We start from the raw sequence: 57,671 nt of genomic DNA, 5'->3' as shown, positions 1-57,671 counted from the left end.
TCTCTGACAGCTTCGTTTTCAGTCCAGCGACTTTGTCCTCATATGCAGTACGCACTTTCTCTGCCTCGTCCTGTTTGTCTGTAATTTTAGCAACTGTGGCTAACGTATCACGCCAGTCTTCGTAGAAGTCGAGTACAAGGGTAGGTGCAATTTTGCTTACACTCTCATACTGTTTCTCTTGAAAGTCGGTCATGATAATCATATCCGGACCTAGGGCTACAATCGCTTCCAGATTAGGCTCGTCCCGTGTACCCAGAACCTGTACGTCACTCGGTTGATCGCCTAAGTATTCAGGAAAATCGGTGTTGCCTCCAGCGATAACACTGCCAGCCGGCTTCTCGCCAACCGCTAACATTTGATCAAGAAACTTAACATCAAGCACCGCAATTTTCTTAGGTTTTTCGTTTAGCGTCAGCTCACCCTTCATATGCGTGATCGTTACGGGAAAAGCTCCAGTAGTCTGAGTTTCTTCATTCGCAGGTGTCTCCGCTGGCGTTTCCGCAGACTGCTTGCCGCTATCTGTACCTGTTCCGGCCCCGCAAGCCGTCAGGACAAGAATAAGGGCTAACATCAAGCCCATGAATAATCGTGATTTGCGAGCAGCATATGCCTTGCTTCCGGCAGCCTGCCCCTTTGTTCCTTGATTCATGATGAATCCCCCTTATGTATAATACTGATAATGATTTTCATTATCGAAACATAAAGAGAGTATAAACGATCTCCGCATCGCGTTACCATGTACTTTTGCGACATTTGAGTCGGACTAATACGACATCACCAGCCGCTTATCCGCCCTTTAATTTCTCAGCGATATACGCTTGCAGTCGGTAGATGTCTGAAAGGAGCTCTTCTTCCTCCGGCGTATTTCCATACTCCCCTAGCCAGCGCGGTGTGCGGATATGCCACTCGTTAGACATGTATTGCTGTTTAACTCGATACACTAGAACATGCTCCAAGAAATACTCTAAAGAGCCAAAAGATTGCTTACGACTGTCGTTGATGATGGATTGTGTTTTCTCAATGATTGCCTGTAACATGTGTTGGATATGATCTTCTGGATTCATAGAGTCGCCCTCCTTACCATCATTTCAAGATGTATATAGCTTCATCCAAGCAAACTAGCAATCAATTTCTCTGGATGGATAACAGTAGACGATTGAACCGACGGGTATTTTATTCGGGGAAATCTCTCTCCCCAAACAAATACCAATATTCTATTCTTTTTACCGGCTAATGAATATAATTCACTTTCACTCATTTAAAATCCATTATATGGTTTAATAATGATTATCATCAAAATACAAAACGGAACGGTCTAACAATTAAAGATGGTAGGGATGTTATGTGAAAAGAAATGTTATCATTTTACTTCTATCAGTCATCATTATTCTAGTAGGGATTTATTGGTATGCAGACAGAGAACTCATCTCTCATAAAACAGGATCTACATTACCATTACAATGGGAAGATCCATATAATAACCATGAAGAGCCAATTCAACTTACAGATCAAAATCAGACTTTGTCTGATTCGAAAGTGCATCTTACTAAGCTCTACTACCTGCCTAATTCAAAAAAACTGCAATTTGGCTTATGGTACAGTAAAAGAGAGTATCAACCGAATCCATCTAAAAAGATTCCAGATCGAATTTTTCAAGTTACGATCCGCGATAAAAACGGACAATTGTATGATCAAGATACCTTTGTTAAAGCTGAAGGCTTGTTTGATGAGTTTCAACGCAGGTCGATTTCTATTGATTTAGACAATCAAGAATCTATAGAATTAACGATTTCCTTGATTGAGCAAAATGGAACAACCGTAACCCCGATGGAGTCAACAACTATTAACGTACCTTTAGACAAAATAAAAAAGTAAAAAACTTAACTTAGCAGTTTACTCAACGCTTTGTGTAGGGAGAATCTTTTCTTTATTGTGAGAGTTCGAAAAAAAGAAGCCGGATTGGTCATAGCCCCGTCAAGTAGACAATAAAAAAAGAGAAATTCCATTAAGCGGCGACTTTTTCCCTGAATTCAATCGGGGAGAGGTCGCCGAGTTTGTTTTGGAAACGTTCCTTGTTGTAAAACAAAATATACTCTGTAATTTGGTTCCTTGCTTGCTCCAGATTCTGTGGCTTCTCCAAATACAACTTCTCCGTCTTTAAGTGGGAGAAGAACGACTCAATACATGCATTGTCATAGCAGTTCCCACGCCGAGAATGGCTTCCTGTTAGCTTCTTCTCTTCAAGCAACTTGGCATAGCTCTGTGTTGTATACTGGAACCCCTGGTCGGAATGGAGCAAGGTAGGTCCACATTTCAGTTTCTTCACCGTGTCCATAACGAGTTTTAAGTCATTTCGCTCGGAGAGTTCCCAAGCTACAATCTCGTTGTTGTATAGATCCATCACAACCGAGAGATAAGCAAAATCATGCCCAATCCGGACATACGTAATATCCGTCACGAGCTTCTGCAGAGGAGCTGCCGCCGAGAATTCCCGATTTAAGACATTACGGAACAGAACGGACGGTTTCCGGCCAGCAAATGGACGTTTCTTGCGAATCACGGAACGAATCTAGAGTTCTCTCATTAAGCGGCGTACCTTTTTGTGATTCACCACGAGGCCTTCCTTTCCTAACGCGGTTCGCATACGTTTGTAGCCAAAATAAGGACGAAGCCGGTGAATGCCTAAAATATGTGCTTTTAGATCCGCATCCCGATCTGCTCGTTTCTCTCTGAGGACGATATTCTTCTTCCATTTGTAGTAACCTGCACGAGAAATTTCAGCCATTTTACACAACCAAACCACAGGTGCCCACTTGCTTATTTCTCGAACGGACTGGCACCGGGTTTCGAAATCCAGCTTCCCTCTCCGTGCAAATTCGGATTGAGCTTTTTTAGATATTCTACCTGCGCTTTCAGATAAGCATTTTCTTCTTCTGCACTGCTAAAATGCTTCTTCGTCCAACGTCCTCGATAATCCTCAAAACTCTCTCCATTTTGGCTTTTCCGTACCCAAGTAATAATCTGGCTCTCACTCTTAATACCAAACTTCTCCATGATCCGACTGTATGTCCAACCTTCTTCCAATCGCAGACGAACAGCCTCTTTCTTCGTTTCTTCACTATATTGATTAAAGGTTTGGCCTTTTTTAGCTGGCATAGCAAAAATCCCCTCCGGTTTTCAGTGTTGAGTTCATTTTAACATGATCTCTTTTTTCACTGTCTACCTTGAGGGGATAATACCAGATATTTAATTCACCGGCTTCTTTTTTCTCAAGTAAAACGAAGTGCAGTATCGCCTAAAGCATGAATATGATGTTATTTAGGCATCGATGTTCTGTGAAACACTAACCTCTCTTCTACTTAATTTCTTAAATGCCGAGTATTCCTGCTCGGAATTTATATAACTTAATATCTTTTCCGCACATGCAGCTGAGCTAAGCTCTTCCGTATTCACTTCCAGATCATATTCATCATAGGCGTATATGTAGTCGAACTGGGAATGGGCGAGTCCGATCGCGCGATCTCCTCTGCTCTGCTCTCTTCTGGTGAGTTCTTCTTTCGAGCAGTGCACACCTACAAACAATATCGGATAATCCGATAGTAAATCATAAAAACCGTTAAACCACTTGTCATTGCTGATGACCGTATCCACGATGACATTCAAACCCATCTCCGAAAACAGTTTAGTGGTTGCACAGTACAACGAATTAATGGGGTCGAACAGGATATCTGTCATCACATGGTGCTCCACTTCTCTTGTTGGTTTCATATCTGGGTATGTATTGTCGATAAACTGATCATAATTTTGGGCAAATTGATCTACAGATAGATGATGAAACGGAACCTCTCCCTGATTTTTCAATTCCATCGCGATGCTCGTCTTCCCCGCACTTGACGTTCCGTTCAAAAATATAATGAGTCCTCGTTCCACATTAATCACCCTTATCATTAAAATTGGCAATACCTTTCAGAGTAAGCAATTGTGTCACTAAGGCGGAGCTGATTTCTACTTGTTGTATATCATTCACTCCAAAATTCAATGATTTTCTTGTTCACGATATCCGCTTGTTCGTGGTTAATGGCATGACCGGCATCTCGAATGATCTCAAAATTCAGGTTGTTACGCTCCAGCTTATGTATCGCTCTTGGATAGTTAGAGAGCATGTCATATTCTCCGATCAGAAACTTGACCTTCTCTCTCAAGATGCTGAGTTCCGAATCACCGACAATTTGAATCCTGTGCTTCATCATAGACTTGTTATTAAAATATTTTAGAAGATAATACCAGTGTCTCATTAATTCTTCATTCTTTGCAAAGACCGAATAGTTAGGTCCGCTCAATTTTCTAAGAAGCTTCTCACAATTTTTCTCCGACGGGAACAATGCTTCCGGCAGAAAGGCCTTCATCATTTTGGAGATGACTTCAAACGAACTTGTGGGAATTCTACCTGCCAAGCACATCGCTTTTCTTATTCTGTCAGGTCTTCTCAACGTGTAAAAATAAGACAGATAGGCGCCATAAGACACTCCACAGATATACGAATGGTGAAGGTAGAAGGCATCCATGATTTCATCGATCCATGTTACCTGGTCAAAGCTTTTGAAATATTCCGCGTTGGGTTCACTCTTCCCTGATCCACCGATAGAATCAACCGCTATGACGAAAAACTTTCTTGATAACTCGTTCATATTGTACACCCACATCATTGCTGCGTTATCTGCAGTGCCATGAAAAAGTAACAAAGGCGGATTTTGAGATTCTCCGGCAGTAATAACATGTGTCTCTCCAAAGCTGGTTTCGATACGCTTCTCTTCATAATGCACGCCATACAAATGTAACAACTTGTCATACGACTCGTATATGAGTTGTCTTCCTTGAAGAGTTTTATATCGTTGCATCATTATTTCCCCTTCTTATTTTGATGCTTCTCTTTCCTCTTAATATATTGTTGAAAATACTCCCTGAACACATCATAGATCGCCTGCATTTCAAGGATCTCATCCCGAAACTTATTCTGTATCTCTTCTGTCGTACTTTATGTACAAACAAGCAATGTATTGATCGAAATGTTTACTATTGTAATAAGTGATACAAGGTTCGGAGTGGATGTATTTGTTAACGATTTCAATAGCGCTGCCTTGATAACGTACCGTAGCTAATTCGATGATCCAGTACGGCGGCTTCGTGTATTCAAGGATAATGTCATCACAAAAAGGCTGAAAATGCTTGTACCAGATTAATTTACTCCCCAGCATAATGCCTAGCTTACAAGCAAACTCTTTATTAGGTTCTATCTTCATCGTGATAACTCCTTCTTTGCAGGCCTTCTCCTGGCCTCCCAGGAATTTCGCCAACAAAATGGGACGAATAGGTGACCCTGATCCATTTTTAATACAACATGACCTGGGGCGCTTAGAATCTCTCCGTTCACCATACAAATATCTACTCCCGGTGTATCTTAATTTATCTGTCCCATTCAGTATTATCTTCACAATCTATTTCTTTAAAAATCGCGGCTATAATGTCGCGCTTACTTTTCAAGCTTTCTTTAATCCATGCATTACCTTGTTTAGATGTGTAATAATAATTGGTGTTTATGTCACTTACATATAATTGAACCCATTCGATAACAAGATCTGGATCTTCAATTCCAAGATAATATAAAGGTCTCAATGCAACTTTCATTAATGGAAATTCAAGATCGGGTCTATAATAACAAAGATGCGAAATAATAGAGAAATATCCTTTTGCAGCTCCATCACCATTATAGCTTGGTAGGAATTTAGCTACACATTGAACGATTTCTACATCAGAATAGTTTTCAGGCTCTATTTCTATTATTTTTAATATGTTTTGAAGTTTTTGGCTTCCTGAGAATTGGGCAATCATTCACTATCTCCATTCTTCCTAGCTATTAATCAATCTTTCTCACTTTCTTTATTGTTTTTTTGACTCATCTTGCGAACCAAGAGCGTCAGCCCGCAGCATGAATACTCTGTTATCACAATTTGTTGCCTTCTTCGGATTGCTTAATAGTAGGTTGTAAATATATCATGATTTCTTCTGCATTTATAATTACTTGATTTCCTACTGAGGCTACTCCTCTTCCCACTACAAATCCACGCTTGTTTTTAATGATCTCATAGTATAAATCTATCCGATCTCCCGAAAATGCTTGACCAATCACTTCAATTCCTTTAAGTGAAGAAAGAAATCCTACACCATTCTCTTCTGAAATGACTGCAAAAGCACCTAACTGAGCCAAAGCCTCTATTACCAATGTACTTGGAATAGCAGCATTCCGTTCATTCATATACCACTCATTACTTGAAACATTTTTATATCCCTTAGCCCATTTGTTTTTTTCGACTTCCAGTACTTTATCAATGAACAAAAATGGATACCTATGTGGCAGAATATCTTGAATATTAACCATTTAAGAGACTCCTTTTTTATAAATTGTAATAATTTCCGATAACGTGCCTGTATTCACAACGTCCGACGTAGTCAGATGAGTCCGGCAGCTCCTGCTACTTCGATATCCACCTTCCGGGCCGAGGACCGCTAGGGTGAAGCGTTAATATATTGTTATCTGATGGCCCAACTTCTTGAATAGCTAACCTATACCTTTTCGAGTTTTAATTTTTTTATTCGTAATTGTTTTTATTACTTTCGTCAAATTCTTTGTTTCTTAACTTCACTTCATTTATGTAGTTTTGAATAAAATTTGTTTTACTAATCAAATAAACAATGCCACTCAGAATACATATAGCCCCGATCCAATAATTGAGCTCAAAGTTCACATAATAATTATCTGGAGTATAAGACCCGGCTGCAGCGGCCTGATATGCTGCAAATCCCAGCTTTGGAATCACTTCTTCAATTATCTTTGAGATAGTAATAATACAAATTCCCAAAATAATAAATAAGAAAGAAAAGATGACTGGCAATTGTTTCATGTTAATCAACCTCCTTCTGTTTTTTCACTCTTGGGGATTTCAGATAACGTCTTTTCTACGAATTCGCTTAATGCTCCCATATATATTATTAGATAAAGAGAGGGCTAATCCTCCATCTCCGACAGGTTGTCTTCAGGCTTGAGTGGTCGAGGAGATCCTGAATCTCCTTATTTTGGTACGCAAAAAGGCAGCTTCTGCTTTACACATCGCTGCCTATTTGCTTATTAACTTTTTTTCAAACAGACCTATCCAGCGTTATGATGTTCAACCTTTTATACCGCTAAATGTAATGCCGCTAATAAACGTCTTTTGAAGAAAAAAGAACAAAACAATAATAGGTAATGTCATCAAGGTGGATACAGCCATTAATAGCCCCCATTCAGATCCCTTTTGACTCTGAAATTGCTGCAATCCGAGCGAAACCGTGTAAGATGGTTCATTGGTTAAATAGAGCAAGGGGCCCATGAAATCAGTCCAGCTCCCCATAAATTGAAACAATGCCACGGCTAAAACGGCGGATTTGGCTAGTGGAAACATGATCTGTAAATATATGCGGAATTCACTAGCGCCGTCTAAGCGAGCCGCTTCGCGCAGGGCATCAGGCAGTCCCATGAAAAACTGTCGCAATAGAAAAATGTAAATGGGCACTCCAAAAAATTGGGGTACAATCAGTGGAAGAGATGTTCCTACCCAACCTAATTTAGTAAACAGCAGGAATAGAGGAATCATCGTCACCTGTCCGGGGATCATCATAACAGCGAGGGTCACAAAGAAAAGTATACCTCTCCCACGGTACTCTAACTTGGCAAAACTATAGGCAACCAAGGGACAGGATATGATCACACCAAGTGTACTAACGATTGTTATAATCGCTGTGTTTCTCAGATATGTCCAGAAAGGGATATACTCAACGGCACGGGAATAATTACTCCACAGAATTGGATGCGGAATCCACTCTGGTGGGAATGTAAAGATTTGTGTGAGTGGTTTAAGAGAAGTGGAGAGCAGCCAAATGAACGGAATAATGAAAAATGCAGAAGCAACAATTAGACATACATAGGCTAACGCACGATTGATTCTTTTGATAGCGGTAGGATTCATCCCTTACTTCCCCCTCCTTATTTCCCTTGATAATGAACCCAGCGTTTAGATGTAATAAAAATAATTCCGGTTAATGCCATAACGATAATAAATAAGATCCAGGCCATTGCGGAGGCATAACCCATTTTAAAATACCTGAATCCGTTCTCATATAAATACATGACGTAAAAAGTCATGGAATTTGCAGGAGTTCCTTGCCCTTTGGTCAACGTGTAGGGAAGAGTAAACTGTTGGAATGCACCGATCATTCCCATGACAAGGTTGTAGAAAATAACGGGAGTGAGCAAAGGCAGGGTTACCTTTCTCGTTTTCTGAAACCAGTTAGCTCCATCGATCTGCGCTGCTTCATAGTACTCATCAGGGATGTCTCCTAATCCAGCAAGGTAGATGACGACGGCTTGCCCAATACCCCAAAGCGACATCAAGATGAGCGAAGGCTTGGACCACGACTCACCACCAAGCCAAGAAGGTCCATCGATACCGATATTCGCTAACATCCCGTTCACCAATCCGAAGTTTGGATGTAACAGCCACATCCACAGAACAGCCAAAGCCACTTGTGGAACAAGTGTAGGCAAGAAAAAGATCGTTCTGAATATAGCCATCCCCTTGACCTTCATATTCAACATCATAGCGAGTGCCACACCGAAAAATATACTTAATGGAACAAAAAATACGGTGAAATAAAGCGTGTTGTATATGGATTTCCAAAACAGAGGATCATGAAATAGATCTATATAATTACTCATTCCGACAAATTCACCAGGCTGCAGAATGCTGTAAGTAGTGAAGCTGAAGTAGATGGACATTAGCATCGGAATTGCATAAAAGCATAGCAGCCCTATAGCCCAAGGTGAAGCAAACAGCCACCCAATCACGTTAGTTCTGTGGAGTGCTCGTTTCCTTGCCGATGGAATTGCGTTTACTTGAACTGAATCGGCCAGTTTCGCCATTTGCATTCTCCTTCCAATTGTCATTCATTAATAGGCAAGGAGAGAGAGAGTTCTCTCCCTGCCTACCAAGCACCCTATTTGTCGTATTTTTCTAAAGCCTTATTAATAGTCTCTGTTACTCTATCCAGGTTCTCTTTCGGAGTACCGTTACCGCGGGTAGCCTTTTCCGTAGCGGAAGCTAACTCATTCCACAACAGCTGTCCTTCAGGAATAACCGGGCGGTTGTGTGAATTGGGCAAGATATCAATAAATTCCTTCATAATCGGGTCGTCCTTGTAACCGTATTTGTCGTTAACCGAATCGATAACGGAAATTTGAGAGTCAGCGTTTAATAACGTTTGCCCCTCTTCTTTCCCTAAGAATTCGAGGAATTTCCAAGCAGCAGCGACGTTCTTGGCGCCTTTAGGGATAATAGCGGACCCGCCTCCCGACCATGTCGTAAAATTAGTACCTGTTGGGGTCGGTATTGGTGCAACACCGTAATTTAAATCCGGCTTAAATTTTTCGATACCCTTCACCGTAAAGTTTCCACTTATCTTCATGCTGACTTGACCGGAAATGAACGGATCCATTTCCTCCGTGCCAGCTGCGCTTGTGAATCCGGCAATATCCTCGACATTGTATTTTTTGCCGAAGTCGGTCATCCATTGTAGCGCTTCAACGACTTTAGGATCATTTGCGGTAATTTTGCCGGTGGCAGCGTCCTGGAATTCTCCTCCAAATGCCCATCCCCAAGTGTACAGCCAGCCTTGCGAATACCATGGGATGAACCCGATCCGTTTGAAACGTTTACCTTCCTTAATGGTTAACTTTTCGGCGGCAGCTTCAAGCTCGGCGATCGTTTGTGGTGGTTTGTTGGGATCGAGCCCTACTTCTTTGAAATGATCCTTATTGTAAAATAGCAGGCGAGAGTCCGTATCCATCGGCATTGCATAAAGCTTTCCTTGATAACTGGACTCCTCCCAAGCAAATGGATAATACATTTCCTTAAGAATTCCAGATTCTGCTGCCATCGAGGATAAGTCAGTCAGAGAACCTTGCGCAGCCCAAGTACCGACCTTAAACCGGTCGAAAAGTGCAACGTCAGGAGGATTGCCGCCTGCGACTGCAGTCAGCAGCTTCTGATCGGATCCCTCGCTGGATTCTGTATAAACCAATTTCATTTTGATGGTAGGATTTTTCTCTTCAAATGCCTTCACGACTTTATTCAAATTATCTAAATCAATGGAGGTAAGACCATGCCACATCGTAACCGTTGTATTCCCCTCTCCGGCCTGATCGCTTGAGTCTCCCTTCGTTGAGCAAGCGGTTACAAGTAGTGACATAGCCAGAAAGTAAACAAGAATTGGAAATGCGAATTTTTTGGATCTCCTCATTCAAAGTCCCCCTTAAGTTAAATTAATTAGTTTAACTTGAATTCCTATAGAATCCACTCCATTTTCTGATCAATCCACATTTTATGTAAGCGCTAACAAGATTGGTGATATGAACTATTAAAATCAGAAAATGATGAACAAAGTGAATTTGTTATAAGAATCCTACTGGCTATACTAATTATACTAAGTATATTAATATGACATTACGAAGCATGTCAATTGCAATATTACGACATAAATATTTATGACGTATGGTTATAATTAGATATATAAATCGACGTTTCGAGGTTCGTTCATCTCCCAGGTCAGGAAGGTCCATGTTTCAAAGTTTTATTTCTGATATCAAAAAAAGTGCCGGTAAGCCTCCGGGGACTTCTCGACACCTTGAACAATATGCTTGATTTTGTTGAGCTGCGCTTGTATTAACCCTACCTGTTATTTTTCACGACCATACGATGTTCAATGATGTTCAGCTCGGGAACTGCTGTTCCATGCAACTGAGAGATTAGCATATCCACTGCCAATTCACCCATCTGATTCTCATCCTGCTTAATATGTGTGAAGATGGGTTGACCCAAGTGATCGTTCAGGGAGTCGAAACAAACAATCTCGAATTCCTCCAGAGATTTCCCCATGGAGTGGATGACTTGAGCCAGCATGGTAGCTATTAGAAATTCCGACGCGACAAACGCCTTTACATCAGGGTGTTGTTTTAAAAAATGCTTTACTGTTTCTTTATCACTATCAATCGCTGTCCCGTTTATGTTCATGGGAAGGGTGCCCTTCAAGTTGGTCAATACATAATCTTTGTTCAAGTTCATTCCTTCTTGGGTGAAGGCAAACGTATATCCGAGCAGCCTTTCCTCCAATGTTGAAGTGTTCTCTTCCGGCGGAGATAAAAAGGCAATTTTTTTATGACCTTTGCTAATCAGATGACGCGTAAGATCCATGGCTGCTTTCTTATTGTCTGTGTATACCGAACAAACCGGAATTCCTTTTAGATATCTATCGACCAAAACAATCGGAAATCGATCTAATACAAGTCGAAGCAGCTCCGAATTATAGTGTTGACCATGAATGGGGGTCACGATTAATCCTTTGATGCCCAAACCAATAAATAAGTCGATCGCGCGTTTTTCCTCATCCCGATCCCCGCAAGTTCGCTTGATAATGAGTTGATAATTATGCTCAGCACTCCGCTTTTCCATCGATCTAAGAAGTTGTAGGCCAAACTCGTCAGAAAAATTCGGTATAATAAAACCGATCAACCGCTTATCATCCTCAGGCACCAAGGTCGTTATTACCTCTGAATAGTGCTTCGGTTCTTGTCCTCCAATTATACCATCGGCCACATATGAACCTTTTCCTTGTATTCTTTTAATAACCCCAGAATCTGCCAATTTCTCCAGAGCCTTTTTAGATGTAATACGACTGACGCCAAATTTTTCAGCCAACTCTTTTTCAGAAGAGACTCGGTCTCCTTCTTTTAATCGACCTTCTTTAATCTCTTGTACAATAGAGACATATATCTGCTCGTATAAATGCAATTCCACAAAACCACCCTGACATCATAATATTAATATACTAAGTATATTACACAAGAAGTAATTCGCAAAGTTACTCAGATTACTGGCGAACTTCTGTGGCATGGCGTTTTCCAAGTCTATTGTGTCAGACCTCTGCTTACAGTTAAACCCCATGGTAGGGGCATGGAATAACCGTCCCTTAGTCGACAGCCGATTCCCGTTTATCTTAGTGGATACGATGGTATTGAAGGTCCGTGAAGAAAACTCTCGAACCCCAAATGAACAAAAAAAGCCGTCCCTCAAAATATATTCATACCTTGAGAGGCAGCTTATCGATACACTGCTGATTATTTAGATAGCTCTTCCTTCACCATAAGCTGACGGGCATATTCATTCAGATCGATAGACTCGCCCCCGTTCAGCCGCGACTTTTCAGCTGCGAATGCGATCAGATGGCTCCGGACGGAAGCTGCAGCCGATGTCAGGCTTTCCTGGCCGTTATAGTGACGCACCTCATTCAGAAAATTCCTCACAATGCCGCTATCTCCCCCACCATGGCCACTGGTTTGAGAAGGGATTGTGATTTCTGTTTTTTGGTGTGTCAAAAAGTCGTACACGGTAATTTGATCTTCCTCACCACGAAGTTCTCCTTTCGTCCCCATGATCTGGATTCTACGTTCCTGCTCAAATGTAAAGCCGCACATACTGAACATGGCCGTAGCTCCTCCTTCAAATTCCATATTCACAACCTGATGATCTACCACATTATTGTCACTCCGGTATACACACCGGCCGTAATCGGTATCACGCAAGCCCTCTATGATATTCGGCTTAGTCAGCTCCTGTGTAAAATGTCCTGCCCAACCCCTGAATTGGTCACTCAAATAAAATCTTGGTGCAGAATACGCGCAGGTTGGTTCTACAGCACAATCCAAGCATCGGTCAGCGGAACCTTCCGGTGCATTGCCTTCATGAAAATGTTTAAGAGATCCGAACGAACTGACCTTGAGGCAAGGCTGATCCACGAGCCAGGATAATACGTCCATATCATGGCATGACTTGGACAGGATCATCGGGCTGGATGTGTTGGAATTGTTCCAATTTCCCCGCACGAAGCTGTGGGCAATATGCCAGTAACCCACATTCTCATTCAACTGAATGGAGACAATTTCTCCTATACGCCCTTCTTGTATCACCTTCTTGATTGTATTCCAGAACGGTGTGTACCGTAGCACATGGCAGATCGTCAGCAGCCGGTCATTATCTCTGGCCGCTTGTTCCATCTCAAGACATTCCTTTGGATCAGGTGACATCGGCTTCTCCAGCATGACATGATACTTCTTATCTAAAGCCTGCATGGTTGGGCCATAATGCATTCTGTCCTGTGTACAAATAACCGCAATATCAGCCAGCTTAGGTTCAGCCAACAAGGGCTCCCAAGACTCATAACAGTGTTCCGGCGGAATCCCGTGCTTCTCTGCAAATCTTGCTCTCCTCACTGGATCAGCTTCGGCAACTGCAATGAAGATAAGCTCGTGCGGATAATCAAGTGCATAGGGTGCATAGCCACCCGCTCCCCTCGCACCTGCTCCAATCAGGACTGCTTTCAGTTGACTCATATTTGTTCACTCCTTTATATGATCTGAAATCTACGGATGTACCTTTTATTCCGCTTGGGTATAACGGTCTGCTGCTGATTGATAGATGGCTACATATCGTTCTACGCCCATCTTTTGGAGGGCTGCCACATACTGATCCCAATTGTCAAAGGATTCATTTCCAGTAATGAATTTGTCACGCATTTCATCTACATACGTTTCAATATCCGTCTGGAAAGTGGTCAGATCCCGTTGTTCTTCCTGCGTGAAATTAAATGGAGGCCAAATTTGATCTTGTGGTAAGATGTGAGACTCTGCTTTTTTCGCATTATCAACCGAAGTTGGCAGACCTTCAGCACCCTTGAAGTATTTCTGCTTCACAAAACCAGGGTAGTATCCACCCGGCCAGATCAGGTATTGACCTACCGCCTGGTCCAGATTAAGGCCATCCGGGTTGTTTTTGATATTGTCGACATAGTCTACGTTACCGTCTGCGTCTTCTTTATACGTCTCATCTTTCCAGCCCATGAAGAACGTCTTGATGCCCTCATCGCTGTAGAAATAATCCATCCAGCGGATCATGGCCTCTGGATTTTGGGCTTTATCTGTCAGTACAAACATCCCGATATTACCGAGTGGAGAACCATAGGCGTTGTATGTCTGATCGCCATGAGGACCCTTCAGTACGGGCATGCCAACATAACCTTGCTGATTGTATATTGCAACCGGATCGACATTATCCACAACTCCGATCAAGCCTTCCATACCTTTGGCATCCACTTCGGTACTCTTAACAGATACAATGTCCTGCTCGAGCAATCCGTCCTTGTATAGCTTATTCACGAACTGCAGCAGCTCCTTGTATTGGGGATCGGTTGGAATAAAGCGTACTTTATCTGTCTGAGGATCTGTATCAATGTTAATGTTGGAGGTTCCATGATTATTCAATCCAAATGAACCTCTTAGGTAGTTCACCACACCAGCCGTTCCCACACCGCCCCAGGCAATCTCGTCCTTTTGCCCGTTGCCGTTCGGGTCCTTTTCTTTAAATGCTTTCAACATAGTATAGAAGTCATCTAACGTCTGCGGTTCCTGCATACCTAATTTATCAAGCCACTCTTGCTTCACCCAAGGTGTTCCGTACAGAACCGACTTGAATTCCGGATCATACAAGGTTGGCAGCCCATATATGTTACCATCCGGCATCGTAATCCCTTTGCCAATAACCGGATACTTCTTCATTAGAGCCTTAAAGTTAGGCGCATATTGGTCGATCAGATCATTTAGAGGAATGAATGCGCCCTGCTTGCCATATTTCAGCAGATCCGATCTGGAAAACGTCGAGGCGTAGAACAGCTCCGGGTAAGCGCCGCCTGCCAGCAGGAGATTGCGTTTTTCCTTCAAATTATCCTTCTGCACCGTATCCCACTGGATATGAACATTGGACATCTTCTCATACTCTTTCCAGAGTCTGAGATCATTCCAGTCCGCATTGGCAAAAAACTTTCCGGCAAATCCGCTCACTGTAATGGTATCATTTACGATCGGAAATCCGCTCGCATTGACTTTGCCATTGGCAGCTCCTTTATCCTTGCTACTTCCCGGATCAGTATCCGTAGAATTGCACCCGGCCAGCATCGAAACGGACATCATACAAACTAGAGCGATACTCCCCCACTTTTTGAGCGTCATTCTTATTCCTCCCTTTGTCCCATCGTTATCCATACAAGGAATCATCCCTTAATGGCACCAATCATTACGCCTTTAACAAAATATCTTTGCAGGAAAGGATAAAGCAGGAGCACCGGGATATTGGCAACGACGAGTACAGCATATTTGATGCCCTCCACTTCCCTTTGCTGCTTAATCGCAGACTCGGTTGACATTTTGACCATATCGTTCGTCTGCCCTTGAATCAGAATTTCCCGCAAAATGAGTTGAAGTGGAAACTTGTCCTTGTCTGACAGATACAACATTGCGTTAAAAAAGGCGTTCCAGTGCCCAACAGCATAGAACAGAATCGTCACCGCGATAATGGGCATGGATAAAGGCAGGATAATCCGGGTTAACGTTTGAATATTGGAGCAGCCATCAATCGTCGCCGCCTCATGCAACTCATTTGGAATCGATTGCTGGAAGAATGTCCGCATAATAATGATGTTCCAGATTGAAACGGCATTCGGAATGATCATGACCCAAAATGTGTTTAACATGCCAAGGTTTTTGATTAGCATATAGGTTGGAATTAGTCCGCCACTGAAGAACATCGTGAAAACAAACAGGGCCATGATGGCATTGCGGCCTATAAAATCCTTCCGAGATAGCGGATATGCCGCCAGAATCGTCATGACGAGATTAATCAGCGTCCCCACTGACGTATAGATCAATGTATTGGTATAACCTCTGAGGATATCTTTGTTCTGAAAAATCTTCTCGTAAGAATGGAGATTGATCCCCTTGGGCCATAGGAACATTTCACCACGCAGGACGGCCTGCGGATCGCTGAAGGAAGCACTTAACACAAAAACAAGCGGGTAGATAACAATGAGCGTAATAATAATTAACAAAAAATGGTTAATCACATTGAAAATACGATCTCCTCTAGATTCAACAAGCATGCGTCAGCAACTCCCTTACCATAGGCTCGTTTCACTCATACGTTTTGAGATCTGGTTAACGGTGACTAGTAAGATGAAATTGATTATGGAGTTAAACAGACCAATCGCCGCCGAGAAGCTGTATTCAGCATCTTGTATCCCGCTCCGGTAAACGTAGGTAGAGATAATGTCCGAGGTTTCTAAATTCAGTGTGTTCTGCATCAGCAGGACTTTCTCGAAACCAATACCCATGATGCTTCCGATATTTAAAATGAACAAAATGATAATTGTCGGCATAATACTTGGTATATTAATATGCCATATCCGCTGCAACCGGGTTGCCCCATCCACACGCGCTGCTTCATGAAGCTGAGAGTCCACGCCGGCTAATGCCGCCAAATAAATAATCGAGCTCCAGCCCATGGTCTGCCATACATCCGACATCACAAATAAGGTCTTGAACCAGGATGGCTCAGACAAGAAATTAATGGGATTACCGCCAAACATACCAATGAAATGATTAATGATTCCGTATCGCGGCGATAAAAACATCATCATCATGCCTACAACCACGACGGTTGATAGAAAGTGCGGCGCATAGGTTATGGTCTGAACAAATTTTTTAAACTTTTCCGCCCTTACCTCATTCATCAGAAGCGCCAAAATGATAGGGACTGGAAAACCTACCGCCAAGCTGTACAACCCAAGTCCAAGCGTATTTTTAATTAATCTCCAGAAGAAATAACTGTGAAAAAAACGTTCAAAATGTTCAACACCGATCCAGGGACTTCCCCAGATTCCCTTCGTTGCAATGAAATCCTTAAATGCGATTTGAATGCCATACATCGGCAAGTACTGAAAGACAAGGTAATAAGCAACAACTGGCGAGATTAACAAATAAAGCTGCCAATTTCGTAAAATGGGGTTCCACTTTTGACGTCTTCTTCTCTTCTTTTCATGTACTGCATTCATTGCAGGTTGTACAGTTGTATTGGCCATGAACATCCCCCCTGGAATTGTCACTACAATTCTGCCTGGCTAAATGTCTTTGTGTACCAGCGCTTACGCTGCTCGAAGCAGTTCCCACCTTTCTTTTTTGATTTCTAAGATTTGATTTAAAGTACTTATATGTTAGAAGTTGTTACACAAAGTGAGTGAATAGCGTTAATAGATGATTTCGTTATCTAATACAAAGAGGATTATTTGGATATATATTTGGCGTTATTTTGGTAATAGTTTGGATTATATTATATGTAAATTGGTAGGTATCAGTTTGGATAATAGGTTATAAGAGTTTTAGAGGATTCTTGTGTATTTTATATAAACATTGATTTAAAGGGGATGAAAGCGCAATCAATAATTTGGTTCAAGATATAATCTTAGCTGCTGGCTAAATCCAAAAACATAGAAAATAAAGCCAAACGCTTAATTTCATACATCATAATATAGCCCGCAGACAGTTGTCAAACATTTTTTTGGTTTTATTTGGATCGTTTTTGGCTAAAAAAACAAGAAAAACCCACGCGGATGCATTCCTCGTAGGTTGTATATTAAAGTTATCTGGATTTATATGTAATATAATATCACACAACTATCTAGTCATTTGTACGATTTGAACGATCATAAACAGATGATTCCCTCACAATAAGGGTGCTGGGCAACAAAACTTTATGAAGAGATGAATAACGTCCTTCCACATAATCGTTAATTAATTGTGCTGCCACTTTACCAATTTCATATTTTGGAACTTGCACGGACGTCAGAGGTGGTGTTGTATACTGCGCCATAGAAATATTATCCATGCCCACGAATGCGATATCTTGAGGAATACGGCCATTTTGTTCAACAACTGCCCGCATCGCAGGAATAGCGAGCATATCACTTGCACAAAAGATTGCCGTCGGCCAATCAGACTTGGGCGTCTCGGTCAGGAGATCCGTCAGTCTGCTGTAGCTGAGATTCACATTCCAGTTGGTGTTGATAATCCAATGTTCATTCAGACTCAGGTTTGCTTCCAGCATGGCAAATTTATAACCGACGTACCTTTCTTCGCTCTCTATTTGTTCCGAATATGCGGGGCCACCGATAAACCCAATCCGGGTATGGCCCTGCTCGATCAAATGACGGACTGCTGTGCGGGCAGAAAATATTCGGTCACAGTCAACGACTGGTACAGTAAGCCTTTCGTCATTGAGACTCACACCCAGTACAGTGATATTCTCTTGCTCAAGCAGCTCAAACAATTTTTCATCGTACCAGCTGATTGCGACTATACCTTGAGTACCCGTTTCCTGAAGCATCATCTTTATCCGTTCGGTGTCACTAAGTTCTTCGCAAGTGCGGACAATTGCTGGAGGCAGCCCCAGTTCCGTCATTTTAACGTGAAAACCTGTCAGTACCTGTGAAAAGTACGGATGATCATCCATCAAAATCTGTGGCACGATACAGGCTATCCGTTTGGCTGAGGTAATCTCTTTGCCAATGGATTTGGAGGATTCATCCAAATTGTATCCCAACTCAAGAGCAGCTTCCCTAATTTTTCGCTTTGTCCCTTCATTGACCGGTCGGTTGGTATCATTGCTGATCGCACGCGAAACCGTTGATATGGATACGCCTACACGTTCTGCGATATCTTTTAATTTTGGCATTACAGCACCTCCCCTTGCTCTATTCATTTGGAGCCAAAATTCATGTTTAGCAATGATCATATCATAATATTGTAATATTTTGGCGTCAATTAAACAAGCTGCGATACGAGTCCTGTTATACTATCAACATGTGATTTTTGCCGCTCCTCATAAGCTTTTACTATTTTCGGAATCTGAAAGTCTGATCAAGTTTTTAACTGTCGCAATTGGTTTGACAATCTGTACGATAAAAAAGCCCCCGGTTTCCCGGAGGCTCATCGAATACTAGTTATTTTACCGCGATCACTTCAATCTCCACAAGTCCGTCCTTCGGCAGCTTTGCAACCTCAACGGCGCTGCGTGCCGGATAAGGCTCCGCAAAGAAAGTGGCATATACTTCATTAACAGTTTGGAAATCGTTCATGTCTTTTAGAAATACCGTCGTTTTCACTACATGCTCCATGGCATAATCTGCCGCTTCCAAAATTGCCTTCACATTAGTTAGCGATTGCTTCGCCTGCTCCGATACAGAATCCGGAAACTCTCCTGCAGCATTCATTCCAAGCTGCCCGGAAGTAATCATCATATTCCCAAATTGTACAGCCTGTGAGTAAGGACCGATAGCACCTGGAGCGTTTGAAGTTGCGATTGTTTTTCTCTCTTGTTTTGTCATAGAAATTCTCTCCCTTTATCCACGCATTAATACGCTTTGTTTTTTTTCTGTTTCACAAGCGAGGGATGTGATCCCCTCTCTTATAATGATTTAGCTGCTTTTGCATCATCATATTCCTTGAGCATTTCCTGCTGCTGCTCTGGAGTCAGCTTGGTGATTCCAAAGCCTGTAAAACCCCATATGATCGCAAAGATAATACCTGTCCAGCAGAGGACTGCCCAAGGCAAATATGACAGAGTTGCGACGCCAAGCGTACCAGCCATATAAGCCCCTGCCGCGGTCCACGGCAAGATCGGTTCAATAATGGTAGCGGAGTCCTCAATGGTTCGACCCAGGTTCTTCGGATGCAGTCCGCGGCGAATGTAAGCCTCTCGCAGCATTTCACCAGGCATCAGGATCGATACCTGCCCATTACTCGTTACCCCGATCATCGTCAGACCGGTAGCAATTGTTGCCAAAATTAGCGATCCTGTCGAATGTACAAATTTAAGGATCTTACCTACAATCAATTCCAAAGATTTGGTCAACGAAATGGTACCGGCGAACGTAATAGCACAGAAACAAATCAACAATGTTCCCATCATGGAGTTCATCCCACCGCGATTCAGAAGGCGAGGAATATCCGGAATCACAGCAGCTGCATCGAAGCCTTGAATGTGAACCATAGCTACATCGAAGCCGTTAATGACGGAAGTAATTACATCATGCAGTGTAAACCCTTGAAAGATCATACCGTTCGCCATCGCTACAAAAGAGGAGATTAACATAACCGGTATGGTAGGCTTTTTGCGAATGGATCCATACAATACAATCAGTACCGGAAGCAGTAATAGTAAATTCCAGTTGAACACTGTACTTAAAGTATCCATAATCGTAACAACCTTCTCAGGAATAGCCATATCCGAGCCACCGCTATTAAAACCAGTGATCAAGAAGACCGCTCCTGCTACGATAAATGATGGGACCGTGGTATACAGCAAATGACCTATATGTTCATACAAGTTAACTCCTGTTGACAGCGCTGCCAAGTTTGTTGTATCCGATAAAGGGGAAAGTTTGTCTCCAAAATAGGCCCCTGCTACGACTGCACCTGCAACAGCAGCCAGATTCGCATCAAGGCCAGCTCCTACCCCCATAAATGCTACCCCGATCGTACCTGCTGATCCCCAAGAGGTTCCTGTACATAAGGAGACAATGGAAGTGACAATGAATGCCGTAATCAGCAAAAATTGCGGATTAATAATATTAAGTCCGTAATAGATCATCATGGGTATCGTACCACCGATCATCCAAGCGCCAATCATAAATCCGACAGTAATCAGGATCAAGATAGCCGGCATGGTCTTTGCGATTTTTTGCGCGATGGAACCCATAATGTCATCATAGTTGTAACCCAGCTTGATGGCGATGATTCCGGCAACCACTGTGGATATAATGATTAGCGGCTCAGGTGGCAATTCGAATAGAACATATCCTATACATAACAGCAGAATCATAGTAACAATCGGCAATAAAGCTAAAAACAGAGTAGGTTGCTTAACCGTTTTTTCCTTATTTGGCATAGCCATTGTAAGGTTCCCCCTATCGATGATGTAAGAAGTTATCCGCTACTTTAAAGGGTAATTGCTGGCCATTCGCTCAAAAGCCTCTTGCAATAGTGCCCTGGGAGCACCGAGATTCAGGCGAATAAATCCTTCGCCATCCACGCCAAAGGATGAACCAAAACTGACGCTAACCCGGCTCTTTTGTTGAATCCATTCCATTAAATCGCTTTCATTCCTGCTAAGGGCCGTACAATCTACCCATAGAAGGTAGGTTCCTTCTGCTCTCACGATTTTCAGTTCAGGCATATGCTCAGCAAAAAAATCTTCCGTAAATGAAATATTGTCCGTAATATAAGATCGAAGCTCGTTAAGCCAATCATCACACTCTGTATAAGCCACATCCAAAGCAGGGATGGCAAAAAAAGTAGGATTATGAATACCAGCCTGTCGTAACCCAAGTTGGAAACGCTCTCTTAACTGCATATTTGGGATCACAATATTAGCGATTTCAAGACTTGCTAAGTTAAAGGTTTTACCTGGTGAAGTGCAAATAATGGAACGCTCCGCAATCTGCTCTGATAATTTCGCGATAATCGTATGCTCATGTCCTTCGTGAATAAAATCGGCATGAATGTCATCCGATACGAGCAGTGCATCATAACGAATGCATAGCTCGGCTATACGTTCCAATTCCGCCTTTGTCCATACACGCCCGGTCGGATTATGTGGGGAGATTAACAGAACAATCTTGACCCCTGCACTCATTTGGCGCTCCATATCATCAAAGTCGATTTCATATCGTCCATCTCTAAGCAGCAGCCGGCTTTCCACTAATTTTCTATGATTAATTTCAACAGCATTAGCGATAGGTTGATATGCAGGAGTATGCATCAAAATTCGGTCACCAGGTTCTGTGAATCTCTCGATTATAATCGATACGGCCTGTACAATACGCGGGCAGAACACAATCCATTCTTGCGGTACATCCCATCTGTAAGCTTTATCAAGCCAATGTTGTACGACCTTATAATACGGAGGGAACGCATCGGTATATCCGTAGATTCCATGCCGTGCCATCTCGCTCACCTTATTTACGACTTGAGGAGGCGCTTGAATATCCATATCCGCAACAGAGAGGACGATCATATCATCCCCCAAGCTGTCCACTACCCCGTCCCACTTCGCGCTATTAGTGCCTATTCTGCTAATCACTTGATCAAAGTTATAGCTCATGTGTCTCACCTTCTTGTTTTCCATCTAGATTTCTGTTTATTTCAGCTTTTGTAAATAGCGATATACCGTAGGTTCAGATATTGATAAAGAAGCTGCTACCTGTGAAACGCCGCCTTTCAGTAAGAAAACTCCAAGCTCGTTTAATTCGCGGACAACTTCAATCTTCTCCTGCGATGACAAACGTTCCGGCGGAATTTTTAATTTGCCAATAACCGAAGTTATCATATGTTGCAGCAGATCATCTGCATTTCCCTGCAGGTACTCCGTTGTTTGCTTTTCTTCCTTCGACTTTTCAGCAGCAGCAGGCATTACATACGGGTTAGGTCCTCCTTGTAAAATATGTTGAACCCATTCAGCAGCTACTTCCATATGAGTAACGTCTATATTCAGGCAGAGCAGACCAACCAGCTTATTCTGATCATTCTTTATATAGTAGGTAGACGATCGGAAACTTTGACCGAATTTACCTGACGCTTTGTAGTTGGCTATATACTGTTCCTCATGATACGCTTCCGATTTGAGGATTTTCAAAACAAGGTCAGTGGATGCATCGCCTACTTCACGTCCGCTAATATAACCGTTCTCAATAAAAACAATAGAGTGCTCCGGATCACTGATATCATGTACGACGACTTCACATTTAGGTCCTATAATTGCCGCAATAAATGAAGCGATCGGAAAAAACCTCTCAAGATACTGCCGATTCTCACTCCCCATCAATTTGAACTCCCTTCTCTTCATTCAACAATGTATTTTTATTGTACAAATAATAAATTATTATCTTGATAAAATAGTATCATACTTATAAAACGCTTTCAACTTTTTTTTGTGGATGATCCTCATTTAAATAAAAAAAGCCTGCACGATCACTCCTGTGACCTGTGCAAGCTTCTCACTCATTTTCTCGAACATTGAGTCGATAACACAACTGAATTACAACGCGTTATTTTTCCCAAAGCTCAATCAGTCGACCTTCAGGATCTTCAATCCAGACAAACTTTCCAAATTCACTAATCTCTTTTTTCTTAACAAGAGGCACCCCAATATGTTCAAGATGTTGAATAGTCTCGTTTAGATCATGCACTTGGAAATTTAACATCACTTGTTGTTCTGTCGGAAAATAACTGTCATTCTCCGGAAAGAAAGAAAAGATAGTCTCATTACCTGGTTCGGGTTTGATCACAGTCCCATTCCAATTTCCTATTTCAATCTTCAGCACATCACTGTACCATTTTTTTATCACTTCAAGATTCTTAGTTCTCCAAAAAATCCCTCCGAATCCTTTTATCATCGTTTCCAGCTCCTGTCTATCATCAAATTTTAAATATCCATTAGATTAGATATATCACGAATCCTAGAACCTTAATCTCCCAACAGGGCGCCCTCAACGCGTTATAGCATTAAGTGATGTCAGACCTTCATGCATCAGCTGCATTTTACTGCTCAGATTTGTTATCTTTCTCATTTCCCCGCTTAAAATTCCCAGTAATCTTTGCCATGACTAACTGTATTTCCTTATGATCTTTACCTTCAATTGAATTTAAAAATTTATTACTTGCCTTCGTGTAACTTAGATCTGTAAACTTATGAATCTACCGGATTAGCATGATCATCCCCAGGTTTCATCAAGATGTTGTGCATAGTATTGGATCGGTCTGCTAAAATACTGAAGTTTTTCATCTGAAGTTGTTTCTAGCAAATTAGATAAAAGAAGTTCCGTCGACTCTTTGTATTTTCCCGTATTATAAAGAGAGATCGCCAGAAACACTTGAAGGCCTCTATGATCAGGGAACTCTTTTACACCTCGACGTAATGTTTCCTCTGCTTCCTGATAAAATCCTAAATATCGATATGTGCTTCCTAGACCAAGCAAGGCTCTTTCAAGATCCGGTCCAGATAGTCCTTGTTCAATAGCTCGAACATAAAATGGAATGGCATCTTTTCCTAGTCCCGAATTGTCATGAGCAACAGCCGTCTGAAAGTTGATCTCCGCATCGTCCGGGTAAGTGAAAAGCAAATCTAAAAAAACTGTACGCGCTTCAGCAAGTATCGCTTGATCCTGCTTAGCTCGGCCTTCTTCGCGAAGTTGTATGGCCTTATCCAAAAGTTCTCTTTTCATTTTTACATTTACCTCTCTTTTTGAAATCTTGGAAATAATGTTATCTGACGTAAACCTCTACTGTGAATTAGCTATAATCTTCTTTGTTAAGTTAAACTCATGACGGCATTCATAGTAATAACTTTTGAGTTTATATCCCCCAGCTTTAAATACAGGCTTATGTTGATACCACACTATAATTAGCGTTCCTTCAAAAAGGATTCTACTAAGGATATAAACTATTCTGTTAAAGAGAACGTTTCTATTTTGAGCAAATTGTTGAAGTGTTTCGGATTGAAACTGAACATGTTTCTCCTCATCACTTAAAATCTGATTACATAAATCTATTAATACTTCTGACTTTGTAGATTTTTGCAAGGCTTTATAGTACAACTTAGCAATGATCTCAGCAGTTAATAGAACAATGACTGATTGTTCTAGACTCGCATATCGACGTAATCTTCTAAATACATTGTCCACCCAATGTCTACGAAGGATTGGGATTCCCTGTACCTTCATAAATCTGCCTAGATCTCTAGCGTGCCTCTGTTCTTCTTTAATGAATTCTATAAGTGCTTCATAGTAATCCTGATCTTGTGTCTGATGTACATATTCTTGCGCACGTTTAATTAGATATTTACCTTCAGAGTTTTCTCCTAATTGAAACTGTTGAATTGACTTAATGATTATTTCTCTTTCATTAGTTGTTAATTTATAGTTGTCATCCCAATGAATATATTTGAGGTTTTGATTATTTCTTCGATAATATTGCACCCATTTCGAGAAAGTGATATTCATTATTTGCTCCTAAAATGTAATAGGTTTATGTCAGATAACCGTTTTGTATTGACGACGTCCTGGCCCCTTAGAGTCGCTGCTTATAGTTGTGAGGCTTGCCGAACACCTAATGCAGTGGGTCCCGACGGGCTTAGGGGCTGAATCTGGTCATTCGCTTCTCAGAGTGACCCGGATCGTCAATATTTTGTTAGTCGAAGGAAGTTCTGGATGCAGCCATTGCATTTAAGGCGTTCTCAAAATAGCTATATACTTCATCTGCAATTCCCAGAAACTCTCCAACAAGTACATTACTATCCAAGTAACAAGCATACAGATACTCAACTAAAGCGGAGTCAATCTCGCAATAGTTTAATATGGCATTCTTCATCTCAATAATGTCATCTTGCCATACACCTGTATCTACTAAAACCAAAGAGTATAATGCACGAATTAATCTCTTAGAATACCCTTTAATATATCTAGTTTTCATCGTGTGATCACTAGCAGTAGAAAGTGAACGACGTACACGATCTACTTCCTCCTTGGTCTCTGTATTTAAGTCTAGAATGAACTCTGGAGAAATCATGATCGGGGGTACTTTTTCACCAATGTCATCACCATATAGGCAAACACAAATGATCTTAACCCAAAAACCCCATTCATTCGGTTTACTTAATACATCGTCAATCGAGCAAATTATCGTATCAATCTTAGTTACTATTGGATATTCTTTCAAAAGCCTGTCTTTAATATTTGACAATCTTTCGTAATCAATATCTTCAGGATTTGCACATACAATAGTAAAGTCTGCATCTGACTTAAAAGGTGTAGCCGTTCCTTTTGGAACCGAGCCACACATATAAATGCTATGAATCTTACCTTCAAATTCAGTAAGTATATTATTTATATACTTATCAACAAAATCCTTATATTCACTTTGTATTACAATTCTATTTATAACTTTTTCTAATATCATATAGACTCCTCCTAAACTAAAAACTTCTTTCGACTAACGTTGTGTATTCATGACGCTTGGCGAATGCCAAGTGTGTCCGGCAGCCTCTGCTTACCTGAAATACTACTGCAGGACCGAGGGCGTATGCTCGATGCGTGAATATATTGTTATCTGATTTCAGGGTAATCTATGAATAACTTTCAATAATGTTTCAACTATGATCTTCAATCAGTATTAACTTCTTATCTTTCATTTGAAATATTGATTTCCCTTGAAGTTTTAATGTTTCTCCTGCCTTCATTCCATTAGGGAGATCACTGGACAATATTCCCTCATAATCAATGTCAACCTCTGCTTTATCTCCTGCGAAAATAATGTTCTTTATTACTTGACGCCTTTGAGAAAATACCTTAATTGACTGCTCTGCTAATGTGCGAAATTCCTGAATCCCCTTTGTTTCCGAATTCACTTCACCTTTAGAAATGTTTCGAAAATGAATATTTTCATTCAAAACTCCTATCATTCCATCAATGTTAAACGTGTTATATGCGCTCAGGTATTTTTCAATAAGATCTTTTAAATTTGAGTTCTCCAAGTCGAATCACACTCCTAGATTTTGATATTACATATTTGTCCTGATTTTAGATAACGTTGCTGTATTCACGAATCCGAGAGGCTCAAAGGAACGTAGCGACTGGGTCCGTCAGGACCTAGCCTCTCAGAGGTTGTCGCCTGAGTCCGCTTCCGTTCTACTGAATTTCGCTAAAACCTCATCAATGTTATCCCATTCATAAATTAATTCATTTAGAACTTTTCCTCCGATTATTATTTGAATTGATTTACATAATTTAGCTCCATAATGTTCATAGAAATATCGTGTATTATTATCTTCTAGAACTTCAACAAATATCTTTTGATAGCCTAAGAATTTAAATTGTAGAAATAGTTGTTTAAGTAATTCTTTCCCTAAACCTCTTCCGTGATATTCCTTAAGTATGTATATAGATGTTAAATCACTAGAATTGGCTATTATATTTGTTTCTCTCTTCCAAGAATCTGCAAATCCAATAATTTCTCCTTCTGGGTTTTCTGCTATAACTACAAAATTATCTTCTCTTTCAATATTTTCAATCCATAATTCAGTTCTTTTTTTATATGATAGATTATATAAGAATTCATCTGGAATAATACCTTTGTAAGTTGTTCTCCAACTATCCACATGAACTTTTGCAATGCCTTCTGCATCATTAATCGTTGCTTTTCTTATTTGCATAATAACCACCTCATAAGATTAGTTAAAACGAATATTTCAAGCACTTAGCCATAACTGTATATAATGAGTAGCATTATACAGTTCCTATCTTGTAATTTATTTACGGTGATTTCTCATAACTTTCTTGTATTCACGAAACGCCCCGGCCTTAGATAGCTCTTATCTTAGGCTGGGGCGTTTGTCGACTGATATTTCTTCCATAATTATACACATTTCAATCAAGGGGCGATAGCCCTACAGCTTGAATAGTGTGTTAAACGCAGTTGCTGACTTCATCGAATTATCAAATGTTTGCTTTCAGTTTGTTTTATATGATGCAGCATATGGTTTATATTCTATAAAATTGTCTATTAGTTTGAATAGATTCTCCCAATTATCCATCGAAATACTCCAATCATCAGGAATCCCATTGAAATAGATAACATTCATCCCGTGATGCATTTATGACCCATATGGCCTTCTTTATCCATAACCATTCGCAACACGCTTTGCTTTCCTCGAGACACAAAAAAAGACAAGGCGATCTAAATGGTATCGATCATAAAAAAGTACTGGATAAGGAGAGAACCATATTAGGAATAAGTAAATGGCATACAGGAAAACATAAATCCGGGAACTTCATTAACTAACGGATCTAGGAGGTTGGCAAATGGCAAAGTTTTTCGTTTTAACAATATTATTATTGGTGGCAGGCTGTTCGTCCCATAACAATATGATGCAAAAACAAGTGACTCCTGAGCAAAAACAAATTTCAATTCATGATCATGCTGCTGCACCAAACTCTGTCCTCACACAGGCATCATCAACAGCTACATCTTGGCAAGAGAGACCTATTACAACAAAAAACGCACAAAATGGAATTCCATTGGATTTGTTGGATCTGGTTCGAACACCGGATGGAAATCCAGTAAACCAGGCACCTGCAGGAAATCCTGAAAATAAGGAGCCAACAGGACAAGTACAGGAAGGTAAAAAAAATACTACGGATAAAACCGATTTTGAGCAGCAGGTTCTGGATCTAGTCAATCAAGAAAGGGCCAAAACAGGATTAAGTTCCTTGAGTAGGAATGAAGAATTGTCAAATGTGGCTATGGTCAAGGCACAGGACATGTACAACAACAGTTACTTTGATCATAATTCGCCAACACATGGATCCCCCTTCGATATGATGAATGAATTCGGGATCACATATAATACCGCTGGAGAAAACATCGCAAAAGGGCAAACCACCCCTACTCAGGTTATGAAGGAGTGGATGAATAGCCCTGGCCACAAAGCAAATATACTGAATAATAGTTATACTCATATCGGTATTGCTTTTTATAACAACACATGGGTTCAGGAATTTACTGGGTAGCGCCTTTCATCTCCCAACAATAAAGTATCAAAAACCCGCAATTTATGTCGGGTTTTTGATACTTACAGATCCTGCATACGCCACCAGTTGTTTTGTTTCCTCGAACCGGATTGAATTGTAAATTTTATCCATCTTTATCTTATTTGCATTAATTTCACCCACCGTTTTTATGTGATAGATTGTCAAACCAAGTGCGACAGTTCCTCTGTGAAAGATTCGTGAGCGGTTTTCCAGCCCAGACATTTCCGAGGGCGACGTAGATACTGTGTTATCCAATGGACTTGCCTTCTTGATTCTGCTTTCATCGTCTTTACTTTTGTTTTCATTCGTTTATGTATTCTAGGACTTTTGACAAGTATTCTGCGATTGGTTTCGATGAATCTACCACTATATAATTCTCTTCATCTGGTTTTTTACTGTTTATTAAAGCTCTATAAAAACCTTCTTCTGATGATGGTGCTTCGATTTGACTCAAAAGTCTTTCTCGATTTTTTAATCGATTTCGAATTAATTCAATGTCTTCGACATAACATTCCACATACTTATATTTCTTTTTGTGTTTTCTCGCTAATTCAAGCCCAGTTTCTAATAAATTGCTGTACAAACAAGGACTATCCATGATCACGCTATGTCCATTCGATAAATAATAATCCACCAACGACCAATCTACATCATAGGACAGTTGTCCTATTACTTTACCTTCCATCGTGTATCCTTGTGATGATAGCGATTTTAAGATTGCTGTTTTAGAAATGTCATGATCAACAATGACAGCCCCAGTTGTTTGGCTAATCTGTCTTGCTAATGTCGACTTTCCTGAACCAGGGAATCCTGACATCTGTAAAAAAAACATAAACCGGAGAGGAGATCATGAATCTCTTGCAGCAGCTCCATCAGGAAGGAAAAACCGTCATTATCGTAACGCATGATTTGGAAGTCGCCAAAAGATGCAACCGCATCATCGAAATTGCAGATGGAAAAATAAACAAAGATCAGCTTCAATGATAAAATAGCACTGAGTGGGACAATTAAAGACCCTCTCATCCCTTCTAGGGATACGAAATATTCCGTGACTCAGTTTTAAATCAGGTTTCATTACCACCACTTTTATAACATTTTGTGCGCGCTAATGAAAATTTATATTGTTGATCATCTCCTGTAATATTCACGGATTTTTTGTGGGTAACATTGAATATCCAGCCCAAAAGTGGACATTAAGGCGTATACCCAACGATCAATACCAAATGCTACACAACCAGAATGCAGGTATTTTTTATCTATTGTGGAGGTTATCTCAAATTCCCTACATAGCGTATCTTTGACATTATTAAATGAGGCAATGGAAAAGGAAATATCTGAATTGGGAATCTCCACAACTAATTCGTATTTCATATCTGCAAGCATCTGATGTTGTGCTCGTGAGGAATCCTGAGGGAAATAAAACGGGTCGTGCGCCGTTTCAATCCTACCGCAAAAACCTAATTCATTGAACAGATCCCAGATCTCCTCTAAAATATCATTACGTATTTGGCAAACAAATTCTGGTTGTCCAAAATAAATAATTTCTCTCATTGAAAATTCGTTCATTCGATGTTGGCCAACTCTCCACGCTGCTTCGTGTCTAAAACAGCTTCCTTCAGCCGTAAAAACGATCGAATCCTTTATCTCTTGATTCTTTAGCTCCTGGTAACAATGAAAACATACAGCAGGGGAAAGCATAAATTCATTCAACCTAACGAAATTTTCAATATCATTTTCAATTTTTACTTGTTTGAGTACGTAATAGTCATGAGGCAGTTCAGCTACAAAATATGCATTTTGAGGGAAGTAATTTACATATTTACATACATCCATTACCTCACGCGGGATAAGAGAGGAATATTTTCTGTTTTTTGCGTTGTAGTTTTGGCTGATGTTTTGAAAAATCAAATCAAATATGGAATACAGTTCTACTGCAAGTTCTTTTTTCATTGTTCCATTCAAATCGAAATAATTCGCTATTTCAGTTTGATCAATGGTAGGATAGGTTTGCTTTTGTTGCTTTTGTTGATTTTGCGTTTTAATCAAGCGAGATCCCATTGCTCTTATTTCTTTTTCTTCAAGGATCATTGTTTGAATAATACCAAGCAAATATTCCGTATTGGATTCGTTTTCACTTTCAACAATGATCTCTCTATTGATTTCGTCGTATGTACATGCACATATTCCCTCCATACTATAGGCCAATTTTAATGTGAGTGCGTGTGCTTGTTTTTCATTTAGCACCCCTGTAACCGGAACCCGTATAGACATAACTAAGTACCTCCTTCGGATTGGAACTATATAAAGCATTGAAGAGCGTAACATAATGAATCAAAATAAAATCAGGCAGGACTCTCAGAACAATCTAGGGAAGTCCCGCTCCTGATTCAATAAATGACTATGTTTCATTGATTTGTTTACGACGCTCATAAATCGCCGGCATAATCGTATACAACATTAGAATCGCTATCACGCCAGATAAACCAACAAAAATGGTAATCCCTATTGGTGATAAAACATGTGCTAAATAAACCCCTATTGCACCAATCAAACTAGCACCTTTAGTGGCAATTTTGTTAAGTGCCAAATAAGAACCTCGCAAATGATCAGGTGCAAGATCTCCTAAAAGGGATTCATAAATGGGCACAAAAAGCACTTCACCCAGAACCGCTATTACCATTATTCCGAATAAAATCCACGCTTGATTGCTGTATGATAAAATGACATAACCAAAAATATACATTGAAAACCCTATAAACATCGTTCTTTTTTCAGGCCACGTTTTAATGAATTGCGTGAAAATAATCGACAGAACAATGACCAGTATCGTGTTCTCTGTTCTCAAATAACCGTAAACCTGTATTCCATCTAACGTCCAATGTAAAGGTGACAGTACAAAATCCTGAATGTTACTTTCTAAGCGAATGGCTATAAAATTTGCCAAATGGCTTTCAATCGAAAATAACAACATACTAGCCAGGATGAAAAGGATAAACAGAGAATCTTTCATTACAGTCCGATAATTGAGAAATAGATCCTTAAATACATTTCTCTTTTTGATTTGCTCCTCTTGGGGCAAGTTTGTTTCCACAATAAATTTGTAAGTAATGATGAACGAGCAGATGGAAGAAAATAATAACAACATGAATAATAAGAATAAATGGTTATTGAATAATAGCGCTCCAAGCGTGCCCCCCAAAGCTATGGACAGGTTGGTTGCCCAATATAATATACTGTACATTAATTTTCTCTGTCCTGAATTAGTCACATCAAGGAGCATGGCTTCTGAGGCGGGACCGTATAATCCGGAACATATGCTGTTCATTACAAAAAAAACGATAGTTATATAAGGAAAAGCGTTACCGGGTAAGTTTGATAACAATAACATGAGATACGTGATTACACGTAAGCCCTCTGATAAAATCATCAATTTCTTACGCCCTATTCGATCCGAGAAATATCCTCCCAACATTCCTGCAGCCATGTTACACAAAATGGCTATGGAGAGAATTATACTTGTTGCACTAATTCCGATAAATCTGGCGAAATAGATAGACATAAAAGGAAAGATCATGTTGGAGGTAAGGGTACTAAAAAAAATAATAATGACCCTTAGTCTTACATTTCGATGCAATTGAAAAAATTCACTCATGAGTATGTCCTATGATGACGGGTTCAGTGCGATATTCCCACACAGTGTTTTCCTGGAACCATAAATACAACATATGCAGTCGATCTTCTATCTCTGTCTGACTATCTCCATATATTAATAATGAAGCAATGGCATCTACGCTTGATTCGGCACCATTAAATGACTTTCCGATGTTTTCTTCTTTTATGGTGCACTTTAGTACCCATTCAAAGGGCAGATTAGAATTAACAGATAACAACTTCCCATTTTGAGGAGGTACCAACATCCAACCCGTTAGTCTATTCGAGGTCTGGTTTAATTTAATGGTTTGACCGCATTGGGATCTTATAGATTCTTGCAATATGTCAATTCCGGTCGCATACTTTACACCGTCATTAATTTCCCCTCCACCCACACGACAGGCGACTTCACATAATAATATTTGACCATTAGCAGTATGAAAAAACTCTGCATGAAATGCAATAGGATGGTCGGGTACGGGGAGTGCATTTAATACGGTTAGCAATGTTTGCTGAAGTCTTTCATAGAGCAAGTCTGCTTTATCCAACATCACGGAACCCAAATAGTTATTATCCTGAAAAGCCAGGCATCCATTGATATAGCGGGAAGGGCTATACAATAAAATTTTATTTTTCTCGTATAATCCATCGATATGATACATGTCTCCATCAACAAAACATTCAGCCTCTAGATTCTTATCAAGCCCGTTAGTTAGAAGACGTTCAAAATCGGTTTCATCACGGACAATTTTTACACCTACAGAAGCAGCGCTATCCACCGGCTTGATCACGATAGGAAGACCATGTTTCTTTTTGAACTCTATTAAATCAAATACATGATTTATTCTTACGAACGCAGGTACATTAGCTACTTCGGAAACCTTTTCTTTCATAACAACTTTATCCCTGAAGGCAAGTGCACTTTCGGCAGTTTGCCCTTTAATATTTAGATATTCTCTAAGCTGTCCAGCTTTCAATAAATCAAATTCGTGAGCAGCAATGATCCAATCAATTTTCTTTGTTTGATGAAGCTGGACAATTTCGGAATAGACTCTTTCATCAGTATCGACATTCTCATAACCAATTTTCTCATCGAAGAAATCACCAAAATGCTCAATATGTTTATGCTTCGAAAAGATTATGAATTCACTATTAATACCACTAAGCCACTCTTCGTAATTGACTGTATTCGGAGAAAACCTATTTATGATAACCGTTCGCACAAGCTCCACTCCATTTCACTAATAATTGCAATCCAATATGAATTCTAATACGCCACTTATATTGGAATGACTGCCTGCTCACTAATTGTATTTATTACTTTTCTTCATATCCAAATGTTTTGGACAAGTAATAGAATTGGCTGTTTACCAAGATGTAAAAAGAGAACAAGTAAACACCTTGCTTTAATTCCGAGCTTGGCTTCAACTTAATAAATATGGATGAACTTTCACCTGGCTGAATTACCAATTTGTCCCGATCAATCTCCACATCAATAAGTTCGCTATCAATGCTAATCCCTGCAATGTTTATTTCGAGAGGCACATTTTGCTGATTACTTATCTCATACAATTTTGCCTCTAAACCCTCTCTCCCAAAACGGAGATATGGGTTCCCTTTGATCGACAATGCAGCCTCAGGAAAATCAGAAATGCATCCACACTGAAAACATTTGTAACTTATTCGTTTCACTGACTTCCCTGGTCCTGTCATAATCGAAGATTCAAATCTAGCACTTGCATAACCACAATCATAACAAGTAGAAGTAAAGGCAAGCGCAGTGATATTTGTACGCTTTTCACTTATCTTTTCAAAAAATATATCTCTTTTGCTGCTTGTATAGGAAACCATCTGACTATATATTTCTTGACTCACATTCGAATATTTCCGTTCCAACTTGTGCATAATCTTTTCCAACTTGTTTCTCGACTGTAAACAATAACGATATCGACGATATAAATAAGGGACTGATTTCCAATAGTTATGAATATCCTCTATTTTCCCTTTTAAATTGCTGCCTATGGAAACACATTCCTTAAAAAAATCCAGACTATCTTGATAGATTTCAATTCGTTTCATGGCTTCTTCCACTTGATTTCGTACGGTTATTACCACATGAATCTCATCACATTCAAACGGTTGGTTTGAGAACAAAAGTAACTTCACTCTGGAAACATCACTTTTAATAAAAGCGAAGTAAAGTTTCTTCTGATGTAAAGGTATTTGTCTATGATCAGAGTCCATAAGGGATATTTTCGCAATATCCAGCCCATGCCAACTCGATTCTTCCACCTGAATATCAACCTCAGCATATGTTTCTTGAGCTATATCAGACAGGGTAACTTCGACCTTTGATGCATCAGTCATGGAGACACGAGTCTTCTTGACTTTAAGCCCCCCATACATCAAGCTTGGATCTCCAATTTGATAGTAATAGTTGTTTTCAATACCGCTATACCTAAGGAATTCATTGATATACTGTGTTTTGAACCCTTCGGTATACCCGTATTTCGATATATTATGGGCCAGAATATTCTCAGAAACATCACCGATTTTAATGCTTGGTGTTGTAATGACGCTTAGTGCATGCCCTTCAATAAGGTTTCTAACTATCGTATGACGGTAAGGAATAAAGCTCTGTGCTCCGTCACCAAGGTTGCAACCATTCAAAAACAGAAATTTGGCATACAAGTCCTTGATGGAAAGCCGTTTGCGATTCTCAATACAGCATTGGTTTGTGTGTAACAGGCAACGTGGAGCAAATTTATTGCATTCTTCAGTGTTGTTATCGTTATCGGGTTCACCTGCCTGCACACTACAAAACAAATAATCATTCATTACGATCGCACATTCGCGACAATGTGACATATAGTTAAACTCGATCAGCCTGCTTTGTCGGAACATTAAGTCTGATGTGCTTTCCAGGGAACAATGATCTCGAGGTAGGTAATGGGTTTCCATCTGACCCGCGTTGGCCTGTATGGCCTCATCCTCTCGGAGTTTAATCCGATTGGCCAGCACAGAATTCAACCGAATGCTGCTATTTAACTTGTCCTCCAGCACGATACGCTTCAACAAATACAAACTTAAAGTAGTGTAATCGGTAAAAGGAAGAAATCCCATGGGCTTTGCAAAATGAGCTAGTTTAAGATTACTTTCTCCATCTAGGAGTGAATAAGGCATAATAAAAAACCAAGAGTCATAGTGGTCTCTGACACTTAGCCCTTTATTTTGGGTGAACTCATCCAAGCTATTCAGGCTTACCACTTTCTTGTTAAAATAAATAGCATATAATAACGCAAAAAGGGATTCTTCCACCCCCCACGTTGAACTCTCTACCCACAGACAAACTTCGCGGCAGGTAGAGGGCAGAGCAGCATTATGCTGTGCAATCAATTCTTCAATGGAGTCTGTACAATGGATCTCAGAAGCAACGGGTACGTATGGGCTATCCGAGAATAGATGTGCACAATCTTCCTTTTCCAGAAAAGCAAAGATGCTTTCTTGATTTTCTTCGAAAACAGGCACCATCTTTAGTGAACCCACTGTTCCAATCCGATCTTTAACAAAAAAGCGCAGCTGATTTTTAGATGGCAATGAACGAAGCATGACTGAAGGACTATGCATGTTGAATGATTTCTCCATTGTCCCATTTCATTGACGTTTGAAACCAATCCACTGCTGCCAATAATCGTTCTTCTATATCTTGTTCACTATTGGCAATTAATACAAAGGAAGCCAGACAATCATTGCAATTACGACCATAGTTAAAGTGTTGGTTAGAGGATGCAAGTAGCTCAAAATCGACTATCTCATCCGGGTACTCCGTTTCTGGGGGGGCCAAAAATGTGCCTTTCCCTGGATGGACAAGCACATTACCACTGATCGTCCGCGGCTCTCTCTCAACGGATTCCCAGGATATCGGGATACCACATTGCATTTGAACCCATGTTTTCATTAAATCAATATTAAAGGCAGTTTTTAATGTTATACCGATCTTGGAACCACCCACACGACTGGCTATCTCGCACAATATTAATTCATCATCCTCTGTGTGGAAAATCTCCGCGTGGAATGCAATAACCTCCGGACATGGCATATAGGATAAAATCTGGTTTACCATTTCATTCAACCGCGTTACAAGTGGATTATCAGCTTCTAGAATATAACTTCCCGATGGTTTCGCATCCATATAAGCGAGACAAGAATTAATGTATACAGAAGGCCAGCAAAATAAAAGCTCGCCCTTCATCGCAACACCATCAATGTGATAAATTCGTCCCGATACAAATTTCTCTGCGATCCATTCTCCCTTGAAGCCTTCTTCTAATCTGTGCTCCAGTTCTGATTCTGTATGAATGATCGCTACTTCTTTGGAGCCTGTCCCGTCTACTTTCTTCACTACGATTGGATAGGAATGAGCCGCAACAAACTTCAACAAGTCTATACTCGAAGTTACCTTGCAATAAGGCGACAGTTGGATGTCTGTATGTTTCAGTTTGTCTTTCATCATCACTTTATTGCGAAATGCTAAAGCACTCTCCATCGTTTGGCCTGGAATGCCTAAATAGTCACGTAATTCCGCTGCTCGAATCAGATCTGATTCAGAAATAGCAATGATGGCTGTAAACTTGTATATTTTATGTAAAGCAATAGCTCGCTTCTCTACATTACCATTGACCGAGAAATGATCGAACCATTCCATGTGTTCATAGTTATTTACAACGTGATTATAACTTAACTGGTATTCGGAAGAAGACAACATCACTAGTTTTTGTTTTGTTGAGCTTAACCAGCTTTCATAGGGTGTGATGGCATGATCTCTTCGATTGATTATTAAAATAGCCACAATGAGAAACTCCTCTCTATACTTTGGCAGCGGATAACTCATAAAAGGTTATGGTATCCGCATTGCTACAATAAATCGCCCATTTTGAAGGTGTGCTCTTTATATCTCCAACATTAATAAGGTATTTTTCATACTTGTCCAAAGGTATCGGAATCCCCAACTGAATTGGAATTTCTTCATAAAGCATCTCTCCATTGAGATCATTGACACCAAATAATCTTTGATCATGATTATGACCATAAAAAAAAAGCCGATAAGTTAACATTGCATTTTCAATTAACGGATGGAACACCTCAGGGTCCCTCTCTACCCATGACAGCTGATGACCATGGATAAAGAGCAGATCCCCTTTGGTAATTTCTCTTGGATAACCTAAAAAGATAGCGATATTTTCAGGTATTTGCGTTGAAGGCATGAGCTTCATCAGTTTTTCTTCCTGATTACCGATAACGCCTGGAAACGTATTAAGTGTATGGATAAATGAATGCGTTGAATGCATAACATAGTCGGATAATGGCATCGGTTCTATCGCAGTTTCATCCGCTGAATATACGGGTTTTTTCTCCACTTCAAAAACATCACCCATACATATGATTTCCGCTTCAGTTTGATCTGTACGTATTTTGGTTACCACTTGTTCCGCTTGAGCAAACCGACTATGAATATCGCCAATTAAAGCAATCTTCATTTCGCACTAACGTCCTGTTCTACTTTGGAAAAATGCTGTTGAATGTAGGCAAGAATATGCTCGTTATCTTCTAAGCGGCCCGAAAGAATATGATCTCCATCATGCAGAGCCGGGACAAAAGGCACACCCGTAAGCTCAATTAGTTCTGTTCTTTCAGATCTTTCTTTCGTAACATTGATATTGATATAAGAAACACCCAGGTCGGTTAACAGTTCCCTCACAGGCTTACAATAGGGACATTTTTCTCTTTGGTATAACTTAAACATAGACTGATTCCTCCGCTAATGAATTTTGAATGGCTTTCAGACTACTTCCTCGATCAAAGGTATAGCCCATTTCGCTTAAACTCATTTCAATAGCACCGTAAATACCCATTATGTCGATTACATCAACTGCACCCACATGACCAATTCGAATACCGGTATCTTTTAATTCACCTTGTCCGCCTGTTACGGTAAGCCCAAATTGGTTACTGAGGATTTGAAGTAACCTTTTTGCTGATATACCACCAGGTGCTTTAGCAACGGTAACCGTATTACTTCTTACCTTCGGATCCTGAATGAACAATTCAAAACCTAATGCTTCAAGTGCAGCTCCTGCCGCCTTAGCAATCCCTTGATGTCTGCGTACACAAGCATCGTAACCTTCATTATTTAATAATTGTAAAGATACCTGCAGAGCTTGAAGCAAGGATACACCTGGGCTTGAAGGAGCCATTGGATAAAATTTGCGATAACGTGCAAAAGAAAAATAATAACTGCGTGGTTTCACCCGATCTATGGCATTCCATGCTTTTGCGGACACACTAACAAAAGCGAGACCTGGTGGCATCATAAATCCTTTATGTGACGCTGCCAATACGATATCCAGCCCCCACTCATCCATCTCTAGCGCATGAGATAACAAACCACTGATTGCATCCACAATAACGAGCGTATCTTTATCCTTAAAATACTGCCCAATACTTTGGATATCGTTCTTAACTCCTGTAGAAGTCTCGCTATAGACGACTAAGATGGCTTTCGCATCCTGGTGCAGTTCGTACGTTGCCTCAATGGATTCCATTGAGGCAGATGTTCCCCATGGAGTGCTGATCTCAACCACCTCGACACCCTGAATGCGGCAAATATCTACAAATCGCTCACCGAAATACCCATTGGACACTACGATTGCCTTGTCACCTATATTTAAGCTATTAGAAATTGCCGCCTCCATTGCCCCGGTCCCTGATGAAAGTAAGATGTAAACATCGTTTTGTGTCCGAAACCATTTGGGAAGCTCCTGATTAATTTCCTCAATCAATGTCTGCATTTGTGGTGAACGATGATGAATGACTTCCTTTGCACCAGCCATTAAAATTTCATTGGGAACCTGCGTCGGTCCCGGAGTTGCCATACGAAGTTTCATAGTTATATTTTCCTCTCTATAAATCAATAAAAAGGGTACGGGTTGCTTCCTGCAAATCAAAATCAAATAACACAACACGATGGGTGGGAGACATTGCTAATTTATAATTGCTCACAGGAAGCGAAAGGCTTGTTCCTAAAATGGAACTCTTAATGTGAGAACTTCCGTTCATATCACCAGTCGTACGAAAATGTTGGTATTCATATTTTTTTTCATGGGGGGCTATTTCATTTAACATCTGTAACAGATCTTGAACCGCACCGGGTTCATAACGCATGACGGTTAAGCCGATCGTACTTCCCACTGCACATACATGTACGATCCCACTGCCTTTTTCCATCTCTCCCAGGCAGCATTCAATTTGCTCTGTAATATCATAAGAATGATCAGAGCCTTTCGAAGATATTTTTATTTCTTTTAACATCGCGCGCTCCTACGTTCGTAAATTTAGCTAACTAATGATTTCTTTTCAGTCACCATGTTGACAATGGAGCCGATTGATAAAAAGTTGTCAAGAACCAGATCCTTGTCTTCAAACATTATGCTAAAATCATCCTCCAATTTAACAATAATGGCTACGGATGCAAAGGAGTCAATCGGCAAAATTTCTTGCTCCGCAGGTGTTTTTTCGAGTTTTGTCACTGTCATGACAATATCGATTACTTTTTGCTTCAACTCATTATCCATAATTCCACCTACTTTTCATGTCATTTTTTCTTTAAATTGTTCCAGTCTTGAAGTTCCTTCTAATTCATCCGCATTCGAAAGGGAGAAGAAGCGCTCGACAAATGATTTCTTCCATTTCACGGCGCTGCCATAATCCAGCTCTCCGTACTTTTCCAGGAATGTTTCATCTCTAATATTTAAAATCGGTTGGAGTTCGTCTGAATAATGTTCATCATACAAGTAATCCAAATAGTAAAAAGAGTAGAACAACGCTTCGGTTGCAAGCAAGTCCTTCGCTCGTTTTGCGAGTAAATTCCAATCCAATCGACCGCTCTCCAACAGGTTCAGCGTACATTCTCGCAAATCACAAAATTTGATCAGATTTAAATCGGCATGCAGTAATACCCATTGAACGTTGGTTGCTTCTTTATATAAATGGATGGCGATATGAATCAAAAAATCCATTTCTTCAAGTAAAAAAGCAGGTGTACCTTCTAAATTAGTTTGTACTGCGTTCTCTAGTAATTCTTTTGATGCTTGATAATTTTTCTTTAGATCAACATCGTAAGAAAAATCGATATCGATATGCCTTACGATCGGATCCTTAGAAAGTTTTACATGCGGATAAATGTTGCCAATATGCATTTTCCAAAGCATTTCCTCTTGTCTCGATACTTGGTTTATCGTGTTACTGGACCAATCATAATCACCAATCACATACCCAAGTGATTTAAGCACCTGAGAAACTTTGTTTCGATCCGATAAATCAATCAAGAAGTCCAAATCATTACAAATTCGAAGCCCCATATCTTTATATACTTTTGGAAGAAGCACAAAGCCTTTGAGAGGGATCGCTTTAATCGATTGTTGATCAAATGCCTGTAAGACTTGCAAGCCTTCGGCAAACATCAGTTCATTACGATGTTTATTACTGATATAGTAGGAATTGAATAATCGCTTATACATGTTTTTAATTTTTCCTGTTTGATCCAATCGAAGTAAGTGACCACCGATCAGCTGCAGCACCTTATGACGGTTCGCCAAAGAAACCAATTTATCGATATCAAATCCCTTATCAATAATTCCTTTAGCTTCTTCTTCGTTTTCTACTGTCATCTCAATACGTGAGCAGAGCAGTAGAAGCCTTTCATGATTTTGAAGCTGTATATTTTCGTTCATTTTATCCTCCTGAATGAAGTGGTAATGAAATACTCTCATGCTCCGGCAGTACCCCTGAACCGATGATTCGGAGTGCTTGCACTTGCTCTAACATTTCTGTAATTTTGCTAACAGATAATTGAAGCTTGTCACGATTAACTTTTATATAATGATTCCAGCAACTGTCGCTGTTCTCTGGTATCGTTTCAATATTTTCTCCTATTCTATCTTGATGATCGGATAACGATTCAATGAAGCAATCGGGAGAAGATGAGACGGTTGGATAAAAAATATACGCCACCGGGCATTGTACTCCTGGTTCAGATGATGGCATTAATTCTCTGAATAATTGAGGATCAACGGCTACCTTATGTTTAGGTGACCAAATATCCTTAATTTCTTCCGCATTAATGTTCATATTTACTTTCTTGATCACTTCCGGGTATTTGGTAAGTGTTCCTATGCCGATATGAGGGTAGTCTGGCCAACCACTGGCCATCAGAACACCATTTTCTTCAAATAGAAACGTTTTGTCTCCGCTCATTAATTGATAGCCGAACCGATGTACCAACTCCATGATTGTCGTTGTTTTCCCAGAGCCTTTAGGCCCTGTAATCAAGTAGGCTAAACCATTACGGAAAGCACATGAAGCATGAAGAATTACGGTTCCTTCGTTTTCTTCATTCTTAATCACGACATCTCTAATCAGCTCAATTAAAATCAAATTAAATGCTTCAGACGTTATGTCGCCACTTGTAATGTCAATGGATTTATTAGAAGCATCAAACGTTAAGAGCGTATTTGTATGCTTGCAGAATAAATGTTCTTTTTCTCCAATTTGCTGACGTACAGCCGGAATCGTAAAAAATGCAGATGCACTTTTTCGAATATATACAGATTCCCAACCCTGATTATCAGCATAATTTGCAAGATCTGCTTCTCCCTTTTGTATACGAATGGTCGCTATACATGAAGAAGTATCATCCAGTGGTTCATGGATAACAAAATGTGTGCTGAAGAAGTCAATTACCCTGTCTATTTGAACTCCATCTTCAACCAACATAACAACATTTGAATTCAGAAAATGAAGTGTAATCGTTTTGATTTCAAACACCTCTATTCGATATTTAGAAATTACTTAGTAATGTGATTATGGTCCCTATAGGCTCTTCGCATTCCGGCCAAAGATTTCTTTATAGGATTCGCATCCTCCCATTCAATTAAGGAAGTAATGAGTTCTTGGGTTACAGGGTGAAGACTTTCTCTATATGCTTCATCCTTCATCCAAGGACGTGACGTATATCCGCCCTTCGTTTCGTCCTTAGCTTGCAAGCTAAAATGGACAGTTCGTCTTTCACTACCCGCTTTAGTAGATCCACGGTGAAGAATTAAAGCGTTAAATAGTACAAGATCACCAGGTTCACAATACAGTGTGACTTCATTAGGGAGGGGGTCCGATTCTCTGTTTAAAATTGCTTGCAGTTCTTGTTCATTCAATGCTCTGATATGCGTACCAGGAACTGCTTTAAAAGCTTCATCTTCATATAAAGAAAGATTAGCTAACAGAAACGTAGTTTGTCCCTGTTGATCAAAATCATAGGGATCTTGCTGATCACGGTGCCAAACAAGATTGTAATCCACTTTTTGAGGAGCCCAGAAAGAATGCATTGTCCAAAATCGAAGTTGATCACCAATGATTTGAGATATAGGAGACATAATTTTCGGATTAGCTAACAACTCGTCAAAAGAAGGATGGCGAAGTTCCGGAGATAAGATGTCTGCAACGCCCCATGTATCATAGTCCTCATCCTTTTGGGTATACCTGGTCTTGAACTGTAAAGGATCACTGTTAACTTTTTGATAAACCAACTCTATAGCCGATCTCAACCTTTCTAAATCCTCGGCTGATATTACATTCTTTAATAAAATGAATCCATCCTTATGATAGGATTGCAGCTGATCAATGGTTAACAAGGCAAACAGCTCCTTTATCGTTATTTACTTATAACCGGCACTTCCACCTTTTTATATCTTTGTTCTGTATAATAGTCTTCGGCATCAAGCATTTCCTGAAGTCCTTGCAATTTAAAAACATCTTGAACCGATGCGATTTTATCTTCGATCTGTAAGGTGTTCCCTGCTAATTTGATTTGCTGGAATGTTTGTCTGATCGCGTGGATGGAAGTTCTGAGTCCATGATTTGCATAAATAACCATTTTTACTCCAAACTCTTGCAGTTCTGAGGCACTAATCTGAGGATAGGTTGTGGGTACCAGGATGATGGGTAATCTATTGGAATAGAGACTTAAAAAATGTAAAATTTCAGACGGATCATTTTTCTTAGAATGAATTAATATAGCGTCTGCTCCTGATTCTTCATAAGCCTCCGCTCTTGCTACAGCTTCATCCATTCCAGCACCCGCAATGAGTGCTTCAATTCGGGCAATTACCATAAAATCAGGGTTGCGCTGTGTATCCTTAGCAGCTCGTATTTTCCCTGAAAACTCTTCAATGGTAGCGAGCTTTTGTTCTCCGCCAGCAAAACTATTTAACTTAGGAAACAATTTATCTTCCATGCAGACAGCAGCAATACCATTACGTTCGTATTCACGTACCAAATGCATCACATTATTTACATTTCCATAACCCGAATCACAATCTGCGATCACCGGAATGTTGGTTACAGCATCCATTGAAGCAGCGGCTTGTAAATATTGCGTCATCGTGAGGATATTCGCATCTGGCACAGCATTTACTGCCGAAATTTCCAGACCACTTGCCCATATTCCGTCAAAACCCGCTTCCTCTACCAGCTTTGCACTTAATCCATCATGCGCTCCAACGATTTGGATAATTCGATCACCAGCAAACAAACTTCTGAGTTTTTGTGCTTTCACAATAAATCTCCTCACTTTTTGGGAATGGTACTTCCTTGTTCCAACTGAATTATTTCTCCTATCTTTTCCACGATATCCGCGTCGACTCCATGCGGCATCAGCTGACCAATTCGGTAGCCAAGGTACATGGGATCAATACCATTCGTTTTGCTGACACGATCAATATGCTGATAGTAATAGTAATGTAAGTTATTTAGTCCACAGATTATTTCCGGCTGGGCAATTTTCATCGGCACCGTTAATACCTTCTCAAGGAAATACTCGGAAAGCTGTAATATAGGCGTTAAATCATATTCCACTTCATACCGCTTCCACTTATTCATGACCGCTGCGAATTGCTCCGTAGCCAGATTACCTGCTCCTCTAGCCATTCCGCATATGGATGTGTCAATATAAGACACCCCTAAATCCAAAGCTCTCAGCGTATTAGCAAAAGACAACCCAAGATTGTTATGTCCATGAAACCCAAGCGGTATCTCTGTCTTATTCTTTAATGTGTTTACAATGGTTGTAATATCGTCAGGATGAAAAGCACCGTAAGAATCTGCAAAATAAAAGACGTCAGCGCCTGCGTGTTCGGCCTCTTGGGCAATCATGGCTAATTCACCATCACCAATATAACTCGCTGACATCAAGTTAAAACAAACTTTAAATCCCCAGTCTTTCAGTACAGAGACATAGGTTAATGCATTTTGCACATGTTGGGGGTATGCAGCAATACGAATCCAAGTCACACATGAGTCTCGCAAGTCTTCAAGTTGACGAAGTTCACAGACTTCAGGGATTACCATGACAGCATACTGTGAATACCTGAGTTGTTGTGGAAGGGAGAGAATCAATTCAGCATCACATTTGGCAACGCTTCCAACCTGAGTGGATCGATTGCTCCCAGATCCACCGCGATATCCAATTTCTATAATCTCAACGCCTGCATGATCCAATTGATGGATCAGTAGTTTAATCTCTTCAGGTGTAAACTTCCACATGTTAAGATTTCCGCCATCTCTCAATGTGCAATCCAACAACGATATTGGGCTAATGGTTTAAACCTCCGTTTCACAGGTACAAATCAAGAGACACTCACAGCCAAGGTAGACGTAAAGCGTTTTACAATTTCTTGTGGTGTCCACTCTACACGTTTTCCAATGTTCCCTGAATTAGCTTCTACCTTGCAGTGAATCATAACGGGGCCTTCTTCCACTTTCTCCGGGAATTGATCTAAAGAATCAATAACATGCACCTTGTTATACCCTATATTTTCCATAATTTCTTTTGAGTTTGAGATGGGAACAGTGTGTTGTCCCCCTGTACTTTCATGCATTTCGTTATCCAAAACAATATGGATAAGATTGGAGGGTTTGTGCTCGGCAATCATAAGCGTAATACCAAAATTCATTACAAACGAACCGTCTCCATCCAGAACAATAAATGTGTTTTGAGGATTCGTTTTGGCCAATCCCAAGGCAATAGGTGCCGCCATTCCCATTGAACCAACCATATAAAAGTGTTCCGGCCTATCACTGGCATTATACAAATCTCGCGTAATGTATCCACAAGTTGAAATAATATGAGCATCCGGATAATCTGCAATCAATTTTTCTATAACTTCTATTTTCCTCATATGGCCTCCTTAAATCGCCTCTTTAATCAACAAAGCAACCGGCATGCTATTCTTTTCAATAAGCTCAGTACAAGCTTTAACAGAAGCTGCACTATGTTCTTTGTCAAATTCCACATAAGGTATTTTAATAGCATCTAGTACATGAAGAAGCCGCTCGCCAATGAGATCATGTTCGACTGCATCATTCTCAAAAGCCCCTCTCCAACTGATAATTAGCAAAGCTGGAATTTGATAGATTGAATATAATGAGGTCAGGACATTCATGGAATAGCCCAGACCTGAATTTTGCATTAAAATGGCACATTTCCTGCCTCCTAAATGCATACCTACGGCAACACCTAATGCAGAATCCTCCCGAATTGCGGGCATATAGACAATCTCTTTCTTTTCAACATACTCCTTATCTTCTAAAATCCTGAATAGTCCCTTTAATAATGAACATGGCACTCCAGTATACGCATTGTAGCCTTGTTCATATAATTCATTTGTGATGCTTAACGCTTCATTACTCATTCACAATATCTCCATCTCTACGTTAGTTTGTATAAACCGTTATCTTACTTTCTCAATAATGCTATCCATAGAAAGAGAAGATGAAATAATTTTATTGGAATAGGGGTGGTCCTTTTCGATGTGATACATACGAAGCGCGTCTGTGTCCTTCAAAATATGGCCTGTCAAGATGCATGCAACCGTTTCGTCCTTATCGATTATCTTCGCTTGTATTAACTTTTTGACACCGGCTACCGTTGCTGCTGAAGCAGGTTCACAACCGATTCCAGAAGCATCTACCACGGCCTTCGCATTTAAAATTTCCTCATCCGTGACAGACATGGCTACACCGTTGGTTTCCTCGAGCGTACGCATCGCTTTGCGCCAACTTGGTGGGTCACCAATATTAAGGGCTGAAGCTAAGGTGTATGGGTTTGGCTCAGGTTCAAGCACTTGTTTTTGTGCAGAGATCATCTTATAGAACGGGCTGGCCCCTTCTGCCTGAATCACAGCAACTCTAGGCAATTTATCAATAAAACCCAAAGCGAACAGATCGGAAAGACCTTTTCCTAAAGCCGATACATTACTCAGAGCTCCACCTGGCACCACAATCCAATCTGGCAGTTCCCAATTCAGGTCTTGTGCAAGTTCATACACAATGCTTTTCTGACCTTCAATCCGAAATGGGTTAATCGAATTACAAATATATAGGCCCAGTGATTCACTATGTTCTTCTAAAAATTTAATTCCGTTATCATAAGTACCTTCGAAGGAGAAAATATTCGCACCATACGCCAAGGTCTGCAGTACTTTATTTAAAGAAATATTTTTATTAGGCACAAAAACATAGGACTTTTTTTGTGCGATTGCTGCATACATCGCTAATGAAGAGGATGTATTTCCTGTGGAGGTACAAGTGAATCTGCTGTATCCCATGGATTTACCATGTGTAACCGCAACGGTCATGCCATTATCTTTGAAGGAACCACTTGGGTTTTCACTTTGCGCTTTTAACCATACTGATCTTGCCCCCACATATCGCTCCACGGTTTCCGGACTGTACAACCCTGTATTCCCTTCATATTTCGAAACAACCATCTCTTCTTCCACATCCGGAAAAATAAGCTCCTTATATCTCCATACTCCACTAGCATATATGGACCGGCGGTCAGACAAACGTTGATGAAAAAGATGCTTTAGTTCGTCCGTATCGACTGCACTAAAGTCTTGTTGAATATCCAGCATCCCATTGCAGGTACATGTATAACGGAATTCGCTATACTCCGTCTCACAATTTATACAGATATATTTCATGTTTTATCGATAGACTTCCTGGGTCTATCCTATCCCCCTCTTATTCTGACTTCATATAGTCCTGGTAGGTTATTTAAAGATGGTTTTACAACAAAATGATAGTTTCCGTTCAATTGCCTAAACTTCGTCGTTTAGACTTAATTCTTGTTTATTATCCAAAAAAAGGTTTTATTTTCCACTATGTTACACTAAGACGTTACTCTTGAAAAGCACTTTTTGCATATTTTTAAATCCAAAAGAAAAAGTTAGTTTTTTACCACATAATATTCTATATAATGACAAATTTTGAGTGTAAAGTATGGGGGATAAACTACTTCAGAACAACAGTATAAGTTGAATCAAATAAAAAAAAGAACCGTTGTACAAGGAGGAAAGCCGGCCATAAACAGACCAACTGGTAAAAGGAAGACAAGCTATTAACGAGCCGCAGAGCGGCGGACGTATGATCCATATCGGGTCATGTCAGACGGAAATGGGGCCATCGTTACTCGGTTAGAGGCATCTCCAAAACAAAAAAGAAAGGCCTTCTTCTTCCCAGATGGGGAATTAGACGACCTTCCGATACTTTTGGAACATATAGATTTGGTAAAAGGCAGAGCGGGGGGCGGCTTGTGCAATAGCAAGCCGCGTAAGGGTGAGATGCGGCGCCCAATGGGTGCAGCATCTCATGAGGTTGCACCGCGTCAATACTCGCGGTGCTCATCTCAAGCCGCTGCACCTACATAGCAGCGGCTTCTTCTCCCAGCGGCAGCGTGTAATACTGCGCCTGCTGCCCTTCATGCTGCTGGTATACGACGACCAGCAGCGTCCGGCCTTTCGCGGCAAGCGGGCTGGCGCCAGCAAGCACACGCTCAAGCCGGAACGGAAGCACATCCAATACGGTGTGCTTCTGCAGTTCCTTTTCGCCGAGACTAAGGTCGGCGAAAGCACGGGCACCCATGACCGTCTGTGCGGTCATGGCCGAGGTCATCGGCAACGCACGCGAAGCGTTGCCGTCCACCCCGTCCGCCGCTCCATCCGCGGCGGACCCTGTTGCGTCGCCCGCAGGGAGCGACGCTGCACCGTTGCTGCCTATCACACCCGCCGCATCTGCGGCAGCGTCTTCCCCGGCAGCAGCCGAACTTCCCGAAGCGGCACTTGCACTTGTGCCGCTGCTTTCCAGCCATGCCGTGCCTGCGGCACCGGCAACGCGTGGCAGGCGAACGTCTTCCGGACGTTCAGCCAACGTTTTCATATAACCCGCCCACTGGTCTTTCTGGAGCGGATCTTCCCACCAGATTTTGCGTGGTTTGTACTTGTGACCGAGGAAATAATCGAGCTTCATCAGGCCAAGCACAACGTCCATGTGCGGTGTGTTGCGCGACTCCAGGAAGCTGTGCAGACGGGTGAACAGATCCTCCAGCTGGTGACCGATCTTCTGCCAGCCCTGACCCTCCCAGTAATCCCCGAACGCCTGGAAGAAGTCAAATGGCGAATCGAACTCCTGCTCCATCAGATACTTCAGCGTATGGTCCATCCGGTGGGCATTCCAGTATTTCTCCAGCACATCCTCCAGCCGCTTCAAGCGCACGATGTCACTGAACGGCAATACGTCACTGCCCAGAATTTCATACGGCGCGTGATCCATGTACGTGTAGTTGTACTTCTCCGCATCCAGACGCAGACCCGTACCACGAAGCATTTTAAGGAATCCGAGCTGAAGCTCTTCCGGCCCCAGTGCAAACACATCGTTAAACGTTTTGCGGAATGTATTGTAATCTTCTTCCGGCAATCCGGCGATGAGATCCAGATGCTGGTCGATTTTGCCGCTGGCTTTGACCTTGTTCACGGTACGACTCAGCTTCGAGAAGTTCTGGCGGCGTTTTACCAGTTCATTGGTCGGATCATTGGTAGACTGAACCCCAATCTCGAACCGGAATGTGCCCGGCGGCGCATTCTCTGCCAGATAGTCCAGTACCTCGGGACGCATAATATCAGCCGTAATTTCAAACTGGAACACCGTCCCCTGATGATTCTCGATCAGGAATTTGAACATTTCAAGCGCGTAATCCCGCTTGATGTTAAATGTCCGGTCCACAAACTTGATCAGCTTCGCGCCCTTCTCGATCAGGTACAGAATGTCCGACTTTGTCCGCTCAATATCGTAATATCGCACGCCGACCTCAATACTGGAGAGACAGAACTGACAACTAAACGGACAGCCCCGACTGGTTTCAAAATAAACAACCCGTTTCCCAAGCTCCGGGATATCCTCTTCAAATCGGTGCGGTGACGGCAGATCATTCAGATCCGCTTTTGGCCGTCCTGGCATGAGAATGACTTCTTCCCCTTTGCGATACGCCAGTCCGTATACGAAGTGGAACTTCTTGTCCCCCTCCAGCTCCGTCAAAAGCTGATGCAGCGTCTCTTCCCCTTCACCCATCACGATGAAATCGACATTGGGAATGCGGTTCATCCAATATTCCGTGTCGTAGGACACTTCCGGCCCGCCCAACAGAATTTTGACCTCAGGCATAACCTTTTTCAAAATATCAATGACCTTGATCGTCTCTTCAATGTTCCAGATGTAACACGAGAACCCGATCATGTCAGCGCCGCGCTGGTACAGATCGGACACGATATTCATGACCGGGTCCTTGATCGTGTACTCGGCCAACTCAATATCAAAATCCTTCTCACTGTACGCCTTCAGACACCGCAAGGCCAAAGAGGTATGGATGTACTTTGCATTTAATGTAGAGAGAATAACTTTCATGGTTCACAACCTTTGTCTGGACCACCAGACTATATTTTTTGGTAAAAGGAAAGCTGCGCAGCCATCCATCCGGCCCCGGATGCTGTTCATACAAACCTCTTTTGATAGCCATTCCACTTCTCATGGACATATCAAGATTTTGTCTTTCAAAGAGTGGACACTCCTTTCAAAAAGACATATCCATCCCGCCAAACCCAAAACACAACATACAGTATGAGATACACACAATCAAACTACATGCTGTATACGCTACTGTCTGCCATTCCTATGACCAATGTCCACCTTATGAAAGACAATTCACTGTCTTTTGTCCACACCACAGAGACGACACATCCAACTTCAACTTGTAAAAGTCCTCATTCGCGCTCCATCTGTGGTAAACCTCAATCACGTTGTATGCACTACGCACTATCCACTGCCCACTAACCACACCGGTAACGAACGATTCCCAATATCATGGACGAAGCATCACTAAATTTAAAAACATCTATCTCATCTATTTGATCACTTGAACTTGGACTTTGCACAATCGAAAGCACGAATCCAACAACTCACTCATACTCGTAAAAAGCGTCATCCTCCGTATCCACTTCTTCGCCCGTTTGCTTCTGGAAAAACTCCAGGAACGGCAGCCCGTACTTGCGGTACTTGACCTCACCGACCCCTTTGATATCCAGCATGTCACGTTCTGTCTGTGGACATACCACACTCATCTCGCGCAAGGTCGCATCATTGAAAATAATGTATGACGGCACATGCTCCTTCGCCGCCAGATCACGACGGATCAGACGCAGCTGTTCGAATACCGTTTCGTTCACCGCAGATGGCATCGCATCGCGTCCACGACGTCCGCCGTAGTTCGTACCCGAAGCGGTTGCCGCCGTCTTGCGAACCACACGCTGCATCACTTCACGCTGGCCTTTGAGCACTTCCACCGCCAATGGCTGCAAACGAACGACCGGATACTGTCCCTCGGACAGCATCAGATACCCTTCGGAAACCATGACGTTGATGATTTCCGCGATCTCGCGCTCCGTACGATTACCCATCACGCCGTAGGTTGGCAGGGAGTTGAAGCCGTAGTCAAGCACTTTTTTGGCACGGGAGCCTTTGAGCACCGAAGCGACCAGCGATACACCATACCGCTCACGCATGCGGTGAATGCAGCTGAATATTTTCTGCGCATCAATTGTCATATCGACCAGTTCGCGGTCATCCGTACATGAACTGCAAATGCCGCATGGTTTGTCCTCATGCACTTCACCGAAATAATCCAGCTGCGCACTGCGCAGGCAACGCGTTGTGTAACAGTAATCCACCATCTGTTGCAGCTTCCGGTAATCGTTCTGCTTACGGTCACCCTCCATCGGGTTCTGCTCGATCAGAAACTTCTGGGTAATAATGTCCTGTGCCCCGAATAGTAAAATGCACTGGCTCGGCTCTCCGTCCCGTCCCGCACGTCCGGCTTCCTGCACATACGCCTCCATGTTCTTCGGCATGCTGTTATGAATAACATAACGGACATTAGACTTATCAATCCCCATCCCGAATGCATTCGTCGCCACCATCACCCGGATATCATCGTACAAAAAAGCTTCCTGGCTCTGGGCCCGTTCATCGTCTGTCATCCCGGCATGGTATCGTCCTGCTGGCAGTCCGGCATGCAGCAAACGTTGATGCAAATCGTCCACATCCTTGCGGGTCGCGGCGTATACAATCCCCGGCTCGCTGGCATGCTCGCGCGCGTAATTCAGGACAAAGTCCTTCTTGCTCTCACCGCGCAGCACGCTGAACGCCAGATTATCCCGCCCAAGTCCGGTCACATACGTCTGCGGGTCCTGCAAACGCAGCAGCCGCAGAATATCGCCCATGACCTCGGGCGTCGCTGTCGCCGTAAAGGCCGCAACCACCGGCCGCTCCGGCAAACTGTCCACAAACGGCGCTACCGCCAGGTAGCTTGTCCGAAAATCATGCCCCCACTGCGATACACAGTGGGCCTCATCCACGGCAACGCAAGAGATCGGCAAATAGCCCATCTCCTCGCGGAACCAATCCAGCTCCAGTCGCTCAGGCGCGACATAGAGCAGCTTCAGCTCACCGCGCTGCGCCGCGCGGATGCGATCATTCACTTCTTTGCCGCTGAGCGTACTATTAATATAAGCGGCTGCAATACCAGCCGTGGTCAGGGCATCAACCTGGTCCTTCATTAATGAGATCAGCGGGGAGACGACAAGTGTCAAACCCGAATACAACAATGCAGGAATCTGATAACAGATCGATTTCCCGCCCCCGGTTGGCATAATCCCCAGCGTATCTTCACGTTCGAGCAGACTGGCTACGATCTTTTTCTGTCCCTCACGGAAGTCGGGATAGCCATAATATTTTTGCAGGAGACCCTGCGCTTCTTCTAATGTAGGTGTTTGCACACTCATGTAAAGACTCCTTACTTATCACCGGTGTTCTTCCACCAGCTTGGTCCGATCCGATTCTGACATCCGAAAGCGGCATATCCCGCATCCTTGACAACAAAATGGCGTTCTCATGACTTGTCCGTCAAGCAAACGCCGCTCCCTTTAGTTTAACGGCCCAGCCCCGAATGAGCAACCGCGTTTTACTGTAAAACGATCTTTGGCAAATGTGTAACAGCCGTACCACCTGAGTGATCGGAAAGATTGCAAGTAGAGTACGGTGTGATTGAATCATTTTAGGACAAATTAAAAACAACCGTCTTGCCCTTGTTGGACAAAACGATTGCATTAATTGTAACAACCCCCGCTAAGCCATCCAGCGACTGTTTCATCTGGATTGTGCTCCTAATCTTTCAGTGCCTCAACTTCAGATTCAGTTAGACCGCTTGTTTTGGCAATGATCGAAACTTCGATACCAAATGAAAGCATATTTTTTGCAATCTCAATCGCCTTTCTATTTTCCCCCTCTACTAATCCCTTGGCTATTCCTTTTTCCGTAGCCCATTCAATCATTGAGGCTTCATCATGCAAATACTTTTGCCGCTCTTCATACAAACGACGTGCTTCACGATCCTGACTCAGAAACTCCAGCGTATCCATCGCTTTCTTCAATGTAGGTTCATTCATTTGCAGTACCTCCCAGTTGGATTTGTCAGCACCTTTCAGGAACAAAAGCCAGTTAATCAGACCACCTTCCATCGGAACGGAATGATCATCCAGCTTGGACAGCTCCATAAAATGAACTTCGAGATCATCACTCAATTCAAGTCCAGTATGGTCTTCCCTCAGATGAAATACATTATGATAACGCTCATTTTCGATAAACGAGTAATTTAGAATATTAATTGTCACACACTTTTTCAGTTCCTTGTACGTTTGGCCTTCCTGCAACTGACTGGAATAACGCTTGCTCCAATAGTATAGGGTCCGCTTTTCAATATCGTATTTATTAAATAACTGCATCTCAATGTTGATCAATTTACCTTCAGCTGTTTTCGCCCAAATATCAAATATGGACTGTTTATCCAGCGGAGCATCTTTATCGGTATACGGATTAAGGAGTACAATCTCCGTCAGCGGCTGTTCCCCCGATTCTGCAAACGTTCGGTTCAAGAAAACTAGCAGTACATCTTTATTTTCTTCACTGCCAAAAATACGCTTGAAAACAAAATCGTTCCGAGGATCGAGTAAATCAGACATCTGACCATCAACTCCGTTTCTTTCTATTATACCATGCTTGGCATGCTTAATTGCAGCATCAACCACCTCTAGGCAAGTTAAACATTCCACATCAAACTACGGTCTCTTACTGCTTCTTCAAGTCTTGAATTTGCTAACAAGGCTCTCTTCCTCCATTTAACTTAACTCCCGCTTAATTAAGGATTATTTTAACTTATTTGTTATTAATCAATATCCACAATATGTTACCATCGATAATGATTAGCTTACAGAAAAGACATTTGCGTACCTACATATCCATTACCATATATCGTTCGATCCCACTGCCATTAAAGGAGGGCCGTTTTATTTATGTCGAAACAACATGCACATGCTATTGACTCTCCAAACATCTCACCATCAAAATCATGGATACGCCGTCATCCAATATTCACTGCATTTTCGATATTGATTCTGGCTCTGTTCGCCGCCGTATTCCTGTACTTCACGCTTCGCCCTTACTTCTCCACGTTTGATCGTTCCGAACAAGGAGATCTGAGCTACTCCATGCCTTCACGGAACGGGGAATACACCGCCGAGATTTACAGTGTGCCTTATGGTGGAGCGGCTGGCGGAGTCACAATCTGGGTTGATGTGAAGAAAACGAATGATTCAAATGATTCCACCGTAAAAAACATATATCGCGCCGAGTATCATGGACATAACCATTTGGAATGGGAAGATGAAAATACCCTCCGGATCGAAAACTGGAATGAGTATGTAGATGAAAGCATTACGCTAAACATCGATGATGAAATCTATGACGGCCGGGGCTGGGCATGCCAAAGCCTGCGCATGAAGGACCAGTACGTTCGATGTCTAGCACCCGTAAAATAAAAACACAAATAAGCAGCCCCGCTCACCGACTCTCATGCCAAGCGGGGCTGCTCTTATTCCACCTCTCGAACAGATCAACACTACTCTTTCTCTTTCTCTTTCTCTTTCTCTTCCGGCCCACTGTTCCCCTTACTCACCACCGCTTCAAGCTTTTGCCGATTGGCGAGCAATCCGGGGTCATTCGGCAGATACTCCCTTGCTTTGCTATTATGCAGAAGCGCGTGCTCCCAGTTTCCCATGTGAGCGTAACAAAGGGAGAGCCGGGCGTGGGGCAGCCAAGTGCGGCATGCCGCAGGTACGGGACGCAGACCCGGATCGCGGCTGCTGACATCGAGCGCTTGCATATACCAGTAGATGGCGGACACAATCTCCTGCCTCTCCTGGAAGCAGGCAGCGATGGCGCAGCAGAAGTCGGCATGCGGCAGGTCAAATTGAAATGATTGCAACAGCGCACCCAGCTTCCGACCCGGTTCGCCCAGTCGTTCATAACATTCCGCCAGCCGCGCGCAGGCGATGAGCCGATCCTCGCGATAACCGCTCGGCTCCAGCAGCAGCTTCGCATACGCCCGAACCGCCGCCGCATAACGTCGGCGGTCGTAACACTCGCCTGCATAATACAATAGCAGGCGTCCCTGGGCTGCGCCCTCCTCGGCGATCCATTTGCGCAGAATGCGCACGTTCCGCGCCGAATGATGGCCCGCTTCGCGGCGGTGCGTGACGGCAATGTCTGCCGTAATGACACCGCTCCGCGGGAAGCCTAACTGCTCGTGCAGCCGGCCATGCCAGCGGCACCCCGCTTCACGCTTGACGAGGCGCAACCGTCGGTCCGTCACGAGCGGACTTCCCTCCGGCCCCTCGGCCAGCGTATAGCTCAAGATCACAGCCGCTGTCTCACCGCCTGACGGCAGCTGCTGCTTCAACCTTTCCAGTTTCGCCCGTTCCGCGGGCAACAGCACATCATCCGCATCCAGCCACAGGATATATTCCTGTGTGGCCTGATCGAATGAATAATTCCGCGCTGCGGCGAAATCATCTTTCCACTTATACGTGTAGACCCGGTCGGTATATTGCGCAGCGATCTCCATGGTACGATCGGATGAACCGGTATCTACAATCACGATCTCGTCCGCGATGCCGGCGACCGAGTCGAGACAGCGCGCAAGCGTGCGTTGTTCGTTCTTCACAATCATACACAGACTGATGGTGATCACGGTTTAAGCCCCTTCCTGTCTTACGCGTATTGCGGTCTTTTTTTCTTCTCGATCTTATCTGTTACCCTTCTCCGTTCTCCTGACGTCGCAGACGTTTAACCTGTTCAACCGCATTATCCAACGCTTTCTTGCGTTGATTCATCAGGCGAAGGTGATTCTTCTCCACAGCGGCAAAATGTACGTGATCCAGCTCCATCCATTCCGTCAGTTGGTTTAGGGTTGGTGACATATACAGCTGCGTTTTCCGTCTTTTGCGTGCCACACAACATAGATATTTATGATGAACTTCCAGCTTCAATACTTCAAAATACGGCAGCAAGCACATCGCCAGATTCCCGGCATAGAACGTCTGTTTGTGATCGTAAAAGGGATGGTAACCATAAGGCACGGTCACAACCAGGGTTCCCTCCTCCTGCAGCAGTCGGTGAATTTGCAGCAATAACGTCTCCGGATGGGCAAAATGCTCCAGCACTTCGCCAAGCAGTACTGTATCAAAGGTGGTTCTGGCTTTCCATTGTGTAATGTCCAGCAGGCGAAAATCCACATTGTTCCGCACGGGTCTGGACTCCTTCGCCAGTTCCTCTCGCGCGTATTGTATACTCTCTTCTTCCAGATCAATCCCGGTCACCCGGAAGCCTTCCCGCGCCAGCAAAATGGAGGTGACTCCCTGGCTGCATCCAATATCCAGAATTCGCTTGCCTGTCGCTTCCCGGCACATCCAGTGCACACGGGTACGTGTGGCTTCGTGCGATTCCTCCGAATTGATCTCGCCATAATAACGCTCGTTAACCCGGTCATGATTCGCCATGGCTGCCTCCTGACGTTTCCTGTGAGAATGTTTGGCGCGAGTCCGGTCGAATCGGCTGTCCAAGCACCACGATATTTCCACCCACACATCCGGCTGTGGCATTGCGTGTGTCGAAGATCAATTTGGCATGATCCGCCATTTCCTGATAGTTGAAGCCCGTATGATCCGTCGTAATGATGACCAGATCCGCCCCTGCCCACAATGCAGGTGATGCTGGTTGAGCCTGGGCAACCGTGCCATCATCCTTGCGGAACACAGGCACCATTGGATCGGTGAAGACCACGTCTGCCCCTGCTTCACTAAGCAGTCTATAGACATCCAGCGCTGGCGATTCACGCAGGTCGTCGATATCTTTTTTGTACGCCATACCCGCCAGCACAATTCGGGCCCCTTGCATCGATGAACCGTTCTGTTCGAGCAACTCGGCGGCACGTTTGACCACTCTTTCCGGCATTTGCCGATTGGTCGCATCCGCAAGCGAAATGAATTGCAGCTCCGATCCCTGACGGCCTGCGGCCCAGGACAGATAGATCGGGTCAATTGGAATGCAGTGTCCACCAATGCCCGGACCCGGATAGAACGGCATATAACCGAATGGCTTGGTTGCCGCAGCGTCTAGCACCTCCCAGATGTTTACGCCCATTTGCTCACATGCAGGTGTCAGTTCGTTCACGAGCGCGATATTCACGCTGCGAAACGTATTTTCGAACAATTTTGCCGTCTCCGCCACTGTCGTTGAACTGACGGGAACGATCTCGTTCAGGAACGAACCGTAGAATGCTTTTCCATACGATAGACAGGCAGGCGTGGAGCCGCCAATGATCTTCGGTGTATTTTTCACCCCGTAATGCACACTTCCGGGATCTACCCGTTCTGGAGAATAACAGACATGGAACTGCTGCCCTACTTTCCACCCTTTTGCGGCTTCGATCGGCTGCTTTACACGCTCCTCGGTGGTGCCGG

Annotated in this window: 55 protein-coding genes and 3 pseudogenes (2 of these 58 running past the window's edge); 5 read left to right on the top strand and 53 right to left on the bottom strand. The window is 42.1% G+C overall.

All coding sequences use genetic code 11. The annotated features are described in order from the left end of the window. Positions 1-649, bottom strand: partial view of an ABC transporter substrate-binding protein gene (locus G3352_RS12105; protein WP_163756738.1) — the 5' portion only. 392 nt of this gene lie to the left of the window's left edge; the window shows 649 of its 1,041 coding nt (coding positions 1-649); it begins with the start codon at positions 647-649; the stop codon falls past the left edge of the window. Positions 650-785: 136 nt separating this feature from the next. Next, on the bottom strand, positions 786-1,064 hold the full coding sequence (locus tag G3352_RS12100; RefSeq protein WP_163756736.1) for a hypothetical protein: 279 nt from the start codon (positions 1,062-1,064) through the stop codon (positions 786-788). Positions 1,065-1,344: 280 nt separating this feature from the next. Here G3352_RS12100 and G3352_RS12095 point away from each other — a divergent pair, with 280 nt between their 5' ends. Then, a complete protein-coding gene (locus G3352_RS12095) occupies positions 1,345-1,875 on the top strand; it encodes a hypothetical protein (protein ID WP_163756734.1) in 531 nt (176 codons plus the stop codon). A 130-nt stretch (positions 1,876-2,005) separates the two neighbouring features. Here the strand turns inward: G3352_RS12095 and G3352_RS12090 are convergent. The 11 genes and pseudogenes from G3352_RS12090 to G3352_RS12040 form a co-directional block, all read right to left on the bottom strand. After that, positions 2,006-3,156, bottom strand: a pseudogene (locus G3352_RS12090) (IS3 family transposase). A gap of 162 nt (positions 3,157-3,318) precedes the next feature. Beyond that, positions 3,319-3,930 carry a phosphotransferase-like protein gene (locus tag G3352_RS12085; protein ID WP_163756732.1) on the bottom strand — a complete coding sequence of 204 codons (612 nt, stop codon included), beginning with the start codon at positions 3,928-3,930 and terminating at the stop codon, positions 3,319-3,321. Positions 3,931-4,019: 89 nt separating this feature from the next. Next, positions 4,020-4,901, bottom strand: coding sequence for an alpha/beta fold hydrolase (locus tag G3352_RS12080; protein ID WP_240343034.1), 882 nt, complete (start codon positions 4,899-4,901; stop codon positions 4,020-4,022). Positions 4,902-5,009: 108 nt separating this feature from the next. Continuing rightward, positions 5,010-5,300 (bottom strand): hypothetical protein, encoded by a 291-nt coding sequence (locus G3352_RS12075; RefSeq protein WP_240343033.1) that lies wholly within the window; start codon positions 5,298-5,300, stop codon positions 5,010-5,012. Positions 5,301-5,463: 163 nt separating this feature from the next. After that, positions 5,464-5,889 (bottom strand): hypothetical protein, encoded by a 426-nt coding sequence (locus G3352_RS12070; RefSeq protein ID WP_163756728.1) that lies wholly within the window; start codon positions 5,887-5,889, stop codon positions 5,464-5,466. A 112-nt stretch (positions 5,890-6,001) separates the two neighbouring features. After that, the gene (locus G3352_RS12065; protein WP_163756726.1) at positions 6,002-6,436 is read right to left on the bottom strand and encodes a 3-hydroxyacyl-ACP dehydratase FabZ family protein; all 435 of its coding nucleotides are present in this window, start codon (positions 6,434-6,436) and stop codon (positions 6,002-6,004) included. Between the two features lie 211 nt (positions 6,437-6,647). Then, positions 6,648-6,959 carry a hypothetical protein gene (locus G3352_RS12060; protein WP_163756724.1) on the bottom strand — a complete coding sequence of 104 codons (312 nt, stop codon included), beginning with the start codon at positions 6,957-6,959 and terminating at the stop codon, positions 6,648-6,650. Positions 6,960-7,223: 264 nt separating this feature from the next. Next, on the bottom strand, positions 7,224-8,060 hold the full coding sequence (locus tag G3352_RS12055; RefSeq protein WP_163756722.1) for a carbohydrate ABC transporter permease: 837 nt from the start codon (positions 8,058-8,060) through the stop codon (positions 7,224-7,226). Between the two features lie 17 nt (positions 8,061-8,077). Further along, entirely contained in the window at positions 8,078-9,013 is a 936-nt protein-coding gene (locus tag G3352_RS12050) for a carbohydrate ABC transporter permease (RefSeq protein WP_063564007.1), read from the bottom strand. A gap of 74 nt (positions 9,014-9,087) precedes the next feature. Beyond that, complete coding sequence (locus G3352_RS12045) at positions 9,088-10,389, bottom strand: ABC transporter substrate-binding protein (protein ID WP_163756719.1); 1,302 nt, start codon at positions 10,387-10,389, stop codon at positions 9,088-9,090. Positions 10,390-10,817: 428 nt separating this feature from the next. Then, positions 10,818-11,942, bottom strand: a complete 1,125-nt coding sequence (locus tag G3352_RS12040; RefSeq protein ID WP_163756717.1) for a GntR family transcriptional regulator — start codon at positions 11,940-11,942, stop codon at positions 10,818-10,820. 57 nt (positions 11,943-11,999) lie between these two features. Between G3352_RS12040 and G3352_RS12035 the strand changes: the two are divergent. Further along, a pseudogene (locus tag G3352_RS12035) lies at positions 12,000-12,177 on the top strand (transposase); the annotation flags it as partial. An 85-nt stretch (positions 12,178-12,262) separates the two neighbouring features. Here the strand turns inward: G3352_RS12035 and G3352_RS12030 are convergent. From G3352_RS12030 to G3352_RS11960, 15 genes are all read right to left on the bottom strand, one after another. Further along, positions 12,263-13,534 (bottom strand): Gfo/Idh/MocA family protein, encoded by a 1,272-nt coding sequence (locus tag G3352_RS12030; protein ID WP_163756715.1) that lies wholly within the window; start codon positions 13,532-13,534, stop codon positions 12,263-12,265. A 45-nt stretch (positions 13,535-13,579) separates the two neighbouring features. Beyond that, positions 13,580-15,205: a type 2 periplasmic-binding domain-containing protein gene (locus G3352_RS12025; protein ID WP_163756713.1), complete on the bottom strand. Its 1,626-nt coding sequence runs from the start codon at positions 15,203-15,205 to the stop codon at positions 13,580-13,582. A gap of 41 nt (positions 15,206-15,246) precedes the next feature. Continuing rightward, entirely contained in the window at positions 15,247-16,131 is an 885-nt protein-coding gene (locus G3352_RS12020; RefSeq protein WP_163756711.1) for a carbohydrate ABC transporter permease, read from the bottom strand. 15 nt (positions 16,132-16,146) lie between these two features. After that, the gene (locus tag G3352_RS12015) at positions 16,147-17,109 is read right to left on the bottom strand and encodes an ABC transporter permease (protein WP_163756709.1); all 963 of its coding nucleotides are present in this window, start codon (positions 17,107-17,109) and stop codon (positions 16,147-16,149) included. A 596-nt stretch (positions 17,110-17,705) separates the two neighbouring features. After that, positions 17,706-18,758, bottom strand: a complete 1,053-nt coding sequence (locus G3352_RS12010; protein WP_163756707.1) for a LacI family DNA-binding transcriptional regulator — start codon at positions 18,756-18,758, stop codon at positions 17,706-17,708. A 268-nt stretch (positions 18,759-19,026) separates the two neighbouring features. Next, entirely contained in the window at positions 19,027-19,410 is a 384-nt protein-coding gene (locus G3352_RS12005) for a RidA family protein (protein WP_163756705.1), read from the bottom strand. Positions 19,411-19,490: 80 nt separating this feature from the next. Further along, positions 19,491-20,978, bottom strand: a complete 1,488-nt coding sequence (nhaC, locus tag G3352_RS12000; RefSeq protein ID WP_163756703.1) for a Na+/H+ antiporter NhaC — start codon at positions 20,976-20,978, stop codon at positions 19,491-19,493. Positions 20,979-21,017: 39 nt separating this feature from the next. After that, the gene (locus G3352_RS11995) at positions 21,018-22,187 is read right to left on the bottom strand and encodes a MalY/PatB family protein (RefSeq protein ID WP_163756700.1); all 1,170 of its coding nucleotides are present in this window, start codon (positions 22,185-22,187) and stop codon (positions 21,018-21,020) included. A gap of 36 nt (positions 22,188-22,223) precedes the next feature. Then, positions 22,224-22,904, bottom strand: a complete 681-nt coding sequence (locus G3352_RS11990) for a helix-turn-helix transcriptional regulator (protein WP_163756699.1) — start codon at positions 22,902-22,904, stop codon at positions 22,224-22,226. A gap of 226 nt (positions 22,905-23,130) precedes the next feature. After that, a complete protein-coding gene (locus G3352_RS11985; protein WP_163756696.1) occupies positions 23,131-23,478 on the bottom strand; it encodes a VOC family protein in 348 nt (115 codons plus the stop codon). 318 nt (positions 23,479-23,796) lie between these two features. Beyond that, positions 23,797-24,306, bottom strand: a complete 510-nt coding sequence (locus G3352_RS11980; protein WP_163756695.1) for a tetratricopeptide repeat protein — start codon at positions 24,304-24,306, stop codon at positions 23,797-23,799. A 57-nt stretch (positions 24,307-24,363) separates the two neighbouring features. Beyond that, positions 24,364-25,083 carry a ferritin-like domain-containing protein gene (locus G3352_RS11975; RefSeq protein ID WP_163756693.1) on the bottom strand — a complete coding sequence of 240 codons (720 nt, stop codon included), beginning with the start codon at positions 25,081-25,083 and terminating at the stop codon, positions 24,364-24,366. Positions 25,084-25,270: 187 nt separating this feature from the next. Beyond that, on the bottom strand, positions 25,271-26,038 hold the full coding sequence (locus tag G3352_RS11970; RefSeq protein WP_163756691.1) for a nucleotidyltransferase domain-containing protein: 768 nt from the start codon (positions 26,036-26,038) through the stop codon (positions 25,271-25,273). A 190-nt stretch (positions 26,039-26,228) separates the two neighbouring features. After that, positions 26,229-26,612: a nuclear transport factor 2 family protein gene (locus G3352_RS11965; RefSeq protein WP_163756688.1), complete on the bottom strand. Its 384-nt coding sequence runs from the start codon at positions 26,610-26,612 to the stop codon at positions 26,229-26,231. A 123-nt stretch (positions 26,613-26,735) separates the two neighbouring features. Beyond that, on the bottom strand, positions 26,736-27,290 hold the full coding sequence (locus tag G3352_RS11960) for a GNAT family N-acetyltransferase (RefSeq protein ID WP_163756686.1): 555 nt from the start codon (positions 27,288-27,290) through the stop codon (positions 26,736-26,738). A 649-nt stretch (positions 27,291-27,939) separates the two neighbouring features. Here G3352_RS11960 and G3352_RS11955 point away from each other — a divergent pair. Further along, positions 27,940-28,647: a CAP domain-containing protein gene (locus G3352_RS11955; RefSeq protein WP_163756684.1), complete on the top strand. Its 708-nt coding sequence runs from the start codon at positions 27,940-27,942 to the stop codon at positions 28,645-28,647. A gap of 322 nt (positions 28,648-28,969) precedes the next feature. Here the strand turns inward: G3352_RS11955 and G3352_RS11950 are convergent, their stop codons facing one another. Then, positions 28,970-29,500 carry a P-loop nucleotide/nucleoside kinase family protein gene (locus tag G3352_RS11950; RefSeq protein ID WP_163756682.1) on the bottom strand — a complete coding sequence of 177 codons (531 nt, stop codon included), beginning with the start codon at positions 29,498-29,500 and terminating at the stop codon, positions 28,970-28,972. Between the two features lie 2 nt (positions 29,501-29,502). Between G3352_RS11950 and G3352_RS11945 the strand changes: the two are divergent. Beyond that, positions 29,503-29,652: pseudogene (locus tag G3352_RS11945) on the top strand (ABC transporter ATP-binding protein); the annotation flags it as partial. A 144-nt stretch (positions 29,653-29,796) separates the two neighbouring features. On the opposite strand, the gene G3352_RS11940 reads toward G3352_RS11945, so the two are convergent. The 21 genes from G3352_RS11940 to G3352_RS11840 form a co-directional block, all read right to left on the bottom strand. After that, positions 29,797-30,939, bottom strand: coding sequence for an aminoacyl--tRNA ligase-related protein (locus G3352_RS11940; protein WP_163756680.1), 1,143 nt, complete (start codon positions 30,937-30,939; stop codon positions 29,797-29,799). A gap of 127 nt (positions 30,940-31,066) precedes the next feature. Beyond that, the gene (locus tag G3352_RS11935) at positions 31,067-32,320 is read right to left on the bottom strand and encodes an MFS transporter (RefSeq protein ID WP_163756678.1); all 1,254 of its coding nucleotides are present in this window, start codon (positions 32,318-32,320) and stop codon (positions 31,067-31,069) included. Beyond that, entirely contained in the window at positions 32,313-33,542 is a 1,230-nt protein-coding gene (locus G3352_RS11930) for an ATP-grasp domain-containing protein (RefSeq protein ID WP_163756676.1), read from the bottom strand. The genes G3352_RS11935 and G3352_RS11930 overlap by 8 nt, the downstream gene beginning before the upstream one ends. A gap of 94 nt (positions 33,543-33,636) precedes the next feature. Then, on the bottom strand, positions 33,637-35,928 hold the full coding sequence (locus G3352_RS11925) for a hypothetical protein (RefSeq protein WP_163756674.1): 2,292 nt from the start codon (positions 35,926-35,928) through the stop codon (positions 33,637-33,639). A 10-nt stretch (positions 35,929-35,938) separates the two neighbouring features. After that, a complete protein-coding gene (locus G3352_RS11920) occupies positions 35,939-37,168 on the bottom strand; it encodes an ATP-grasp domain-containing protein (RefSeq protein ID WP_163756672.1) in 1,230 nt (409 codons plus the stop codon). A 16-nt stretch (positions 37,169-37,184) separates the two neighbouring features. Next, complete coding sequence (locus G3352_RS11915) at positions 37,185-37,856, bottom strand: metallophosphoesterase family protein (RefSeq protein WP_163756670.1); 672 nt, start codon at positions 37,854-37,856, stop codon at positions 37,185-37,187. After that, positions 37,853-38,122: a glutaredoxin family protein gene (locus G3352_RS11910; protein WP_163756668.1), complete on the bottom strand. Its 270-nt coding sequence runs from the start codon at positions 38,120-38,122 to the stop codon at positions 37,853-37,855. The genes G3352_RS11915 and G3352_RS11910 overlap by 4 nt, the downstream gene beginning before the upstream one ends. Next, positions 38,115-39,263: a pyridoxal-phosphate-dependent aminotransferase family protein gene (locus tag G3352_RS11905; protein WP_240343032.1), complete on the bottom strand. Its 1,149-nt coding sequence runs from the start codon at positions 39,261-39,263 to the stop codon at positions 38,115-38,117. The genes G3352_RS11910 and G3352_RS11905 overlap by 8 nt, the downstream gene beginning before the upstream one ends. Before the next feature lie 16 nt (positions 39,264-39,279). Further along, positions 39,280-39,687 carry a YjbQ family protein gene (locus G3352_RS11900; RefSeq protein WP_163756666.1) on the bottom strand — a complete coding sequence of 136 codons (408 nt, stop codon included), beginning with the start codon at positions 39,685-39,687 and terminating at the stop codon, positions 39,280-39,282. A 23-nt stretch (positions 39,688-39,710) separates the two neighbouring features. Next, a complete protein-coding gene (locus G3352_RS11895; RefSeq protein WP_163756664.1) occupies positions 39,711-39,950 on the bottom strand; it encodes a hypothetical protein in 240 nt (79 codons plus the stop codon). Between the two features lie 15 nt (positions 39,951-39,965). Then, complete coding sequence (locus tag G3352_RS11890) at positions 39,966-41,108, bottom strand: nucleotidyltransferase domain-containing protein (protein WP_163756662.1); 1,143 nt, start codon at positions 41,106-41,108, stop codon at positions 39,966-39,968. Between the two features lies 1 nt (position 41,109). Next, positions 41,110-42,150 carry a phosphoenolpyruvate carboxykinase (ATP) gene (locus G3352_RS11885; protein WP_163756660.1) on the bottom strand — a complete coding sequence of 347 codons (1,041 nt, stop codon included), beginning with the start codon at positions 42,148-42,150 and terminating at the stop codon, positions 41,110-41,112. A gap of 71 nt (positions 42,151-42,221) precedes the next feature. After that, positions 42,222-43,061 carry a phytanoyl-CoA dioxygenase family protein gene (locus G3352_RS11880; RefSeq protein ID WP_163756658.1) on the bottom strand — a complete coding sequence of 280 codons (840 nt, stop codon included), beginning with the start codon at positions 43,059-43,061 and terminating at the stop codon, positions 42,222-42,224. Positions 43,062-43,081: 20 nt separating this feature from the next. Beyond that, the gene (aepX, locus tag G3352_RS11875; RefSeq protein ID WP_090808280.1) at positions 43,082-43,984 is read right to left on the bottom strand and encodes a phosphoenolpyruvate mutase; all 903 of its coding nucleotides are present in this window, start codon (positions 43,982-43,984) and stop codon (positions 43,082-43,084) included. An 11-nt stretch (positions 43,985-43,995) separates the two neighbouring features. Beyond that, positions 43,996-45,006 (bottom strand): beta/alpha barrel domain-containing protein, encoded by a 1,011-nt coding sequence (locus tag G3352_RS11870; RefSeq protein ID WP_163756656.1) that lies wholly within the window; start codon positions 45,004-45,006, stop codon positions 43,996-43,998. Positions 45,007-45,053: 47 nt separating this feature from the next. Beyond that, positions 45,054-45,605 carry a thiamine pyrophosphate-dependent enzyme gene (locus tag G3352_RS11865; protein ID WP_163756654.1) on the bottom strand — a complete coding sequence of 184 codons (552 nt, stop codon included), beginning with the start codon at positions 45,603-45,605 and terminating at the stop codon, positions 45,054-45,056. Between the two features lie 9 nt (positions 45,606-45,614). Next, complete coding sequence (locus G3352_RS11860; protein WP_163756653.1) at positions 45,615-46,118, bottom strand: hypothetical protein; 504 nt, start codon at positions 46,116-46,118, stop codon at positions 45,615-45,617. 39 nt (positions 46,119-46,157) lie between these two features. Beyond that, positions 46,158-47,411, bottom strand: coding sequence for a threonine synthase (gene thrC, locus G3352_RS11855; protein ID WP_163756651.1), 1,254 nt, complete (start codon positions 47,409-47,411; stop codon positions 46,158-46,160). A 718-nt stretch (positions 47,412-48,129) separates the two neighbouring features. Then, positions 48,130-50,166 carry a B12-binding domain-containing radical SAM protein gene (locus G3352_RS11850; protein WP_163756649.1) on the bottom strand — a complete coding sequence of 679 codons (2,037 nt, stop codon included), beginning with the start codon at positions 50,164-50,166 and terminating at the stop codon, positions 48,130-48,132. A 551-nt stretch (positions 50,167-50,717) separates the two neighbouring features. Beyond that, positions 50,718-52,598 carry a DNA helicase RecQ gene (gene recQ, locus G3352_RS11845; protein ID WP_163756646.1) on the bottom strand — a complete coding sequence of 627 codons (1,881 nt, stop codon included), beginning with the start codon at positions 52,596-52,598 and terminating at the stop codon, positions 50,718-50,720. A 381-nt stretch (positions 52,599-52,979) separates the two neighbouring features. After that, on the bottom strand, positions 52,980-53,834 hold the full coding sequence (locus G3352_RS11840; RefSeq protein WP_163756644.1) for an Rpn family recombination-promoting nuclease/putative transposase: 855 nt from the start codon (positions 53,832-53,834) through the stop codon (positions 52,980-52,982). A gap of 330 nt (positions 53,835-54,164) precedes the next feature. On the opposite strand from G3352_RS11840, the gene G3352_RS11835 reads away from it, so the two are divergent. Then, positions 54,165-54,689 (top strand): DUF5412 family protein, encoded by a 525-nt coding sequence (locus tag G3352_RS11835; protein ID WP_163756642.1) that lies wholly within the window; start codon positions 54,165-54,167, stop codon positions 54,687-54,689. 80 nt (positions 54,690-54,769) lie between these two features. Here G3352_RS11835 and G3352_RS11830 read toward each other — a convergent pair whose 3' ends face one another. From G3352_RS11830 to G3352_RS11820, 3 genes are all read right to left on the bottom strand, one after another. Further along, positions 54,770-55,879, bottom strand: a complete 1,110-nt coding sequence (locus G3352_RS11830; RefSeq protein WP_163756827.1) for a glycosyltransferase family 2 protein — start codon at positions 55,877-55,879, stop codon at positions 54,770-54,772. Between the two features lie 82 nt (positions 55,880-55,961). Next, positions 55,962-56,708: a class I SAM-dependent methyltransferase gene (locus G3352_RS11825; protein ID WP_163756640.1), complete on the bottom strand. Its 747-nt coding sequence runs from the start codon at positions 56,706-56,708 to the stop codon at positions 55,962-55,964. Next, positions 56,695-57,671: the 3' portion of a nucleotide sugar dehydrogenase gene (locus G3352_RS11820; protein ID WP_345940751.1), read on the bottom strand. Its footprint extends 451 nt past the window's final position; the window shows 977 of its 1,428 coding nt (coding positions 452-1,428); the start codon falls outside the window, past its right edge — the gene reads right to left on this strand; it ends in the stop codon at positions 56,695-56,697. The genes G3352_RS11825 and G3352_RS11820 overlap by 14 nt, the downstream gene beginning before the upstream one ends.

The organism is Paenibacillus sp. ALJ109b, from assembly GCF_010747435.1.
Classification (GTDB): domain Bacteria; phylum Bacillota; class Bacilli; order Paenibacillales; family Paenibacillaceae; genus Paenibacillus; species Paenibacillus taichungensis.
The sequence above is the reverse complement of the archived record's forward strand: the minus strand, read 5'-3'. Positions and strand labels throughout refer to the sequence as shown.

Coding starts and splice junctions, on each gene's coding strand:
- thrC (WP_163756651.1), bottom strand. CDS start 47,411: ATGAAATATATCTGTATAAATTGTGAGACGGAGTATAGCGAATTCCGT.
- G3352_RS12080 (WP_240343034.1), bottom strand. CDS start 4,901: ATGATGCAACGATATAAAACTCTTCAAGGAAGACAACTCATATACGAG.
- G3352_RS11940 (WP_163756680.1), bottom strand. CDS start 30,939: ATGTCTATACGGGTTCCGGTTACAGGGGTGCTAAATGAAAAACAAGCA.
- G3352_RS11885 (WP_163756660.1), bottom strand. CDS start 42,150: ATGTTGGTTGAAGATGGAGTTCAAATAGACAGGGTAATTGACTTCTTC.
- G3352_RS11995 (WP_163756700.1), bottom strand. CDS start 22,187: ATGAGCTATAACTTTGATCAAGTGATTAGCAGAATAGGCACTAATAGC.
- G3352_RS11865 (WP_163756654.1), bottom strand. CDS start 45,605: ATGAGGAAAATAGAAGTTATAGAAAAATTGATTGCAGATTATCCGGAT.
- G3352_RS11950 (WP_163756682.1), bottom strand. CDS start 29,500: ATGTTTTTTTTACAGATGTCAGGATTCCCTGGTTCAGGAAAGTCGACA.
- G3352_RS12025 (WP_163756713.1), bottom strand. CDS start 15,205: ATGACGCTCAAAAAGTGGGGGAGTATCGCTCTAGTTTGTATGATGTCC.
- G3352_RS11980 (WP_163756695.1), bottom strand. CDS start 24,306: ATGAAAAGAGAACTTTTGGATAAGGCCATACAACTTCGCGAAGAAGGC.
- G3352_RS11895 (WP_163756664.1), bottom strand. CDS start 39,950: ATGGATAATGAGTTGAAGCAAAAAGTAATCGATATTGTCATGACAGTG.
- G3352_RS11985 (WP_163756696.1), bottom strand. CDS start 23,478: ATGATAAAAGGATTCGGAGGGATTTTTTGGAGAACTAAGAATCTTGAA.
- G3352_RS11860 (WP_163756653.1), bottom strand. CDS start 46,118: ATGAGTAATGAAGCGTTAAGCATCACAAATGAATTATATGAACAAGGC.
- G3352_RS11900 (WP_163756666.1), bottom strand. CDS start 39,687: ATGTTAAAAGAAATAAAAATATCTTCGAAAGGCTCTGATCATTCTTAT.
- G3352_RS12060 (WP_163756724.1), bottom strand. CDS start 6,959: ATGAAACAATTGCCAGTCATCTTTTCTTTCTTATTTATTATTTTGGGA.
- G3352_RS11840 (WP_163756644.1), bottom strand. CDS start 53,834: ATGTCTGATTTACTCGATCCTCGGAACGATTTTGTTTTCAAGCGTATT.
- G3352_RS12055 (WP_163756722.1), bottom strand. CDS start 8,060: ATGAATCCTACCGCTATCAAAAGAATCAATCGTGCGTTAGCCTATGTA.
- G3352_RS11925 (WP_163756674.1), bottom strand. CDS start 35,928: ATGCTTCGTTCATTGCCATCTAAAAATCAGCTGCGCTTTTTTGTTAAA.
- G3352_RS12075 (WP_240343033.1), bottom strand. CDS start 5,300: ATGAAGATAGAACCTAATAAAGAGTTTGCTTGTAAGCTAGGCATTATG.
- G3352_RS12045 (WP_163756719.1), bottom strand. CDS start 10,389: ATGAGGAGATCCAAAAAATTCGCATTTCCAATTCTTGTTTACTTTCTG.
- G3352_RS12070 (WP_163756728.1), bottom strand. CDS start 5,889: ATGATTGCCCAATTCTCAGGAAGCCAAAAACTTCAAAACATATTAAAA.
- G3352_RS12030 (WP_163756715.1), bottom strand. CDS start 13,534: ATGAGTCAACTGAAAGCAGTCCTGATTGGAGCAGGTGCGAGGGGAGCG.
- G3352_RS12020 (WP_163756711.1), bottom strand. CDS start 16,131: ATGCTTGTTGAATCTAGAGGAGATCGTATTTTCAATGTGATTAACCAT.
- G3352_RS11835 (WP_163756642.1), top strand. CDS start 54,165: ATGTCGAAACAACATGCACATGCTATTGACTCTCCAAACATCTCACCA.
- G3352_RS12005 (WP_163756705.1), bottom strand. CDS start 19,410: ATGACAAAACAAGAGAGAAAAACAATCGCAACTTCAAACGCTCCAGGT.
- G3352_RS12050 (WP_063564007.1), bottom strand. CDS start 9,013: ATGGCGAAACTGGCCGATTCAGTTCAAGTAAACGCAATTCCATCGGCA.
- G3352_RS11990 (WP_163756699.1), bottom strand. CDS start 22,904: ATGGGGAGTGAGAATCGGCAGTATCTTGAGAGGTTTTTTCCGATCGCT.
- G3352_RS11890 (WP_163756662.1), bottom strand. CDS start 41,108: ATGAACGAAAATATACAGCTTCAAAATCATGAAAGGCTTCTACTGCTC.
- G3352_RS12010 (WP_163756707.1), bottom strand. CDS start 18,758: ATGCCAAAATTAAAAGATATCGCAGAACGTGTAGGCGTATCCATATCA.
- recQ (WP_163756646.1), bottom strand. CDS start 52,598: ATGAGTGTGCAAACACCTACATTAGAAGAAGCGCAGGGTCTCCTGCAA.
- G3352_RS11825 (WP_163756640.1), bottom strand. CDS start 56,708: ATGGCGAATCATGACCGGGTTAACGAGCGTTATTATGGCGAGATCAAT.
- G3352_RS11905 (WP_240343032.1), bottom strand. CDS start 39,263: ATGAAACTTCGTATGGCAACTCCGGGACCGACGCAGGTTCCCAATGAA.
- G3352_RS11830 (WP_163756827.1), bottom strand. CDS start 55,879: ATGATTGTGAAGAACGAACAACGCACGCTTGCGCGCTGTCTCGACTCG.
- G3352_RS12100 (WP_163756736.1), bottom strand. CDS start 1,064: ATGAATCCAGAAGATCATATCCAACACATGTTACAGGCAATCATTGAG.
- G3352_RS11955 (WP_163756684.1), top strand. CDS start 27,940: ATGGCAAAGTTTTTCGTTTTAACAATATTATTATTGGTGGCAGGCTGT.
- G3352_RS11910 (WP_163756668.1), bottom strand. CDS start 38,122: ATGTTTAAGTTATACCAAAGAGAAAAATGTCCCTATTGTAAGCCTGTG.
- G3352_RS11975 (WP_163756693.1), bottom strand. CDS start 25,083: ATGAATATCACTTTCTCGAAATGGGTGCAATATTATCGAAGAAATAAT.
- G3352_RS12065 (WP_163756726.1), bottom strand. CDS start 6,436: ATGGTTAATATTCAAGATATTCTGCCACATAGGTATCCATTTTTGTTC.
- G3352_RS11850 (WP_163756649.1), bottom strand. CDS start 50,166: ATGAAAGTTATTCTCTCTACATTAAATGCAAAGTACATCCATACCTCT.
- G3352_RS11935 (WP_163756678.1), bottom strand. CDS start 32,320: ATGAGTGAATTTTTTCAATTGCATCGAAATGTAAGACTAAGGGTCATT.
- G3352_RS11960 (WP_163756686.1), bottom strand. CDS start 27,290: ATGCAAATAAGAAAAGCAACGATTAATGATGCAGAAGGCATTGCAAAA.
- nhaC (WP_163756703.1), bottom strand. CDS start 20,978: ATGGCTATGCCAAATAAGGAAAAAACGGTTAAGCAACCTACTCTGTTT.
- G3352_RS12015 (WP_163756709.1), bottom strand. CDS start 17,109: ATGGCCAATACAACTGTACAACCTGCAATGAATGCAGTACATGAAAAG.
- G3352_RS11915 (WP_163756670.1), bottom strand. CDS start 37,856: ATGAAGATTGCTTTAATTGGCGATATTCATAGTCGGTTTGCTCAAGCG.
- G3352_RS11970 (WP_163756691.1), bottom strand. CDS start 26,038: ATGATATTAGAAAAAGTTATAAATAGAATTGTAATACAAAGTGAATAT.